This is a genomic window from Photorhabdus sp. RM322S (assembly GCF_042879395.1).
Lineage (GTDB): Bacteria > Pseudomonadota > Gammaproteobacteria > Enterobacterales > Enterobacteriaceae > Photorhabdus > Photorhabdus khanii.
The window spans coordinates 1-57,671 of record NZ_JBHFKW010000004.1; the positions used below are offsets into that span (position 1 = coordinate 1).

General features: G+C 42.1%; 48 protein-coding genes and 3 pseudogenes (1 of these 51 running past the window's edge). 36 read left to right on the forward strand and 15 right to left on the reverse strand.

Features of this window, described 5'->3' with window-relative positions:
* Positions 1-163: helix-turn-helix domain-containing protein (locus tag ACGF63_RS03395; RefSeq protein WP_387629008.1), on the reverse strand; the 163-nt coding region annotated here is incomplete at its 3' end.
* A 148-nt stretch (positions 164-311) separates the two neighbouring features.
* On the opposite strand from ACGF63_RS03395, the gene xreR2 reads away from it, so the two are divergent.
* On the forward strand, positions 312-521 hold the full coding sequence (gene xreR2, locus ACGF63_RS03400; RefSeq protein WP_036844321.1) for a cell morphology transcriptional regulator XreR2: 210 nt from the start codon (positions 312-314) through the stop codon (positions 519-521).
* A gap of 146 nt (positions 522-667) precedes the next feature.
* Here the strand turns inward: xreR2 and xreR1 are convergent, their stop codons facing one another.
* Together xreR1 and def are read right to left on the reverse strand one after the other, a co-directional pair.
* Entirely contained in the window at positions 668-904 is a 237-nt protein-coding gene (gene xreR1 / locus ACGF63_RS03405; RefSeq protein ID WP_071992945.1) for a cell morphology transcriptional regulator XreR1, read from the reverse strand.
* 253 nt (positions 905-1,157) lie between these two features.
* Positions 1,158-1,664, reverse strand: coding sequence for a peptide deformylase (gene def, locus ACGF63_RS03410; RefSeq protein WP_036843948.1), 507 nt, complete (start codon positions 1,662-1,664; stop codon positions 1,158-1,160).
* Between the two features lie 415 nt (positions 1,665-2,079).
* On the opposite strand from def, the gene ACGF63_RS03415 reads away from it, so the two are divergent.
* The 9 genes from ACGF63_RS03415 to ACGF63_RS03455 all read left to right on the forward strand — a co-directional run bounded on the left by ACGF63_RS03415 (position 2,080) and on the right by ACGF63_RS03455 (position 12,056).
* Complete coding sequence (locus tag ACGF63_RS03415; protein ID WP_152963485.1) at positions 2,080-2,808, forward strand: DUF969 domain-containing protein; 729 nt, start codon at positions 2,080-2,082, stop codon at positions 2,806-2,808.
* Positions 2,808-3,824: a DUF979 domain-containing protein gene (locus ACGF63_RS03420; RefSeq protein WP_152963484.1), complete on the forward strand. Its 1,017-nt coding sequence runs from the start codon at positions 2,808-2,810 to the stop codon at positions 3,822-3,824. The genes ACGF63_RS03415 and ACGF63_RS03420 overlap by 1 nt, the downstream gene beginning before the upstream one ends.
* 94 nt (positions 3,825-3,918) lie before the next feature.
* Complete coding sequence (locus ACGF63_RS03425) at positions 3,919-4,689, forward strand: LamB/YcsF family protein (protein WP_152963483.1); 771 nt, start codon at positions 3,919-3,921, stop codon at positions 4,687-4,689.
* 56 nt (positions 4,690-4,745) lie between these two features.
* Positions 4,746-6,359, forward strand: coding sequence for a carboxyltransferase domain-containing protein (locus tag ACGF63_RS03430; protein ID WP_162524208.1), 1,614 nt, complete (start codon positions 4,746-4,748; stop codon positions 6,357-6,359).
* A gap of 35 nt (positions 6,360-6,394) precedes the next feature.
* Entirely contained in the window at positions 6,395-8,155 is a 1,761-nt protein-coding gene (locus ACGF63_RS03435) for an acetyl/propionyl/methylcrotonyl-CoA carboxylase subunit alpha (RefSeq protein ID WP_387628788.1), read from the forward strand.
* A gap of 107 nt (positions 8,156-8,262) precedes the next feature.
* Positions 8,263-8,532 (forward strand): DUF1778 domain-containing protein, encoded by a 270-nt coding sequence (locus tag ACGF63_RS03440; RefSeq protein WP_152963481.1) that lies wholly within the window; start codon positions 8,263-8,265, stop codon positions 8,530-8,532.
* Positions 8,529-9,056: a GNAT family N-acetyltransferase gene (locus ACGF63_RS03445; protein ID WP_387628791.1), complete on the forward strand. Its 528-nt coding sequence runs from the start codon at positions 8,529-8,531 to the stop codon at positions 9,054-9,056. The genes ACGF63_RS03440 and ACGF63_RS03445 overlap by 4 nt, the downstream gene beginning before the upstream one ends.
* Positions 9,057-10,011: 955 nt before the next feature.
* A complete protein-coding gene (locus ACGF63_RS03450; protein WP_331251376.1) occupies positions 10,012-11,238 on the forward strand; it encodes an RtcB family protein in 1,227 nt (408 codons plus the stop codon).
* Between the two features lie 5 nt (positions 11,239-11,243).
* A complete protein-coding gene (locus tag ACGF63_RS03455; RefSeq protein WP_152963480.1) occupies positions 11,244-12,056 on the forward strand; it encodes a nucleotidyltransferase domain-containing protein in 813 nt (270 codons plus the stop codon).
* Between the two features lie 37 nt (positions 12,057-12,093).
* On the opposite strand, the gene ACGF63_RS03460 is transcribed toward ACGF63_RS03455, so the two are convergent.
* Together ACGF63_RS03460 and ACGF63_RS03465 are read right to left on the reverse strand one after the other, a co-directional pair.
* Positions 12,094-12,219 (reverse strand): hypothetical protein, encoded by a 126-nt coding sequence (locus ACGF63_RS03460; RefSeq protein ID WP_269149782.1) that lies wholly within the window; start codon positions 12,217-12,219, stop codon positions 12,094-12,096.
* A gap of 280 nt (positions 12,220-12,499) precedes the next feature.
* Entirely contained in the window at positions 12,500-12,922 is a 423-nt protein-coding gene (locus tag ACGF63_RS03465; RefSeq protein ID WP_132355722.1) for a cupin domain-containing protein, read from the reverse strand.
* A 769-nt stretch (positions 12,923-13,691) separates the two neighbouring features.
* Between ACGF63_RS03465 and ACGF63_RS03470 the strand changes: the two are divergent.
* The 5 genes and pseudogenes from ACGF63_RS03470 to ACGF63_RS03490 all read left to right on the forward strand — a co-directional run.
* Positions 13,692-13,826 (forward strand): annotated as a pseudogene (locus ACGF63_RS03470) (restriction endonuclease); the annotation flags it as partial.
* 166 nt (positions 13,827-13,992) lie between these two features.
* The gene (locus tag ACGF63_RS03475; RefSeq protein ID WP_387628797.1) at positions 13,993-14,166 is read left to right on the forward strand and encodes a hypothetical protein; all 174 of its coding nucleotides are present in this window, start codon (positions 13,993-13,995) and stop codon (positions 14,164-14,166) included.
* Positions 14,163-14,687 (forward strand): annotated as a pseudogene (locus ACGF63_RS03480) (DUF91 domain-containing protein); the annotation flags it as partial. The gene ACGF63_RS03475 and the pseudogene ACGF63_RS03480, both read left to right, overlap by 4 nt.
* Before the next feature lie 147 nt (positions 14,688-14,834).
* Complete coding sequence (locus ACGF63_RS03485) at positions 14,835-18,212, forward strand: AAA domain-containing protein (protein ID WP_387628799.1); 3,378 nt, start codon at positions 14,835-14,837, stop codon at positions 18,210-18,212.
* Positions 18,213-18,239: 27 nt separating this feature from the next.
* The gene (locus tag ACGF63_RS03490; protein WP_387628802.1) at positions 18,240-19,136 is read left to right on the forward strand and encodes an RNA-directed DNA polymerase; all 897 of its coding nucleotides are present in this window, start codon (positions 18,240-18,242) and stop codon (positions 19,134-19,136) included.
* A 109-nt stretch (positions 19,137-19,245) separates the two neighbouring features.
* Here ACGF63_RS03490 and ACGF63_RS03495 read toward each other — a convergent pair whose 3' ends face one another.
* Both ACGF63_RS03495 and ACGF63_RS03500 read right to left on the reverse strand, forming a co-directional pair.
* A complete protein-coding gene (locus tag ACGF63_RS03495) occupies positions 19,246-20,361 on the reverse strand; it encodes a hypothetical protein (protein WP_387628804.1) in 1,116 nt (371 codons plus the stop codon).
* A gap of 355 nt (positions 20,362-20,716) precedes the next feature.
* The gene (locus ACGF63_RS03500; RefSeq protein ID WP_387628806.1) at positions 20,717-22,123 is read right to left on the reverse strand and encodes a hypothetical protein; all 1,407 of its coding nucleotides are present in this window, start codon (positions 22,121-22,123) and stop codon (positions 20,717-20,719) included.
* A 1,773-nt stretch (positions 22,124-23,896) separates the two neighbouring features.
* On the opposite strand from ACGF63_RS03500, the gene ACGF63_RS03505 reads away from it, so the two are divergent.
* From ACGF63_RS03505 to ACGF63_RS03525, 5 genes are all read left to right on the forward strand, one after another.
* On the forward strand, positions 23,897-24,370 hold the full coding sequence (locus ACGF63_RS03505) for a hypothetical protein (RefSeq protein WP_387628809.1): 474 nt from the start codon (positions 23,897-23,899) through the stop codon (positions 24,368-24,370).
* Between the two features lie 415 nt (positions 24,371-24,785).
* On the forward strand, positions 24,786-24,992 hold the full coding sequence (locus ACGF63_RS03510) for a helix-turn-helix transcriptional regulator (RefSeq protein WP_261109885.1): 207 nt from the start codon (positions 24,786-24,788) through the stop codon (positions 24,990-24,992).
* A complete protein-coding gene (locus tag ACGF63_RS03515) occupies positions 24,989-28,105 on the forward strand; it encodes a type I restriction endonuclease subunit R (RefSeq protein ID WP_387628812.1) in 3,117 nt (1,038 codons plus the stop codon). The genes ACGF63_RS03510 and ACGF63_RS03515 overlap by 4 nt, the downstream gene beginning before the upstream one ends.
* Positions 28,099-29,733, forward strand: a complete 1,635-nt coding sequence (locus ACGF63_RS03520) for a class I SAM-dependent DNA methyltransferase (RefSeq protein ID WP_387628815.1) — start codon at positions 28,099-28,101, stop codon at positions 29,731-29,733. The genes ACGF63_RS03515 and ACGF63_RS03520 overlap by 7 nt, the downstream gene beginning before the upstream one ends.
* Positions 29,726-30,997, forward strand: coding sequence for a restriction endonuclease subunit S (locus tag ACGF63_RS03525; protein ID WP_387628817.1), 1,272 nt, complete (start codon positions 29,726-29,728; stop codon positions 30,995-30,997). The genes ACGF63_RS03520 and ACGF63_RS03525 overlap by 8 nt, the downstream gene beginning before the upstream one ends.
* 224 nt (positions 30,998-31,221) lie before the next feature.
* Here ACGF63_RS03525 and ACGF63_RS03530 read toward each other — a convergent pair whose 3' ends face one another.
* On the reverse strand, positions 31,222-31,437 hold the full coding sequence (locus ACGF63_RS03530; RefSeq protein WP_387628820.1) for a hypothetical protein: 216 nt from the start codon (positions 31,435-31,437) through the stop codon (positions 31,222-31,224).
* A 294-nt stretch (positions 31,438-31,731) separates the two neighbouring features.
* On the opposite strand from ACGF63_RS03530, the gene ACGF63_RS03535 reads away from it, so the two are divergent.
* The 9 genes from ACGF63_RS03535 to ACGF63_RS03575 all read left to right on the forward strand — a co-directional run bounded on the left by ACGF63_RS03535 (position 31,732) and on the right by ACGF63_RS03575 (position 40,135).
* The gene (locus ACGF63_RS03535) at positions 31,732-32,760 is read left to right on the forward strand and encodes an inovirus-type Gp2 protein (protein WP_387628822.1); all 1,029 of its coding nucleotides are present in this window, start codon (positions 31,732-31,734) and stop codon (positions 32,758-32,760) included.
* An 81-nt stretch (positions 32,761-32,841) separates the two neighbouring features.
* Positions 32,842-33,258, forward strand: a complete 417-nt coding sequence (locus ACGF63_RS03540; RefSeq protein ID WP_387628824.1) for a putative zinc ribbon protein — start codon at positions 32,842-32,844, stop codon at positions 33,256-33,258.
* A gap of 176 nt (positions 33,259-33,434) precedes the next feature.
* Complete coding sequence (locus ACGF63_RS03545; RefSeq protein WP_387628827.1) at positions 33,435-34,268, forward strand: TerY-P anti-phage system-associated VWA domain-containing protein; 834 nt, start codon at positions 33,435-33,437, stop codon at positions 34,266-34,268.
* Positions 34,269-34,275: 7 nt separating this feature from the next.
* Positions 34,276-34,995, forward strand: coding sequence for a TerY-P anti-phage system serine/threonine phosphatase (locus tag ACGF63_RS03550; RefSeq protein WP_387628830.1), 720 nt, complete (start codon positions 34,276-34,278; stop codon positions 34,993-34,995).
* A 13-nt stretch (positions 34,996-35,008) separates the two neighbouring features.
* On the forward strand, positions 35,009-36,712 hold the full coding sequence (locus ACGF63_RS03555; protein ID WP_387628832.1) for a serine/threonine protein kinase: 1,704 nt from the start codon (positions 35,009-35,011) through the stop codon (positions 36,710-36,712).
* 66 nt (positions 36,713-36,778) lie between these two features.
* The gene (locus ACGF63_RS03560; protein ID WP_387628834.1) at positions 36,779-37,321 is read left to right on the forward strand and encodes a hypothetical protein; all 543 of its coding nucleotides are present in this window, start codon (positions 36,779-36,781) and stop codon (positions 37,319-37,321) included.
* Positions 37,318-37,590, forward strand: a complete 273-nt coding sequence (locus ACGF63_RS03565; protein ID WP_387628836.1) for a hypothetical protein — start codon at positions 37,318-37,320, stop codon at positions 37,588-37,590. The genes ACGF63_RS03560 and ACGF63_RS03565 overlap by 4 nt, the downstream gene beginning before the upstream one ends.
* 25 nt (positions 37,591-37,615) lie before the next feature.
* On the forward strand, positions 37,616-38,581 hold the full coding sequence (locus ACGF63_RS03570) for a hypothetical protein (RefSeq protein WP_387628839.1): 966 nt from the start codon (positions 37,616-37,618) through the stop codon (positions 38,579-38,581).
* Between the two features lie 267 nt (positions 38,582-38,848).
* Positions 38,849-40,135, forward strand: coding sequence for a hypothetical protein (locus ACGF63_RS03575; protein WP_387628842.1), 1,287 nt, complete (start codon positions 38,849-38,851; stop codon positions 40,133-40,135).
* A 309-nt stretch (positions 40,136-40,444) separates the two neighbouring features.
* Here the strand turns inward: ACGF63_RS03575 and ACGF63_RS03580 are convergent, their stop codons facing one another.
* From ACGF63_RS03580 to ACGF63_RS03590, 3 genes are all read right to left on the reverse strand, one after another.
* Positions 40,445-41,695: a GIY-YIG nuclease family protein gene (locus tag ACGF63_RS03580; protein WP_387628845.1), complete on the reverse strand. Its 1,251-nt coding sequence runs from the start codon at positions 41,693-41,695 to the stop codon at positions 40,445-40,447.
* Position 41,696: 1 nt separating this feature from the next.
* The gene (locus ACGF63_RS03585) at positions 41,697-43,709 is read right to left on the reverse strand and encodes a DEAD/DEAH box helicase (RefSeq protein WP_387628847.1); all 2,013 of its coding nucleotides are present in this window, start codon (positions 43,707-43,709) and stop codon (positions 41,697-41,699) included.
* 63 nt (positions 43,710-43,772) lie between these two features.
* Positions 43,773-44,945 carry a type IIL restriction-modification enzyme MmeI gene (locus ACGF63_RS03590; RefSeq protein ID WP_387628850.1) on the reverse strand — a complete coding sequence of 391 codons (1,173 nt, stop codon included), beginning with the start codon at positions 44,943-44,945 and terminating at the stop codon, positions 43,773-43,775.
* Between the two features lie 38 nt (positions 44,946-44,983).
* Between ACGF63_RS03590 and ACGF63_RS03595 the strand changes: the two genes are divergently transcribed.
* Positions 44,984-46,081 carry an ISAs1 family transposase gene (locus ACGF63_RS03595; protein ID WP_387628853.1) on the forward strand — a complete coding sequence of 366 codons (1,098 nt, stop codon included), beginning with the start codon at positions 44,984-44,986 and terminating at the stop codon, positions 46,079-46,081.
* On the opposite strand, the gene ACGF63_RS03600 is transcribed toward ACGF63_RS03595, so the two are convergent.
* From ACGF63_RS03600 to ACGF63_RS03615, 4 genes are all read right to left on the reverse strand, one after another.
* Entirely contained in the window at positions 46,054-47,676 is a 1,623-nt protein-coding gene (locus ACGF63_RS03600; protein WP_387628856.1) for a DNA methyltransferase, read from the reverse strand. The two genes, ACGF63_RS03595 and ACGF63_RS03600, sit on opposite strands and share 28 nt — an antisense overlap.
* Positions 47,677-47,872: 196 nt before the next feature.
* Complete coding sequence (locus ACGF63_RS03605) at positions 47,873-49,810, reverse strand: ATP-binding protein (protein ID WP_387628858.1); 1,938 nt, start codon at positions 49,808-49,810, stop codon at positions 47,873-47,875.
* On the reverse strand, positions 49,803-51,713 hold the full coding sequence (locus ACGF63_RS03610) for a DUF262 domain-containing protein (protein ID WP_387629011.1): 1,911 nt from the start codon (positions 51,711-51,713) through the stop codon (positions 49,803-49,805). The genes ACGF63_RS03605 and ACGF63_RS03610 overlap by 8 nt, the downstream gene beginning before the upstream one ends.
* Before the next feature lie 154 nt (positions 51,714-51,867).
* Complete coding sequence (locus tag ACGF63_RS03615) at positions 51,868-53,127, reverse strand: tyrosine-type recombinase/integrase (RefSeq protein ID WP_387628861.1); 1,260 nt, start codon at positions 53,125-53,127, stop codon at positions 51,868-51,870.
* A 1,363-nt stretch (positions 53,128-54,490) separates the two neighbouring features.
* Here ACGF63_RS03615 and ACGF63_RS03620 point away from each other — a divergent pair.
* From ACGF63_RS03620 to ACGF63_RS03645, 6 genes and pseudogenes are all read left to right on the forward strand, one after another.
* Positions 54,491-54,685 carry a hypothetical protein gene (locus ACGF63_RS03620; RefSeq protein WP_132346831.1) on the forward strand — a complete coding sequence of 65 codons (195 nt, stop codon included), beginning with the start codon at positions 54,491-54,493 and terminating at the stop codon, positions 54,683-54,685.
* Positions 54,686-54,700: 15 nt separating this feature from the next.
* The gene (locus ACGF63_RS03625) at positions 54,701-55,579 is read left to right on the forward strand and encodes an integrase domain-containing protein (RefSeq protein WP_387628865.1); all 879 of its coding nucleotides are present in this window, start codon (positions 54,701-54,703) and stop codon (positions 55,577-55,579) included.
* Positions 55,580-55,582: 3 nt separating this feature from the next.
* On the forward strand, positions 55,583-55,783 hold the full coding sequence (locus ACGF63_RS03630) for an AlpA family transcriptional regulator (protein ID WP_012777182.1): 201 nt from the start codon (positions 55,583-55,585) through the stop codon (positions 55,781-55,783).
* Positions 55,780-56,403 (forward strand): ash family protein, encoded by a 624-nt coding sequence (locus ACGF63_RS03635; protein WP_015836056.1) that lies wholly within the window; start codon positions 55,780-55,782, stop codon positions 56,401-56,403. The genes ACGF63_RS03630 and ACGF63_RS03635 overlap by 4 nt, the downstream gene beginning before the upstream one ends.
* Positions 56,384-57,280 (forward strand): annotated as a pseudogene (locus ACGF63_RS03640) (primase-helicase zinc-binding domain-containing protein); the annotation flags it as partial. The gene ACGF63_RS03635 and the pseudogene ACGF63_RS03640, both read left to right, overlap by 20 nt.
* A 51-nt stretch (positions 57,281-57,331) precedes the next feature.
* Positions 57,332-57,671, forward strand: the beginning of a protein-coding gene (locus tag ACGF63_RS03645; RefSeq protein ID WP_387629014.1) for a helicase RepA family protein. It continues 743 nt past the right edge of the window; 340 of the gene's 1,083 nt are visible here — the first part of the coding sequence; its start codon is at positions 57,332-57,334; its stop codon lies beyond the right edge, outside the window.

Genomic DNA, 57,671 nt, shown 5'->3' on the forward strand with positions numbered 1-57,671 from the left:
TAATTTCAAGCGTAGGATTTCTGATCCCCCGCTCAATGCCGCTGATATAGGTACGATCAATTCCACATTTATCGGCAAAGGCTTCCTGAGACATTCCAGACGACTGTCTGAGATGCCTAACTCTTTGTCCAAAAAGGAATTTTACAGCATTTGGCTTTTTCATCTAATAAGTATCGAATTATGTTACTTATCAGACCACGGACTATGAGTCACTTTTCACGGTAAGTTATGTTATCATATGTGACTTATAGTCTACTATGTAACGATTTATCTTTTCATATCAAAGTTATCCGTAACGTGGAGGATTAATGATGAAAAATCAGGACTGGCACCCAGCAGACATCATCGCAGCACTAAAAAAACGAGGAACATCGTTAGCAGCAGTTTCAAGAAAGGCAGGGTTAGCCTCATCGACCCTTGCCAATACCTTGCAACGCCGTTGGCCCAAAGGGCAGCGGCTCATTGCAGCTGCTTTAGATTGCGACCCTGCCGAGATATGGCCTTCGAGGTACATGCGGTAAGTGGCTGTAGATCGAAAATGGAGTAGTTCATCAATCAATAAGATGAGCTACTCCAACATACTTTCATACCACTCGTTGAGATAAAATCTTCTGAAAGGAAATAGCGGAACAAATAAAGTCATCACATGATGCGCAAATAAAGCCGGTTAACTCTTTTTTTCCATACTCAAATCGAACAGATCTTTCAACTCAATCTGCAAACCATTTGCAATAACATTGATAACTTCAAGCGTGGGATTCCTGACTCCACGTTCAATACCGCTGATATAAGTACGATCAAGCCCACATTTATCAGCAAACGCTTCCTGAGACATGCCAGATATCAGTCTGATATGTCTCACTCTTTGTCCAAAAAGGGATTTTATTGTATTAGGCTTTTTCATCCGATAAGTATCGAACGATGTTACTTATCTAACCACGGACTATAAGTCACGCTTTCCTATAAGTCGTGTCACTAATATGATTTACAGCCAGTTATGTTTAAAGAAGAAATGACGGGTTAATTCTCCTTTTGATAAATCGTGCCCCCCAGCGTTATATCAACAAAGCCAAATGCTTCAAGGGGCTTGTCTAAACTTAATCTACATTACATTGGTATTTCAGTTTTGCCCCTTGATTACTTAGGTTTAAACCCGGTTAAGATGCTCTGCTATTTTGATATTTTTTAATTTTTTTCAGCGCCATTTGCCTTTTCAATGGTGATAAGTAATCAATAAAAATCTTGCCATGAAGGTGATCAATTTCATGTTGCATCACAATAGCCAGGAAATCTTCACTTTCTACCGTAATGGATTCACCATGCCTGTTTAACGCTTCAACTTTTACCTTTTCGAACCGCTCTACATCAGCGTAATACCCTGGGACAGATAAACACCCTTCTTGCCCCATAACACTGCGTTCTTTCTCAACGATCTTTGGATTGACCAGAATCAAGGGCTGATCTCGATTCGCTGAAATATCAATGACCACCACCGCTTCTTTTCGTCCAACTTGCGGTGCAGCCAAACCGATCCCATTCTCAGTGCTATACATGGTGTCAAGCATGTCATCGATAAGACCTTGGATATCTTCAACATTTGTAACTTCAACACATTTTTGTCTCAGTCGTTCATCTGGAATAGTCAATATTTCTAATGTTGCCATGATAAATAATTCTCTCTATTCGAGCAGCCTGTCATTGCTTTCAATCGGCGTTAAACCGCACAGTCAAGCTACTCTACCCAAGCTGCTTTGTTTTTAGATTTATATAGTTAGTACGCTTCTCATACTGAATTAGGTAGTAACTACGCCTTAAGCGATATGTTTTCTATGATAGAAATTAATCGATATCATATCATCCAGTACACCTTTGAAGCGGCTAAATAGCACTAATGGCATATCACTTGAATTTACCAAGAAGCTATTGACTCACATTTTTTTATGGGGCAAGTAATTTGATCCTACTTTCGGGCTGAGTGATCCCTTTAGTGTGGCATTGTTTGAATTTGACTGCTCCTCTCCCTAAAAGCGTAACTATCTACATAACAACAGATATTTTTATATGCAGAGGTAACACAACATGCAACAAATAGTGAATCTATGGCCGCTGATTGGAATCGCGGTCATTGTAGTCGGCTTTTTACTGAGGTTTAACCCCGTACTGGTGGTGATTGTCGCCGGAATCATCACCGGGCTGGCGGCACATATGCCAATCACAAATATTCTGGAAAAGTTAGGTTCCGGCTTCCTTAATACCCGAAATCTGCCATTGATCCTACTGCTACCACTGGCAACTATTGGTCTTTTGGAGCGACACGGTTTAAAAGAGCAGGCTCAGAACTGGATTAAGAATATCAAAACAGCAACCGCCGGACGTCTGCTGATTGTCTATCTATTCATTCGTGAAGTAACAGCGGCGCTTGGCCTAACCAGCCTGGGGGGGCATCCGCAAATGGTGCGTCCATTGTTGGCCCCTATGGTGGAAGGCGCGACGGAAAACCGCCACCATGATCTGCCTGACGATGTGCGCTATCGTCTGCGTGCTATGTCAGCAGCAACCGACAATGTTGGCCTGTTCTTCGGTGAAGATATCTTCGTCGCCTTTGGAGCAATCATCTTTATGCATAATTTCATGCTGGAGTCTGGCGGCATCCAAACGGAGCCACTGCATATCGCCATGTGGGGGATCCCTACGGCTATCTGCGCCTTCCTGATCCACGCTTTCCGTTTATCCCGCCTTGACCACCACATCGCCAACAAGCTGGCAGCCTTGAATGGCATGAACCAAAACAAAAGGAAGGCAAAGTAATGTTTCAGCAACAGTATCTTTACTGGCTGGCTGGTGTGATCCTGTTAGCCGTAGCCGTGATGTCCTTGCGTGATCACACCAACCCCCGCCGCCTGACCACCAGCTTATTCTGGGCGCTATACGGAATCGTGTTTCTGGTTGGTGACTGGACCTACCGTCTGATGGAGTTGTGGGCAGGCAGCGAAGCTGAGGCTCAAAAAATGCTACATATCTGTGTGGGACTGATCGTCGTGTTGATGGCGCTGATAGCCGGTCTTGGCGGTGTGCGACTCGGCAGCTATCATCAGCGCACACCCCAGCAACGACAAGAAAGCGCCTCTCGCCTGGGCCATCGTATCTTCCTTCCCGCACTGGCGATTCCTATTGTCACTGTGGTGGGAGTGCTATTATTTAACCATGTTCCTGGACTACAACAGACATTATTCGGTACCGGCAACCATTCCACGCTGGTGACACTGTTTTCCATGACAGTGGGTTGTTTAACCGGATACGGCATTGCGTTGAAAATGACACGTGAAGGCATCACTCAATCAACTCAAGAAGCACGTCGCTTGCTGGATGCTATCGGCTGGGCGTTTATCCTGCCACAGATATTAGCTACGCTGGGACTCTTATTTACCGTAGCAGGCGTAGGTACCGCCATTTCTCATCTGACTGAAAACTACCTGGCAGTCGATAACAAGTTTATCGCCGTCACGACATACGTGATCGGCATGGCGTTATTGACAATGGTCATGGGCAACGCCTTCGCCGCCTTCCCGATTGTTACCGCCGGGATAGGTATTCCAATTCTGGTACTGCAACACGGCGGTAATCCGGCTGTTATGGCAGCCATTGGCATGTTCTCAGGCTATTGCGGTACATTGATGACGCCAATGGCGGCAAATTTCAATATCGTTCCCGCCGCCTTGCTGGAACTGCCAAATCGCAATGCGGTCATTAAAGCACAAATCCCCACCGGAACGATGCTGTTGATTACCAACGTTTTTCTTCTCTATTTTTTGATGTTTTTATAAGGGGATCACATGAAAACAGTTCTGATTACCGCGCGGGTAAACATCTTGGGTTTCTCACTGCATTTTTGAATATCATTTTATCGAGGATAATTTTATGAAATTTATCGACTTAAACAGTGATCTTGGCGAAGGCTTTGGTCAGTGGAAAATGGGTGACGATAATGCCATGTTGAACATTGTCACCAGTGCTAACGTAGCATGTGGATTTCATGCTGGTGATCCCGCCGGGATTCTTCAAACCCTGAAAGCTGCCCATGAAAATCAGGTAGTTATTGGTGCCCATGTCTCTTATCCCGATCTTGTTGGATTTGGTCGCCGCAATCTGGACATTTCCAGCAATGAACTGATCGCTGATGTTATTTACCAGATTGGTGCGCTGAAAGGTCTGGCAGCAGCAGCAGGAACTACTGTGAGTTATGTTAAACCGCACGGCGCACTGTATAACACCATTGCCAACGATGAGTACCAGGCACTTGCTGTTATTACAGCGATTCGTGAAGTAGATGACAACTTGGCGCTGGTTGGATTAGCCGGTTCAAGAATTTTGGATTTGGCGAGGAACAAAGGCTTACGTACCGTTGCTGAAGCCTTTGCCGACAGAGCTTACACGCCACAAGGCACTCTGGTTTCCCGACGGGAAAAAGGGGCGGTACTGCATGATACTAACGAGATCGCCCGACGCATGTTGCAACTGGTCACCGAAGGGGGTGTTGATGCGATTGATGGCAGTTTTACACGCATTCAAGCGGACTCCATTTGTGTTCATGGTGACAGCCCCGGTGCTGTGGAAATGGCGCATCAGGTGAAAATAACCCTGCAACAAGCCGGGATCACCGTACAGTCCTTTATTCAAACCAGTAAGTAATCATTAGCATCACGCGCCTTCTTACATATGCCACTTATCATGCTCAGGAGTGCCTAGTGCGTTTTTTACCTGTTAATTTGAATGCCATTATTGTCGAACTTTGCGATCTGGATGAAACCCTGGCGTTATTTGATTCACTTAACGCCAGCCCAATTCCAGGCATAGAAGAAATTATTCCAGCAGCCAGAACACTTCTGATTCGATTTCGTCCCAATGTCGTTTCCACAGTCAAACTTGCCAGGGAAATCAGTGGCCGCAACCTGAATACACGGAATAAAACAACCGGAAAACTCGTTGAAATCCCAGTGTATTACAATGGTGAAGATCTGGTTGAAGTGGCTGAAATCCTTGGTATCACCACACAGGAAGTCATCAAACAACATACAGAAAGTGAATACACTGTTGCTTTTACCGGATTCGCCCCTGGATTTGCTTATTTAGTGGCAGACTCTGATCTTTTGCGTGTTCCTCGCCGGATGACACCAAGAGCCCGCATCCCGGCGGGATCGGTAGGGCTGGCAGGAGAATTCAGTGGCATATACCCACAAGCCAGCCCGGGAGGGTGGCAAATCATCGGCACCACACCAGAACGCATGTGGGATCTCTCGCGTTATCCCCCTTCCCTGTTGCAACCGGGCTTTCGAGTACGTTTCAAAGATAAAGGCAAAGGCGCAACAATCACCGTCACCCAACCCGAAAATCCTGTTGTTCACCCAGAAGACGACATACCTGCACGGGTTGATAAACATTCATCACTGGAAATCTTATCCACCGGGATACAAACACTTTTTCAGGATTTAGGGCGTTCAGGGCAAGCGGGTTTAGGCATTTCCTCTTCTGGCGCGCTGGATAAAACAGCGTTGCGAAGTGCAAATCGTATCGTCGGTAATCCTTCGGATAACGCCTGTCTGGAAATTATAGAAGGCGGATTAAGCTTCATCTCTCATGGCAACGTCATTATCGCTATCACAGGCGCTGACTGCCCAATCACAGTCCAAGCGGCATCTGGCCGGAGGTTTCAGGTTAATGGCTACCAACCTGTTGATCTGAGTGATGGTGATAAAGTGATGCTGGGCACCCCCAAAGCGGGAGTTCGTTGTTATTTGGCAGTCCGTGGCGGTTTTGCCAACAAGCCTATTCTCTCCAGCCTCTCTTACGATACGCTGGCGCACATTGGCCCCAAACCCATCGCTACAGGCAATATTCTGGATATTCTTGCTGTCACGCGGGGTTCCGCTGTATCAATGGACGAAAGCCCGGCTTTCAATATGCCTGCCGCTGACGATATCATCACACTGGATATTATTCTGGGGCCTCGTACCGACTGGTTCACAACAGAAGCGCTGTCCCTGTTACAAAACCAGCTCTGGCAGGTCACACCACAATCTAACCGGGTAGGTATTCGCCTGAATGGAGACATACCGTTATCGCGCTTTAACCATGAAGAGTTACCCAGTGAGGGAACTTCCGCTGGCACCATTCAAGTTCCCGCCAGTGGGCAACCGGTTCTGTTTTTGGCGGACCACCCTTTAACCGGCGGCTATCCCGTCATAGGTTCGGTTGCCAGTTACCATCTTGATCTTGCCGGGCAAATTCCTGTCAATGCCCGTATCCGCTTCAACCCAATCAGTGAATTTCACGAAATAAAAGGGAGTGATTGCTGCTTATGAGTACTGCAATAACTTTGAATAATAAAGAAAACCACATGAAAAAAGTTTTGATCGCTAACCGCGGTGAAATTGCCGTCCGTATCATCCGTGCCTGCCGGGATTATGGCTTACACTCCATTGCCGTTTACGCTGATCCCGATATCAATGCGCAACATGTACAACTGGCTGATGAGGCTTATAGTCTGGGAGGAAACAGCCCCGCTGACACTTATCTTAATATTCCCCGCCTACTGGATATTGCCAAACGTTCAGGTGCCAACATGGTACATCCAGGTTATGGATTCCTGTCTGAACGAGTAGAATTCGCCCGCGCAGTCATTGATGCAGGGTTAATCTGGATTGGCCCGGAACCTGAAACCATTGACATTCTGGGGGACAAAGTTAAAGCGCGTAAAATTGCCCAACGCGTAGGCGCACCACTGGTTTCAGGGACAGAAGAACCGGTGAAAAACGCAGAGGAAGCCCTGACGTTCGCGGAAGAATATGGTCTGCCAATTGCAATCAAAGCAGCCTATGGCGGTGGTGGACGCGGCATCAAAGTCGCGTGGCGTCTGGATGAGGTAACCGAACTCTATAATTCAGCCGTTCGTGAAGCAACCGCTGCCTTTGGTCGTGGAGAATGTTTCATTGAACAGTTTCTGGATAAACCTCGTCATATTGAAGCTCAAATCCTGGCTGATAAACACGGCAATGTGGTGGTACTTGGCACTCGTGATTGCTCACTGCAACGGCGCAATCAAAAGTTGGTGGAAGAGGCGCCAGCCCCTTTTCTGACCGATAATCAGCGCCAACGTATTCATCAGGCAGCACAGGATATTTGTGCCGAAGCCCGTTATACCGGAGCAGGTACGGTGGAGTTTCTGCTCAGTGCGGACGGAACTATTTCATTTCTGGAAGTGAATACTCGTTTGCAAGTCGAACATCCCGTAACCGAAGAAACCACAGGTATCGACATTGTGATAGAGCAGTTCCGGATTGCTGAAGGTAAACCTTTATCATTGATTGCAACGCCAATTCCATCAGGGCACGCCTTTGAATTTCGTATTAACGCAGAGGATGCGGGTAAAGGATTTTTGCCCACACCGGGAACCGTGACACTATTTTCTCCGCCTTCCGGCCCTGGAATAAGATTAGATTCCGGCATTGTGGCCGGTTCCATCGTTCCCGGAACCTTCGATTCGCTGATGGCTAAATTGATCGTCACTGGAGCAACACGCCAACAAGCAATTGCCAGAGCGCGGCGTGCATTACAGGAGTTCAATATTGAAGGCGTTGCATCAGTGTTGCCTTTTCATCGGGCCGTAATAGAACATCCCGATTTTACCTCTGACAACACATTCAAGATTCATACACGTTGGATCGAAACGGACTTTGCCAACGATATAAAAATATCTCCGCGCCAGGAAAACCAGCATCAAGAAAAGGTAACACGCACTTTTATTGAAATTGACGGCCGTCGACACGAATTGGGGTTACCTGTCGAATTATTAAAAGGGCTTTCATTATCTGATCTTGGGCAAGACTCTGTCACCAGGGACAAAGATAATGAAACTGAGGACACAATGGCAGCGGCTAATCAGGTATCAGCCCCGATATCAGGCGTTTTACAATCCTGGTATGTGCAGGAAGGTGATGAAGTTAAACAAGGTGATGTCATCGCTGTGATGGAAGCCATGAAGATGGAAACACAACTGACCGCACATCGTTCCGGGAAAATCGCGATCCATGCGGAGGAAAGCTCTTATCAACAGGCGGGAAGTGTACTGGCAAGTATTAGTGGTGGAAGTAAGTCATGACACTGCCAGGTTAATTTGTAATAAGCTAACTTGACACTACACCTACATTGCCCAATAATCCATATTGTACGGAAATTCTCCGTACAATTTAAAAAAAGGGGAAAATCATGGCTACAACAAGATTAGATTTGCGCCTGGATGAAGACATTAAAGCGAAAGCGGAGAAAGCATCTGCACTATTAGGTATGAAAAGCCTGACAGAGTATGTTGTACATCTGATGCAAAGAGATGCTAATCAAGTCATTTCTGAATACGAAAGAATGACTATTAAAGGTGATATTTTTGATCATTTCGTCAATGCCTGCGAACAGGCTAAAAAACCGAATAAAGCATTATTAAACGCAGTTGCCTTTACTAAAGAGCAGGAAGTCAAGTGAACTGGTCTAAGTCATTCATTGAGCTAAATAAAAAAACGCATGATCGTTTAGCCTTTGATTGTGGCGAGTATGAACTCAACACTTTCATTAAAACTCAGGCAGCAAAGCACATGCAGGCAGATATCAGCCGTACAATGGTTTTACCTGCCACGACGGCTTTACCAAATCAGCTTTATCCCATTTGTTCATTTTATTGTGTAGCGCCAAGTTCTATTGAAAGAGATACGCTTCCGAAGGAACAAGCAAAGAAACTACCACACTACCCCATACCTGTATTTTTGTTAGCTCAATTAGCTGTACATAAAACTTATCATGGTCAGGGATTAGGGAAAATTACTCTTATAAAATCACTCGAATACCTTTGGGAAATTAATCATCATATGCCTGCGTATGCGGTAATTGTCGACTGCCTGAATGATGCTGCTCAGACATTTTATTCTCAATATGGTTTTGAACGCTTATGCAATCAAAACAATAAAATTCGTTTATTCTTACCCATGAAAACAATTTCTCAAATTTTTTAAACTATATACCTCAATTATAAATAAAGCAGTTATTGCACTTAATAACAAATCTGTAAAAACGCCAACAAAGTTATGAATATTAAGAATAATAAAAAAATAATTTATAATTACACAAATGATGATAAAGAGGATATATTTTATTTTTATGTGCATTCAAAATAAATAATCAGTGACAAACAGAATATAACTTGTGATTATTTTAATATATATTTAAACAATAATAAATTATTAATTCTCCATAAATTACCGACTATATAATATTAAATGTTGAATTTCATCAACAGATAATATAAATATTAGTCACGAAAGAATAAAAACAAATCATAAAAATCACTCCGCTACCCCAACAAACCAGTAATGCATTGATATAATTAAAAAAATTAAATGCAGGAAATTAATAAAAACATTAGAGGATACATATTGTACATATTGACATTTTTAATAAAAACATTAAATAAAATTTATAATTTCAATTTAACCATAATAAAAATCAACTTGCAAAGAGATAATAACCATAACTTGATAAAGATTAAACACATCATTCCATACAGTAATTAGCCATATATTTACTCACATCTCTCTTAATAGTAAATAAAACAACCATTCAATAACAAAATTATATAATAACTTAGTGACTTTATATTTTGTTGGTAATCGTAACCACAGACAATTTAAACATTATTAATAAATTCACATATAATTTTTCACAATACCTTTTTATATAGATTGGCATCACAATTTCAATATTATTCAATAAAATAATTGCATTTTTCATTAAGCGCAACAATATATTAATAGTATAATAAAATTTTTATTTACAATATTTCTCAATGATTCATAAGGAAATTAATATGAAAGTAAATTTAGAAGCATTGATTAAAAAGGGGAAAATATTAATTACTTTAAATTATAGTAGTAGTGACGGATAAAATGGGTAAATAACCAGGAGAACAATGTGAGAACAAACGATTACGAATTGATGACTGCACCAAACAGCGCACCCGTAAAAATGTGGACTCATGGCGTACCAGTAGAAGCAGATGCTCGTGAACAACTACTGAACACAGCAAAAATGCCTTTTATATTCAGCCATTTGGCAGTTATGCCTGATGTACATCTTGGTAAAGGCTCAACCATCGGCAGCGTAATCCCAACATATGGGGCGATTATTCCAGCCGCAGTAGGCGTAGATATCGGCTGCGGAATGATGGCGGTACGTACCTCATTGAACGCCAAAGATTTACCGGACAACCTGTATGCTATCCGCCACGCTATTGAAATCGCCGTGCCACACGGCCGTGCCGTAAACCATACCGGCCATGATAAAGGCTCTTGGCAAAAACCGCCAGAAACCGTCGATCACCACTGGAGCACATTGCAGGCAGGCTTTAAGCACTTGACCGATAAATACCCAGAATTACTGAAAACCAATAACCATCAACATTTAGGCACACTAGGTACCGGCAACCACTTTATCGAACTATGCCTGGATGAATCCGACCGAGTATGGGTGATGCTGCACAGCGGTTCACGTGGCGTAGGAAATGCCATTGGCAACCTATTTATTACCCTTGCCCAACAGGATATGAAACAACATATCGCTAATCTGCCTGATCGCAATCTGGCCTATTTCGAAGAGGGCAGCCGTCACTTTGCCGATTATATGGAAGCTGTCGGTTGGGCACAAAACTTCGCCCGCCATAATCGTGAAGTCATGATGCAACATACAGTGGCAGCACTGGCGACAGTGATTACAAAACCGTTCACTGCCATGATGGAAGCGGTAAATTGTCACCACAATTACGTGCAACAGGAGCAACACTTCGGCCAAAACGTACTGGTGACGCGCAAAGGCGCTGTGGCCGCACACAAGGGAGTGATGGGCATCATTCCGGGATCTATGGGCACGAAAAGCTTTATTGTACGTGGACTGGGGAATAAAGAGAGTTTTTGCTCATGTAGTCACGGTGCAGGGCGGGTATTAAGCCGTACGGCAGCGAAAAAACGCTTTACGATAGAAGATCAGAAGCGGGCGACAGCACATGTGGAATGCCGTAAGGATAGCGACGTCATCGACGAAATTCCGATGGCCTACAAAGACATTGACGCGGTAATGGCCGCTCAGTCTTCACTGGTAGAAATCGTTCACACCCTGCGTCAAGTGGTTTGCGTAAAAGGATAATCACTATGAAAGAAAAATTTGGTGTCAGTGACGCCATGAAACAACACATATGCCAAAAACTGGCGCAACTTGAGACGGAACAGCAAATACGAATACTCTATGCCTGCGAATCCGGTAGCCGCGGTTGGGGATTTGCCTCGACAAACAGTGATTACGATGTGCGTTTTATCTATGTTCATACCCCATCATGGTACTTACGCGTTGACCCACCAAGGGACGTGATCGAATTACCGATCAGCGACGAACTGGATATTTGTGGCTGGGAACTGCGTAAAACCCTGGGGCTGCTGAAACGAGCCAACCCGACACTGATGGAATGGACTGATTCACCGGTGGTCTACCATGAGGATGCAGAGTTTATGACAGCATTGCGCGCCCTACTACCGGACTACTTTTCCAACAACAAAGCACGGTATCACTATCTGTCAATGGCGAAGAAAAACTTCCGTGGTTATCTGCAAGGCGAAAAAATACGGCTGAAAAAATATCTTTATGTACTGCGCCCGTTGCTGGCTGTACGTTGGATAGAAGCAGGTAAAGGCGTACCACCAATGCGCTTCGACGTACTGCTAGCCGAAACTGTTAAGGATACAACGCTGATGCAAGAAATACAGACTCTGCTTGCTATCAAACGTAACGCCGACGAAACGGATTATGGCCCACGTTTTAAGCACATCCATGACTTTATCCGTCGTGAGCTGAATGACTCATTTGCCCGCCGCGAGTTGAAAAAAGATGAGAAACTTCTCCCGGATACTAAACTGGATTTGCTTCTGATGCGTACAGTACTTGGCAATAACAAAGAGCATGTATGTTGAAAGAATGGCTGAAAAAACTGTCCAATGACATAAGATCTCAACGACAAAGTTGAACGTTTACAAAGGACCAGTAAAACAGATTTTTACCTCCTTGTTGACCTACAGCCAGTAATTTGAATAAGTTACTGGCTGTCAGCATATAGCTCATATCATTTCTATTCATAACCTTCCCTGAGCTATTAAAGGATTATTTAAGGCAAAAACGATTATCCTAAATTACCAGTGCCGCACTTTATAGCAGTTACTGAAAAAGATTCACATTTTATGGAAACCATTATCCCTTTCCTAGGAAGTCAACATGGGATAGCGGAAAGGGAGCATAGCGAACTATGTGACCGGGGTGAGCGAGTGCAGCCAACAAAGAGGCAACTTGAAAGATAACGGGTATAGCATTCTCGCAACCCACCAAGCACTAGCACATGTTTCATTCAATTTACCCCAAGTTAAACCTTTAATTCTTCTGGGGTTCCATCTCTATATGGCACCAGCGTCGTCCTATCTTGCGAATCAACCGCGCAATGATTATTACCAACAACAACCATAACCAAATCGCTGGTTGCCTTAATCGCGTGATCTATTTCCCCATTCACAAAATAACAAACTCCAGGCTCTATTTCATGCTTTTCACCGGCATAAATAACATAACCCGTTCCTGCGAGTACAAATAAGATATGATGCCCTAAGTGAGTATGATTTTGCATCCCTTCATTTTTACTGAAACGAATTAGATCAGCACCAAAACCATCAAACGAAACTAGTCCCTCGCCCGTACCCATACTATTAACCATTTTGTGATTTCTAACCATTGTATCTACAACGAGATGTTCACCATTCCAGTGACAAAATCTATTTTTAATAAATTCCATATTACCTTCCTTTTATCTCTACAAATAAAATTTTATTTTAAAGTAACTATCATCTCTATTTATTAATTGAAATAACACTATCTATCAAATAAAATAATATTTCCTAGTGATATTTCAATCACCACAAACAATATCGATAAATGAATTAACTTGTTATTAACAATATATCAAATAGAAATATGTAATTCCATAGCATTATTTTACAAAGATTCACACTGTGATAAAGGTCACTATAAAACTCTTATTTTAAATATAATTTCAGAAAATAATTCCACTACAAAATAATCTCAACCAAAATTAAGATTAATTACATCATTAATTTAGGACAACCATAACACCAATTAAATCAACCTTAACTCCGCCTAAAAATAGCTATTTCAGAGGCACATAAAACCGAACCCTTTTTTTAGCTAAAAAATATATACAATTAATCCTGCTGTCACTCTTAGTAAAAACCTTATTAAATTACAGTACCTCAAATAATCTATTTGAGAAATATTCATTAACTGCTCAAACATCGTTTCAACTAAATACTATTTTATTAGCAAAATCTTCCAAACCCCCTCGTTCAATGCTGACGGAAACATAAGGCGAATTCTGCTCAATTCCATGCAAGGTTTAAATTAACCTCTTTTTCAGAAAACATTTATACGATGGGTCTTTACACTGTCTTGCAGATAATCGATCAAACGCCGCACTTTCCCTGACATATATTTTCCCACAGGGTAACGATATAAGAATTTGAATTTTCGACTGAACGCCACTCATAATTGATGGCAGTCATATGGTTGAGCGATTGTTCTGGGATTTCGCTGGGCATTCTCTACTGTTACCCAAAAACCGGGAACATTACCCTTTAGAACTCTTTGTCAAATGGCATCAGGAGCAGGTGTTTAGAAGATAGATTGGGATATATTAGGATTTCTCCTAATGTATTCGTCCATTTCTTCGCCATTAAATTTCCCATCATATGCAACACAATCATGCAACAAGACACAAAATGCGTTCATAGTTCTTGCGACCAGCCTCGCATAATGGACAATAGGGAAAAAACTTCAGGTAGAAAAATAATGACTAAGCAAGCATCATATTTAGATAAAAAAGTTAAAATTTTTCAACAATTAATTAAAAATGCTGATATCGCAATTCATTTACTCAAAGAACGCCGTTCCGCCCTCATCTCCGCCTCCGTCACCGGCAAAATCGACTTACGCGACTGGCAGCCTTCGAAGGAAGTTGCATGAGCGATATCCAGCTGTTTCGCTACAACACATCCGGTGTAAGTGAGTTACCCGGCAAAGCAGCCACCATTGAAAAAAATCTGCAATCCCTGATCGAATCCCATATGGACACCTTTTTAGGCATCCGATTCTTGGCGACGGAATACAATATCGGCAAAACGCATCGCGGACGTATTGATTCTCTGGGACTAGACGAAAATAACTGCCCGGTAATTATTGAATATAAGCGTTACAGCAATGAGAACGTGATTAATCAGGGGCTGTTTTATCTCGACTGGTTGCTGGATCATCAGGCAGAATTCCGCTGGCTAGTGATGGATAAACTGGGTAAAGAAACTACCGAGAATATTGACTGGTCTGGTATCCGCCTGCTTTGCATTGCTGCTGATTTTAATAAATACGATGAACATGCGGTACAGCAAATAAACCGTAATATCAGCCTAATTCGCTATAAATTATTTAGCCCGGATTTGCTGATGTTTGAGCTAGTGAATGCCGTGGTGGATAACAGTATTCAGGCTGTAAGCCATGAGATCAACTCAGTTATTGCACATCTAGCGAACCAATTTATTCTTGAAGTTCTGATGAGAGGGTTGAAAGGGGGATGAGTTTTTCTTGGTCTGAATAAGCTCTTACTTGAAATGGATATATAAGGTTAAGGATATAGAAAAATGATGAATAACGATAAACAGCAGCAAATGGTACGGATCTTACAAAGCTGGCATTTGATAGAATTTTTTCAGCCATACTCTTTACCAGATAAAGAAACGGATGATGGGGGAAGAGTCAATGTTACTTTTGATGAATTAAAATACTCTCGTGAAAAAATTCTTCCCTGGTTAAGCAATCAAAGTCGACACAATCTACGTATCAAAGCCGATAAGGTCCGATACACACTTTACCTTGGTATCTTTGATAAATCGCTACTCAATACAATTGTTGATGAATGTATTGCCTCAGAAACCAGCGAAACGGAAAAATTAGAACTAGAACAACGGTTAGATCTTGAAGGAGAAACTTGCTTCGCAAAATTGACGATAGACAAGTATGGTTCCCCTAATTTCAGTGAGATATCGTTGAGTACTCTACCTTGGGCACTGGGTCATTTGCAGTCTGGAACTGCGACCTCCTTATCTCTGCAAACTTACGATCAACGCTGTATCCTTCTAGCGGAACAACTAAAGCGTATAGAAAATCTCCTTCCCTATCATCCTGAAAAGCGAGATGTAAAAACATTATCTTCTGAAGGGATTATTAAACTGTTAGAAACTCTTTGCCAATGGGCTCAGTTCTATCCAGAAAATACGGAATGGGCATTTATTCTTGATTGGAAAGAACTTAAAGATAAAAAAGAATCACACGATAAACTGGAAGATAATCAGAATAGCATAAAGAAAATCGCCAATTCGCCTCTAAATGAAGAAATCGATGATGATGATGAAAGTGATGAGGCTGTGGCTGATGAACGTATTATGCCTATTCTAAACAGCTTCTATATAAACGATATAGAAAAAGCAATACGCTCATTCTCAACAGGAACAACCAGCCGTTCTCTTATTAGTTACCTCACCGCAACAAATCAAAAACACGCTGATCTTTACAGCCAATCAGGGTTAAAACTTATCATCAACCACTTGGCGCCATACCATACCCCATTAGGACGCTGGCCCTCAGAGCCAACACATAATATGTCCTTAATGCAACAATTTGCCATAAACACGACAGTGATGGAGCTCACCACCAGCGGCTTATTGTCCGTAAATGGCCCGCCAGGAACAGGTAAGACAACTCTGCTACGTGATATTATCGCTTATAACCTTGTTGAACGGGCCAGAGTCCTCGCTAGATTCTCTCAAGCTAAGGATGCATTAGATAAAGAAGGATATTTGTGTACTGATCTGACAGGTTTTGAAATGGTCGTTGCTTCTTCAAATAACGCTGCTGCCGAAAATATTTCCCGTGAGCTCCCACAGTTGAAAGCTCTTGGACAACCTTACCAAAAGGTGAATTATCTTAAATCCGTTGCCAATCAATTGAATGCTGAAAGTCGTAAAGGAAAACTACAGCCAATAACATCCCTTGAGGAACGTTGCTGGGGAACTATTTCTGCCGTGCTTGGACGCAAAAAAAACAGGATAAAATTCAAACAACGCTTCTTCTTCGATAAATACTACGAAAAATATAGCCAGGAAGAAGCTAATCGCCCGATATCAAAGGATTTTTTGAACTTCTGGCGTTGGCGAGAACTTCAAACCAGAGAGAGTTTCTCTGATGCTAAAAAACGTTTTAATCAAATACTAAAAAATCTAGAACAGCTTATAGCAAGTTGTCAGTCAGCCCATGAAATAGCCTTGTTTCTTAAAAAAAATAACCTTGAAACCTGGTTACAAGCATTTAAGCAATCTAGGGATGAAGCAGCTTCTGATTACAAGAATCTCCAACAGAAACTGACACAACAACACCGTCATCTGGAAGTATTAGAAAGCCAGATAGAAATTGAAGATTTGCACGCAGCAGAGCTGGAGCGTAATAAGCCTAATATCCTTATCCGAATTTTTAATCGCTCTCGCTACGCTAGTTATCTAAAGCACGTCAGTGACGTTAATCTTCATCAGCGAACATTAAAACAACAACGTATAGATTTACTTAAAGAAATCGATACTTATACTCAACAGCAACCGTTATTGTTACAAAAGCAACAAGAGACAGAACAATTACTACAAGAAAGATACAACGAATATACACTTAAACAGCAGAAACTTGCCCATTTCTGTAATGAACATCCTGAAATAAAGATTCCTGACACTGAAAAATATATTAATGACAGTGAGCTACAAAGGAATGCCTATTGGCAAGATCCAACGATAAACCATCTCCGCTCACAGCTTTTTATCGCTGCACTCGACTTACATCAAGCTTGGCTTTTAGAAGCTCTAAAACATGAAATATTCCGCAAGAAAGTTTTTAAACTGCCAGAGATGCTTGATGGAAAGACTGATCCTAATGATAAAAAAATATGGCAGCTGTTATTTATGATAGTACCTGTAGTATCAACAACTTTTGCCTCCTTAGGTTCAATGTTTAGAAGCTTAGGAAATGAAGAGCTTGGTTGGTTATTAATTGACGAAGCAGGACAAGCTATACCTCAAGCTGCGGTGGGAGGTTTATGGCGTAGTAAAAGGGCTATCGTGGCTGGAGATCCTTTACAAATAGAACCCGTTTTTACAACTCCTCCTAAGTTAGTTGAATACATCAGTAGTGCCTTACTAAAAAAAGATGCTAAAGAATGGAGCCCTAATAAATGGTCAGTGCAAACCATTGCTGATAGAGCAAATCGTTACGGTTGTGAACTTCCAGTCATGAATAAAACAGCTTGGATTGGAATTCCTTTATGGGTTCATCGCCGCTGTATTGAACCTATGTTTAGCCTGGCAAACAAAATCGCCTACGATAACCGCATGATTCACGGTGAATCGGCAAATAAAATCGAACCACAACCTCATCCTATATTAGGCAATAATCGTTGGATTCACTCTGGTGGGAGCTGTACTCTAAAACAGTACAAACCATCATTGGCTCAAGAAGTCTTAACATTATTAACTACATTGGTAGAAAAAGAAAAAAATCTTTCTCAGATTTATATTATTTCGCCATTCAAAGCGGTTAAACAGCAACTAAATAAAGAACTATCGTCCCATAAAGACTATTTTTGTCAATATCTTGAAGGGGAGGATAAAAAGAAACGATTCTCTAAATGGATTAGTCAGAATATAGGAACCGTACATACCTTTCAGGGGAAAGAAAACCATACCGTAATATTTGTCCTTGGATGTGATATTCAAAATTCTGGTGGCGCAGTATGGGCTGCAAGTAAACCAAATTTACTGAATGTTGCTCTCACTCGTGCCCGTAAGAATATTTATATCATTGGTGACATTAACGTTTGGCAGGATAAAACCTACTTTAGTATGGTAGCGTCAGAATTGAGCACAAAAAATAGTAGCCACAGTGTAAACAACTATCAAGACTCATTTAAGATTGCTCCCTAGAATATAGGAATATACGGAGAAGAAATTATGGATAAATTAAAAGAGTTATTAGCAAAAGGATTTTTTCCTGTGCAACTTCCCCCTAGTTTTACTTCAGAATCCTTTGCACGGGAATACAAAAATTTCCAAGGTCGATGGAACGCAAACAAAACTCCAGACTGTAAAATGGAAAAATTTTCTGTTGCCCGCTCCTCATATTATCGCCGTGTAACGAGATTAGTAAATCCTATTGGGTATTTCTATCTTGCTAAAGAGATAGATAATTACTGGGCACAAATACAAAAACACTACCGCAAAAGTAAAATATCACTTAGCACTCCCAATATATCTCCTACGCTAAGAGCAATTGAACTCATAAAATTTAATGAACTGTATGAGAAGAAAATAACAAAGTCTACAGGTTTTAGATATGTTTTAATAACAGATATAACGAGTTTTTTCCCAAGCATCTATACACACACTATTCCATGGGCTTTACATGGAAAATCGGAAGCCAAACGTACATCAGAAAAAACCTCCAGGTTCTTTGGAAATATTCTCGATCAAAAATGTATGGGAATTCAAGACAGACAAACTATTGGTCTACCAATCGGCCCCGACACTTCACATATCATTGCAGAAATAATTGGAGTTGCAATTGATGTAGAACTTAAAAAAGCCCTAAAAAGGTGGCCTGAAGGTTTTAGATATGTCGATGATTATTTTCTTTTCTTCGAAACACGAGAAGAAGCGGATAAATGCCTTGCTCAGCTAACGAAGGCTATAAGCAATTTTGAACTCCAAATTAATCCTGCCAAGACAAGGATAGTAGAAGTAAAAGAGCTTATTGAAGAAAACTTTGAATTTGATGATATGGATGAGGAGTATTTCGACTCAAATGATCACAATGAAGATAATGAAATAATATTTTCTAGCAAATTTTAATATTTACTAAAAAACAGATGGCTCTATTCTCATTGAAAATATTTAAAATAGAGTCATATAATCGAGTACAATCGACCTTGTAAATAGCACCAGAGAAACACATTATCCATCATATCAAATCGTATCTTTGAACATAAATTTCAAAAACACCAACACTAGCATAGTTTACAGAACATCTATTATTTATAATAATATTTTTCAGAGAGTTCACCGACTGATTACTGTCGGTCACATAGATATTATCCAGCATCAGATTGACTGAGTCCTGATACATCAACATTTGACCTAGGAATTTTCTCGACATGATGATACCACTTATAATGAGTACGGTATTCGATGATAACTGATTGATGGTATTCTTGCGATTGGCAAATGCATCGGAATATGTCAGGAAATTTACTGATGAGATTCTAAACCCTAACCTCGACCAGATTATGATTGGTGTTAATTTAAAAACAAGGGGTAGATTCACATAATTAAAATACTTTCCATCAAACCTTCTTTTCCCAGTATAAGAAAGGCCATCCACTACTATCATACCTAGATCTGAAGCGGAGGTTTCAAATGTCATGTCATAATTAGTAGTAAAAACTTTCAAGCATGGATCTCGAACTCGTCTTCTAGCCATTTTCTGCAACAACATTTTATATGATGTTAAATCACTAGTTCGAGCATTAATAAAACTCTGGCATTTATCTAATATTACAGCTTTAACGTCATTCAAAAAATTAAGAACTTCTGCATCATCATGAAAGGAAAGGTAAGCATCACATTGAGATAAAAAATGTTCAATATTAGGATATTTAATTTCATTATATCTAACTCTTTCACATATTTTTATTGCGGATTCTTTCAAAATACCATAGCCTACTTCCTCTTTATTTAACAGCGGATTTTCCCACATGGAGTTAATCCATAAATCCAACATGCTTGGGCCACCTACTTCTCCCAGAGAAGTACCACTACCTGCAAAGAAAGACAAGTTAGGGAGTTGGAGAGACCGCAATAGAACATCGTTAAAGTATCCCCTATTCTCCCTAATAATTTCTTTTTCCGAGTCCGCAATCGGTTCACTTTCTACAGTTTTAAGGTCAATGCCAGTCATTTCCAACGCTAAATTCTTATTTCTATCCCTCCAGAATACGAAAGATTCATTACTTAATGGAATCCATTCATTACTTCCAGGTTTCAAAAATGCAATATACCCATCAGAGTTACTAGTCATCTCTACTATTCCTCATTCATCCACAAAAACAACATTGATATTCCGAGCAACTAAAGCTACAAGAAAGTTTAGTAATGAACTCATCATTAACTCAATAATACACGCGAATAGCTCGTTCTCACACAACAGAACATGTCTTTAATGTACAAATTTCACACATATGGACAGTTTTATGATAGTATAAGAAATATTATTTTCAGGATAAATAAAAATCTCATAATAAATTTAACCCTATAATTTAGTTAGTCAAAATACAATTTTTACACTCTCATTATGATGATTTATTTTTTATATAATGCTTACCAAAATAAAATATCTAAACCACCTCAATAAAGAGGTGGTTTAGAACTAAAAATCATTTATTTATATCTCTAAAAATATTCTTGATATATTCGAATGATTGATCTCCACCTTTTAAATATTCATCAACTAAATTATCAAAACCGTTATCATCTATAATTAGGATATGATTTTTTTCCAAGACAGATAAATTCTTCAGCCTTTTATTTATTTTATCATCTACTCCTCTACAGAAAATAATGCCAAGCTGAACTTTATTTATATCTAAATCTTTAATCATAGTGTCAATAACATTATCATTAGCAATATCATTATAAAAATAAAATATCACCCTTTCACTTTCAATTCCAAAAACAGACAACTCGAAGAAAAAACCTTGTCTAGACTCATTTAAATAAGATAGCCTAAAAATTCCGTTTTCACTACCGAGAACAATCGGATATATTAATGAAGGGTAAAAAATAACAGGAAGTATCTTTTTTAATGAACTAAAATATTTATTGCCATCAACGCCTTTAGCATAGCTTAAAAGTTCTTTTGTCAGTTCAGATAATTTAAATAGCTCAATTTTATTTATCTCTTGAAAGTCTCTATGTTTTAACGGTGGAGGTGGATTTAAAGTCATTTCCTCTCTATATTCGTTCAGTGATGATGGAAATTTTTCTATCTGAGACGCTATAAATGGCTTTGAAGCTCCATATTCATCCAATAACCTTTTTCTGGTCACACGTCTTTTACCTGACTTTAAGGTTTCCACAAGAGCTGAATTTAGACTCAAATGTTCATTTCTGAGAGATGGAATTATATATCTGGTATAGAAAGTTTTATGTGAATAAGCAATTCCATACCGTGCTAATATTTTAGGAATGAGAATTACTGAGCCATCCACACCACGAGGCAATAGGAATTCCTTACTAATCCATTTATTTTCCTCATCATCCCAAACTTTAATTTTTTCACTTTCCTCTAATTTAACTCCATAGAATTTTGATATATGCTGGGTATACTCGATAAAAAATAATTTCAATATATTACATACGGAATCAGAAATTCTGTCACTAGCGACACCATCTATTGTCAATGCTGTATCTTCTAGATCTTTTAATAGACCACTTTTAGCCGCATTGCTAGATTTCAAAGAAATTAATATGTCATCTGCTGATTGATCTCCTAAAGCTTTGCCTCCAGATTTTCCTTTTGAATAACCCAAATGAAAATAGTTAGATTCTCTTAATGAAGACAGAAGATAAAAAGCTGTTTTATCGTCCCCCTCTTTTATTTTTTCTAATATTTTTGAAAAATAGTCCTGAAGGCATTCAATTAAATCTTGTCCCCATTCTGATTTCAATCCCCTAATTGCTGTAGGATCTATAAACAAGCAAAGATCTGTGTCTAGGGGTATATCAATAAAATCTAAAGAAAGTTGATTATTATCTAAATTAAAATAATCAGAAAAAATCATAATAGCCACCTTATTATTAAACGCCAACTGAAGATTTATTTATAATAATCTATTTATAATAATCTCTGGTGAAAACAAACAATAAAAGCTAGCTTATAGTTATTTTAAATGAAGATTTGTGAAATATGTTTTCATTATATTTACTCAAATCTTTGCTATCAATACAAAAAATAAGATTAATTATCATACACACATGATGCATGGTTATTGCTTTTAATCACAAAATTGAAAATACGACATTAAAGTCCATAAAAAAAGATTATTTAATATTTAAAATTGATAAATACAATTTTGGCAGTGAGATATACTTTACATAATTTAGCACAAACACAGTTCCCCCCTATAAAGCGACATTATTCATTGTGTTAAATTCATTATTTTGGTGGTGGACTACAATATCCTCCGTGATTTATTAAAATTACTTACTGCATCTCCCACTTATGAAAAATCAAACCCTGAATATTAATATGAGAAAAATAAAACATCCATCTAATTAATACTAATTAATCTTAAAAAAATAGAAATTATCACCCAAAGTGTTATTTATTGAGGAAATGTTTTAGAACAAATTTTTTTATTAATGATTTATATCGAGTCGTTTCCCATATCTCTTGATTGAAATAACTTTATTTGCTTAAAAAGATAATTCATTTTGACAGAATTTTCCCACATATAATTAAAGCGATGAGCGCCGTTTCACACTCATTTTCGTGCATTAAAAGACTTGATGCCTCTATAGTTTTGTCGTATTTTTAACCACGTAACCTCGCTGTCAACGACAGCAGCCAATGTTTCCAGTATCAGGATGATACGAGTGATCTGCGAGAAACGCCCTCGAGTGGTCACAAACCCAAAGTCATAAGGAATGGAGTGTGGTCTGAGACTGACGCTTTCGAGCGACCACAAGAAAAGTTACCTAAGCCTGAAAGGAAGCGCTATAGAGCGGTACCCCTCCTGAACCTTTGAAAGCGGGGATCGCAGTCGATGCGATGAAGGTATACTTATCCTAGCGAAATGGCTAACAACGAGCATTTCTTAGCCAACCAGTATTGCCAGCCGAGGATACTGCGATTGGCTTTCAACCAAATGAAGACTAGCCATTAGTAGAGCAACAGCCTTCTAAGCCGTAGATCTGCTAAAAGCCGCTGTCATCACATCCTTAATCTGGGTTGCCTCGCTGTAACCTAGGCTATCTATACCCAAAATCTCTAGCGTCTAATAAACGCTGCTGGCTGCGCTCTGCTATGCCGAAAGGCATCTGCTAGCGCCTGCCCTGCTGCGCTTTGTATGCGACGTCACTTTTACTTGTGAAAGTGACGCCGCAGCACAGACCCACTTCAACCTTAGAGATACGCAACTTCACACAAAAGTCATGCATCTGACACACATGTTCTACGTCGAGCTGACCACTTTTTACAGGAGAGTTGAACCGATACCGAGGCAGGCCAATGGCCTGAGGGGATGACCTGCAATCGCGGGAGGCTGCACCGAGTGCATTACCGATACCCCGCAATACCTCAACTGCTGCCCGCTCTGGCGCACAGGTATCGTTCAAGGCAGGTCACATTGATTGCTTCTGCCATTCCCCCATGCGCCAGAGAAATGCAGCTTGTCTATATTGTGAGAAGTTTGCTATGAGTAAATTAACGTCAGTTTTCCACTGTCAGCGATGAAAAACGCTGCAAAGTTTTAAATGAAATTGGAGGGCGGCAGCACAATGATGCTAACCCGCAGTCAAAAAATATTATAAAAGCTCTTTATGAAAGTATCGGTATGTATTTCCCGCAGCAAATAAATGAATATATTCTCGATTACCTTCGGGAGAAATGCGTACGGTTTGACCATCCAGATACTCCAAGCTTTCTTCGTAGCACCGATTTTATTCTCGTCGATAATATCGACGTTATATGGAGTGAAGAGAAGTTCCAGAAGAACAGGAAAGACGCTCGGCTGGTGACCCTGCTTGCCATGATCGTGTTGTGTACCTTACTGATGATCCCACTTTTCCTTTTGTTGCTGCAAAAAGACCGAAACCGCTGCAAAGCCGCACGTCGTTTTTATGACAAATTTGCGCCCTGGCTGACACAAAAACGCGCAAAAGCCGAACTACGTAAAGTTGCTGAACGTCCTGCCTTACCCGCACCAGAAACAATGCCACCGAAGCCCAAAAACAAACTGTACAAAGGTTTATCTGTATTCAACTGCTGGCTGGGAAACGATAGAAGATTTAACCCTTCGCTACTTTGATGCCGAAATACGCTATCTGTGTCATGTGGCCCCCTCCTTTATCGTTAATCTAATAGATACCGTTGATTGCATTGGAAAATCCTTTATTGCAACCCAGCACTTAGAAACTTTGGGTGAAGATGCAAAACGAGAGTTTTCCAGACTTATATAGCAACTTCTGCTTGAATTGGCCCGATATTCGCTCTCACGAAAGCGGTCGATTGCATAGTCTGGTGAACGCCAGATACGTCAGTTAATGTGGATGAGTTCTGTAAATGCTCGCGTCAGAAGGATTGGCCGTAAATCACCTTATGAGCAACCAGTAAAGTTCCCCTAACCAACAATTTTTTGAGTTGAACTGAAAAAATGTTCGGTAAGTCTAAAAAGTCGTATAGTGTTCCGATAGCCATTAACACGTTTGCATAGCAGGACAACAATGATTCGTTGCCATCTAGCCCGACTAATGGGTGAGCATAAAATGCGCATCGCTGATGTAGTCAGAGAAACCGGCATCAGCCGCAATACCATAACGCTGATGTACAAAGAAACTGCTCAAAAGGTTGATTTGGAGGCGGTAGATAAGCTTTGTGCCCTCTTCCAATGCGACATAAGCAAATTGTTTGAGAGGATACTTGAGGAATGATAACGCCTACCAAAATAGGGAAATTTACTGAAGATACTCGCGTAAAAATCCCAACGATTCTTCATCTCATTAGGTTGGGTTACACCTATCTGTCACTTAAAGGGCAGGATTGGGACAAGGGAACTAATATTTTTCCTGAGATCTTCAAAGCCTCTATTGCCAAGATCAATCCCAGTATTACCCCGGATGACGTAGAGCGCTTTCTTAAAGAGATAACACTCTTACTAGATAATGAAGATTTAGGGCGCGCATTTTTCGAAAAGCTAACAGACCGTTCTAATATCAAACTTATCGATTTTGAAAATTTCAACAACAACAGCTTCCATGTTGTTACCGAGCTGACTTGTGTCAATGGTGATGAAGAATTCCGTCCTGATATCACATTGCTGATTAATGGTATGCCATTGGTTTTCATTGAGGTTAAAAAGCCAAATAATCGGGAAGGCATTATTGATGAACGAAAGCGTATCAACGAACGTTTTCAGAACCCGAAATTCAGGCGTTTTGCAAACATCACCCAATTTATGATCTTCTCCAACAACATGGAGTATGACGACGGCGATCCGGAACCAATTCAAGGAGCATTCTACGCCAGTAGTTCGTATCATAAGCCCGTATTCAACTATTTCCGTGAAGAGGAAATTTTTGACCTGACAGCAATGTTAAAGCCGTTGTCTGAAGAATCTGAATTGGTTGTCTTAAAAGACAATAACCTTGAAGTGATTCGTAACAGCCCTGAGTTCCAGATCAATAAAGATTATAATCGACCAACTAATCGCATTTGTACTTCGCTCCTGAGCCGCGATCGTCTGGCATTTATTCTGCGCTATGCGCTGGTTTATGTCACAGAGTCCACTGGACTTGAGAAGCACATCATGCGCTACCCGCAGTTGTTTGCAACAAAGGCGATAGCACGTAAGTTAGATGCAGGACTCAAAAAAGGAATCATTTGGCATACACAAGGTAGCGGCAAAACTGCACTGGCCTATTACAACGTGAGTTTTCTGACGAATTATTTTCAGAAAAAGCAGGTGATCCCCAAGTTCTATTTTATTGTTGATCGGCTGGATTTATTACAACAGGCACATCGTGAGTTCACCGCTCGAGGATTAACGGTGCATCTTATCGATTCTCGTGAGGACTTTTCCCGAGATATTAAGGCAACACAGGTTATTCACAATCATCTTGGAAAGCCTGAAATCACTGTCGTCAATATTCAGAAATTTAAAGATGACCCTGATGTCGTTACAACCAAAGATTATGATGTCAGTATTCAGCGAGTCTATTTTCTAGATGAGGTTCATCGTAGTTATAATCCGACCGGCAGTTTCCTTGCCAATCTAACCCAGTCAGATAGTAATGCGATTAAAATAGGCCTGACCGGAACACCACTTCTTGGAACCGATTACAACTCGCGGTTACTGTTTGGTGAATATATCCACAAATATTATTACGATGCTTCCATTGCAGACGGCTATACACTGCGCCTTATCCGCGAAGAGATTGCCAGTAACTACAGAATGGTGTTACAGCAAACACTAAAAGATGCAGAAGTGCAAATGGGTAGCGGACAGCAGACTCAAGTCTATTCGCACCCAAGCTTTGTTAAACCAATGCTGGATTACATTACTACTGATTTCGAAAATAGCCGTAAAACCTACAATGACGACTCCATTGGTGGGATGGTTATCTGCTCCAGCTCTGAGCAGGCTAAACAGATGTTTGAACTTTTTAATGAAGAGTTTGCTTCTACTGATAAGCAATCTGAACAGGAAGATAGTGAAGGTTATTCGCAGGCTGCCGAGCCTCAGGCAGTTTATAGCATTCTCGCTCGTAAGAAGAGGTCCATTAAGAACGCAGCCTTAATCCTGCATGACGTTGGCACAAAGCAAGAGCGGAAAGATTGGGTAGACGATTTTAAAGCCGGGAAAATCGATTTGCTGTTTGTCTACAACATGTTGCTTACTGGCTTTGATGCAAAACGTCTGAAGAAGCTTTATCTCGGGCGCGTGATCCGAAAACATGGTCTGTTGCAGGCGTTAACCCGCGTAAATAGAACCTACAAGAATTTTCGTTATGGCTATGTGGTGGATTTTGCCGACATTAGTCAGGAATTTGATGACACTAATAAAGCTTACTTCGAAGAGTTGCAGGATGAGCTGGGCGACGAGATGGCGAACTACTCCCAGTTATTCAAATCTCAGGAGGAAATTCGCCAGGAAATCGAACATATCAAGAATGTACTGTTCCAGTTTGATACCGATAATGCAGAAATTTTCTCCGACCAAATCAACGAAATCCAAGATCGTGAAACCGCGCTGGTGCTGAAAAACGCTCTGGCCGATGCCAGAAGCCTGTATAACGTTATTCGTCTGCAGGGTGACTACGATTTCCTCACTGAGCTTGATTTTAACCGGCTCAATGTCCTCTACCGTGTCGCCAGTGCTCGCCTTGACTTGCTCAATCTGAGAGAGAATCTGGAACAGGGTGAGGATATCTCCGGGTTGCTAAATCGCGCGTTGGAAGATGTCATTTTCGAGTTTGTGAAGGTGGGCGAAGAGGAGCTGATTCTGGCCGACAAGCTGAAACAGACGCTACGTCGTACCCGTGAAGCATTAGCCAGCAACTTTGATCAGCAAGACCCACACTTCATTACCCTCAAAGAAGAGCTGGAACGCCTGTTTAAGAAAAAGAAACTCAGTGATGTCACGCAGCACGAAATGGTTGCGAATATTGGCACACTCAATAGAATTCATGACCGCATCAGAGAGCTGAATCGCCAGAACAACCTGCTCCGCCAGAAGTATCGAGGAGACCGGAAGTATGCCCGAACTCATAAGCGGTTACAGGAGCGCGGCGCATTTGGTGAGCCAGAGCGTAAAATTTTTGAGGCGTTGTTTGGTGTGAAGCAGGATGCAGATGAAAAAGTATTGAACAACAGCCAGATACTGAACAATGAAAGTTACTTTGAGAAACAACTGGTGTCTTGCGTGCTCAACCACTTCGAAGATGTGCACCATATCAACCTGAGTGCCGATGCAGCCAGAGACATCAACCGCCTGATTGTCACAGAATACCTGAACGAATTTAATACCGGAGCAAGAACGTGGTAGAGCTAGAATTTAGAGACAAAACTAAGACCCTGATCGATAACCTGAAAAGCATTTGTGCCAACTACGGGCTGGGTAACGATGGTAACGAATTCAAAATCATCACGCAGGCATTCTTGTACAAATTCCTGAACGATAAATTTGCCTTTGAGGCGAAAAAAGTTGATCCAAAGCTAGCTGATGAGAAGCGCTGGGAAGACGTGCTAAGTGCCATGAGCGAAGAGCAGTTAAACAAACTGCAACTCAAGATGAGCGCGGATACTGCAACCCTGAAGCCGCACCACTTCATCAGCTATCTGTTTAATAATCAAAACGATGCAGATTTTGCTAAAACTTTTGACGATACCTTGCTGGATATCGCAGTAACGAACAATGATGTCTTTGCGGTGAAAACTGATGGTGGCGCTAAAGTGGTGCTGTTCGACCGTATTAGCCAATATATTGCGGATGAATCTAAGCGTGATGACTTCTGCCGAGCCATTATCAATAAGCTGGGTCAATTCAGTTTTGAGCGTATTTTTACCCAAAAATTTGATTTCTACGCCACTATCTTTGAGTACCTGATTAAAGACTACAACAGCAACTCTGGCGGCAAATACGCCGAGTACTACACGCCGCACGCCGTGGCTCGCATTATGGCTGAGATTCTGGTGCCAAAAGAGCAGCAAGGCAAAGTGCGTGACGTGAGTTGTTATGACCCATCAGCCGGTTCCGGTACGCTGTTGATGAACGTAGCCCACGCCATCGGTGAGGATCGATGCAGTATTTTTGCTCAGGATATTTCACAGAAATCCTCCAGCCTGCTGCGTTTAAACTTAATCCTTAATAATCTGGTGCATTCGATTCCGAATGTGGTTCAGGGTAATACGATTTTGCATCCGTATCATAAAGAAGACCGGGAGATAAAACGCTTTGATTATATTGTCTCCAACCCTCCGTTTAAGATGGATTTCAGCGACTTCCGTGACGCTCTGGACAGCAAAGAGAATCAGGAGCGCTTCTTTGCCGGTATTCCAAAAGTACCGAAAGCGGCAAAGGACAAAATGTCCATTTACCAGTTGTTCCTACAACACATTATTTACTCGCTAAAACCGGGTGGTAAAGCTGCGGTGGTTGTGCCAACAGGATTTATCACTGCCCAGTCTGGAATTGATAAGGGGATTCGTGAACATCTGGTGAACAATAAGATGCTGGCGGGTGTAGTGTCTATGCCATCGAATATCTTTGCCACTACTGGCACCAACGTTTCGATTTTATTTATCGACGGCAGTAATAAAGAAGGTGTGGTATTGATTGATGCCTCGAACCTAGGGGAAAAAGTCAAAGATGGCAAAAACCAGAAAACGGTATTAAGCGAAAAAGAAGAGCAGCATATCTGCGAAGTTTTTAATAAAAAGTGGAGTGAAGAAGATTTCTCCGTGGTGGTTTCTTATGATGACATTGCAGCCAAAAAGTACTCACTTAGTGCCGGACAATATTTTGATGTGAAAATTGAATATACCGATATGACCCCGGAACAGTTTACCGAGAAAATGAAAGGATTTACCGATAATCTGGACAGTCTATTTAGTCAATCACGCGATCTGGAAGTTGAGATTAAGAAGCAGTTGTCGGGGTTGAAATATGAGTAATTTTTTAAACACAACGCTTGGTGAGCTAGTTAAAAAGGGAGGGGGAATAATTCATACAGGACCTTTTGGGAGTCAACTTCATGCGGCAGATTACGTTGCTGAGGGTATCCCATGCATCATGCCTGCAAACATGAAAAACAATCGAGTTGATCTTTCAAAGATATCATGTATCTCGGAAGAGGATGCTCAGCGGCTGTCTAAATATCTCGTTAAGAAAGGTGATATCGTTTACAGCCGTAGAGGCGACGTTACTTTAAAAGCTTTGATTAGAGATCAAGAAGTTGGTTATTTTTGTGGGACAGGTTGTTTATTATTACGGCCTGGGAGTAATTTAGATTCCGATTTTTTAACCTATTATTTAAGTTCACCAAAGATTCAGGGTTGGATTATTAGTCAGGCTGTTGGTGCGACAATGCCTAACTTGAACACTGGTATCTTAGCAAGAGTTCCTTTTAATGGACCGGAAAGAACCACACAGAAAAAACTTGCTAAAATACTGAGGGCAATCGATGACAAAATCGAACTCAATATCCGAATCAATACCGAACTAGAAGCGATGGCAAAAACGCTTTACGACTACTGGTTTGTACAGTTTGATTTCCCTGATACTAATGGTAAGCCGTATAAAAATTCCGGTGGAAAGATGGTACATAATCCAATCTTGAAGCGGGATATTCCGGTCGGCTGGAGCGCTTCAAATGTTTTATCGTTGGCTAATCTATTAGGTGGCGGTACGCCTACGAAAAAAAAATCTGAATATTGGGATGGTTCTATTCCATTTTTCACGCCAACAGATTCAAATGAAAATATTTATAGTCTACATACACAAGACAGTATTACTGAATCTGGGCTAAACAATAGTAGCACACGCTTATTTGAAAAAAACACTGTCTTTATTACAGCAAGAGGGTCAGTTGGCCGTCTTGTTCTTAATGCTGTACCTATGGCAATGAACCAGTCATGTTACGCACTGAGAGCAAAAAAAGGAATAAGCTTTGCTTTTTTATATTACCTCACCAAAGAGTTAATTCATCACCTAGAAGTGAAAGCGTCAGGCTCAGTATTTAACTCAATTGTTTCAAGTGATATTGAATATACTAAACTGGCTTTACCTGACAATACTGATTTAATAGATAATTATGCAAAGAGAATAGAGCCTGTCTTTGAAAAAATCGAATTACTGACAAAAGAAAATCAGCAACTATCTAAACTCCACGACTGGCTTCTTCCTATGTTAATGAATGGGCAGGTAACAGTAAGGTAACGATGAGTCCCATATTCCGGCGGCGGTTTACTGTAAGAGAGCTTGTCCATCAGGCGTAACGACTAACAAAATAAAGGTGACAGCTCAAGCGGTCACCTAATTTAAAAATTTATAGATTCAACCACGCATCATTTTTCAAATTTTTATCTTCTTGATACCATTGCAAATTTTTCATTTTTATTTCCATCTCATTCTTATATTTGTGATTGAAATCTTGGCTCGAGCTATCTATTCCACAGCGCCTTATGTATTTTTCCTGTCTGATGATAATCAGAAACCAAATCGATAAATTCTTTAAAATCCTTGTTCTCTACCACCAGATGGTTAACGGATTGCCAGTCAATACTGGTTCGCTCTCGCGCCGGGATGAGAGTCTGGCTATTACCCGGATCTTGCGGGTTAAGCAGGATCACACCGATACCATGCAATGCTATAATCACACCTAATTAACCAACTCTTAATTACGCATTATTCAAACAAAGTGAGAAGCTATTTGATAATCATTAGCTCACAGTTACCATGCTAAAGGTTAACAGATACAATCTCACTCAGTGATTATGCATAACTGATGCTACACCGTTATTCCATTTGACTTATTAACTATCAGCCCCCTCTACCTATTAAACCAGCCATAAAACCGTAACGTGTAAATACAGAGATATCAGTAAGTAACTTTCATCAGTCAACCATTGTCTGCCAGTAATCGCTGGTAGACACCTTTACGAGTATTTATAATGAATTTACCTGATAACGTTTTATCATCACATGCTGACATCCACATTGATAATGACCAGCTGAATCTGGTTATTACTACCGACCACGAATCAAGAGACCAGATAGAATCTCTGGATACCTGTCTTAAAAATCTGAGCAAAGATCATTCGTTACCTTTTACTGTCATGTTTAATCGCACTGACTATAAGCAGAATGAAGGTGCTATATGGCTACTGGATGCGCTACGCTATCTGGAAATACTGGAGAAGGCTTACCTGAATAACCGTGAAGTCAATCCCCGTATCGCACTGTTTCGTCGACTACTGAATCAAACAGACTTACGCTTTCGTGTTCATCACGGAAAAATATTACCACCGGACCCAATAACAACTGCTGAGTTACTGAATAAGCTTGCGCAGAATTATCGCTCAGCAGTTCGCCAGTCTGATTTCAAAAAAGCGAGTAAAAAGTATAAACGGACTTCGGTGAAAAACCTGAAAGGCGCATGGAATTATCTCCGTCATCTGCAGTCCCGCTATTCGCGTCTTCTGGTATTAAGGGTGGATTTATCCTGGAATGATGAACATAAATCAGCGATCACCGCTGATATGGCCCGTGAATGCCGTCAGAAGCTACTTCGTAACATGAAAAAGAACCCGCTGTTTCGCCATGTACTGGGGACGGTATGGAAGCTGGAGTATGCCCCTTCCCGCCAGTTTCATTATCACATGCTCTTTGTGCTCAATGGTCACAAGGCACAGCAGGACGTCAGTCTGGCCCGGGCATTTGGTGAGTACTGGAAAGACACCATCACTAAGGGCGAAGGGCATTATTACAACTGTAATGCTCACAAGGACCGTTATACCGAGTGCGGTATAGGCAAGCTGGAGCGTGGGAATACATCAATGGAAAAAGGGTTGCTCAAGGCAGTCAGCTATCTGACCAAAATTGATGCCTGTGCTCGCCTGGTGCTCCCGGGGAATGCCAGGACCTTTGGTCGGGGTGAAATCAAAGCACTGAAGACAAGAAAGAAACAGCGCAGGTCGTAATACCCATCTTTTCTGCACACCCCATTTAACCCCACAAAGCCAGCACACCACGCTGGCTTTTTTTATGTTCCGGAGCTGATTATGTACCATTTTGTTTTTGCCCCTGATGCCGTCACCAGACGAGGGGAATGGGTAACACCGGAGACTGTCGAGCAGGAGGATTATGACTCGCTGTTCTGTGTCAGTTGTAAACTGAAGATTGGCGTTCATGTCGAGCCACTGACGAGTGTGAAGAGTTTTGTTCACCAACCAGGGGAGATTCAACACTTCAAGCAGTTAAAGGCGTGTCGATACAATCGGAGAGTCGAAGCCTCTGATATGCGAAAAGATCCAGGGCAAGCCTTCCCCTCCTTCACAAAGCTTCGGTTGCGTCAGGCCACAGTGGTACGGAACTGGCACTGTGTCTGGTGCCAGCTTTGCTGGCATGGCGAAAAATACTGTCCGCTATGCAAAGACTGGATATATGCCATTAGTTGTCGTGATGAATGCACCGGATAAAAACATTAATGATAATTATGTTTTATTTATTAAAATCAGTTATATATAAATATAAAAGTTGTGAAATGTGATATTCGTCAAAGCATGTCAAAAAGTTTTGACTGTTCTTTGGGCATCATTCGCAATTGTCTAACAACTTGATAGGATAGGAACAATCTCAAAAAGGAAAATGACATATGGCATACGAAGCTCAAATTAGCCGTACTAATCCAGCAGCATTTCTTTTCGTCGTCGATCAATCAGGTTCAATGTCCGACAAAATGTCTTCCGGCCGAAGCAAGGCTGAGTTCGTCGCCGATGCGCTTAATCGAACTTTAATGAACCTAATCACTCGCTGCACCAAGTCTGAAGGCGTACGTGACTATTTCGAAATTGGTGTTTTAGGTTATGGCGGTCAAGGGGTTTCTAATGGCCTCTCTGGTCCGCTGGGAGGACAAGTCCTCAACCCAATTTCTGCTCTAGAACAGAATCCTGCCAGAGTAGAAGATCGCAAACGGAAGATGGATGATGGAGCAGGCGGAATCATCGAGACAGCAATTAAGTTTCCAGTATGGTTCGATCCTATTGCTAGTGGCGGCACGCCTATGCGTGAAGCCCTAACCAGAGCCGCCGAAGAGTTGGTGACTTGGTGTGATGCCCATCCGGATTGCTATCCTCCGACTATCCTGCATGTGACTGACGGCGAATCAAACGACGGTGACCCGGAAGAGATTGCCAATCATCTACGACAAATTCGCACCAATGACGGTGAAGTTCTGATTCTTAATATCCATGTCAGTTCTCTCGGAAATGATCCAATCAGATTCCCCTCCTCTGACACTGGCTTACCGGATGCCTACGCTAAGCTGCTTTTCCGTATGTCCAGCCCTCTTCCGGAACATCTGGTGCGTTTCGCGCAGGAAAAAGGTCATACAGTCGGTATAGAATCTCGTGGATTCATGTTCAATGCTGAGGCTGCCGAACTCGTCGATTTCTTCGACATCGGAACCCGCGCTTCTCAGCTGCGTTGAGTCAGCAATGAAACTGGAATTCTCAGGGACAGTTCCAAAAGATCCTGGATACCCTGAGGCGAATGAAGATAAATTTGCCTTCTCCGACGACGGGAGAAGGCTTGCTCTATGTGATGGAGCGAGCGAGTCCTTCAACTCAAAGTTATGGGCTGATCTTCTTGCTCGTAAATTTATCGCAGATCCGAAAGTAAATCCTGAATGGGTAGCATCTGCTTTAGCGGAATATTCTGCCACGCATGACTTCCCTTCTATGTCTTGGTCCCAGCAATCGGCATTCGAAAGAGGCAGTTTTGCGACACTAATAGGTGTAGAGGAATTTGAAGAGCATCAGGCGGTAGAGATTCTTGCTATTGGAGATAGCATCACCATGCTGGTTGATTGCGGGAAACTCATTTGCGCATGGCCTTTCGATAATCCAGAAAAATTTAATGAGCGGCCAACACTGCTTGCTACGCTGCCCGCTCATAACGATTTCGTCGGTGGAAGCACTTTCTGGAAACGGCATGGGAAAACTTTTTACCTTGAAAAACTCACCCAACCCAAACTCCTCTGTATGACAGATGCGCTCGGCGAATGGGCACTGAAACAAGCGCTGGCAGAGGATTCTGGTTTTATCGAATTACTTTCGCTGCAAACTGAGGAAGAGCTGGCAGAGTTAGTCCTGAGAGAGCGTGCAGCAAAACGTATGCATATCGACGACTCAACACTGCTTGTACTATCGTTTTAACGCGGAAAGAAAGATGCCTTACCCATCTCTTGAACAATACAACCAAGCGTTTCAGCTACATAGTAAGCTGCTAATCGATCCTGAATTGAAATCTGGCTCTGTTGCCACAACAGGGTTGGGTCTACCTCTAGCCATCAGCGGTGGCTTTGCACTGACCTATACGATCAAATCAGGCGTTAAGAAATACGCCGTTCGTTGCTTTCATAGAGAGTCAAAGGCTTTAGAATGCCGTTATGAGGCTATCTCGAGGAAAATTTCCAGCCTACGTTCACCCTATTTTCTCGACTTCCAGTTTCAGCCCCAAGGGATCAAAGTCGAAGGAATATCATACCCTATCGTCAAAATGGCATGGGCTAAGGGAGAGACACTAGGAGAGTTCCTTGAGGTCAACAGGCATTCTGCACAAGCATTAGCGAAACTATCTGCATCGATTGAATCACTTGCTGCCTACCTTGAAAAAGAAAAAATTGCACATGGTGATTTCCAGACCGGAAACCTGATGGTTTCCGGCGGAGGCGCAACCGTCCAGCTAATCGACTATGACGGAATGTTCGTTGATGAGATTAAGACATTAGGAAGCTCGGAGCTGGGGCATGTCAATTTTCAGCATCCCCGCCGTAAAGCAACGAATCCGTTCAATCACACTCTGGACCGTTTCTCACTTATTACGCTCTGGCTAGCTCTTAAAACCTTGCAAATCGATCCGTCCATTTGGGATAAATCAAATTCGGAACTGGATGCAATCGTTTTTCGAGCTAATGACTTTGTAGACCCCAGATCATCTTCCATCTTAGGGATGCTATCAAGCATTCAACAGCTTTCCACCTATGTAAAGAATTTTGCCGCAGTCTGCGCTTCCGCGATAGAAAAAACACCTTCCCTTAATGACTTCATTGCTGGCAGAAACATTCCCGTATCCCTAGCAACTATTAGTATGAATGGGGATATACCAAGCAGCAGACTGAAGCCCGGTTACATCGGTGCCTACACAGTATTATCAGCCCTAGAGTACAGCGCCTGCCTTCAGCGAGTTGGTGATAAAGTTGAAGTTATCGGGAAGATTATTGACGTCAAACTCAATAAGACCCGAAATGGCAAACCATACATCTTTGTTAATTTCGAAGATTGGCGCGGTAATATCTTTAAAATATCAATATGGAGCGAAGGCATTAGTGCTTTACCTTCAAAACCCGATGCCTCATGGATCGGGAAATGGATTAGTGTAATCGGTCTTATGGAACCGCCTTACGTTAGCGGGAAATACAAATATTCACATATCTCAATTACAGTAACGACTATCGGTCAAATGACCGTTCTTTCAGAAAAAGATGCCCGTTGGCGTCTTGCTGGGCCAAACGATAGTCGACAAACATCAACTTCTACTAGAAGTAATCAGGAAGTCCTAGAGCGGATTAAGGGTAAGAGCACCACTTCAACTCCTATGCCTATGAGCACTAACGCCACAACTGCAAACCAGGCAATCCTCAACAAGTTACGGGCTTCTACACAAACTGTAGCGCCAGCAAGAGCGCAAACTCAGCATGTAGTACCTAATAAATCATCAACACATTATGTGGCACCGACGAGAACATCAGCTTCACAGCCGGTATCACCAGCTCAAAACATTCCGAGTAAGACTGTTACTTCAAATCAACAGGCTTCTAAGACAAATGTAATCATAAAGATTTTCAAATGGCTTTCGAGATTGTTGCATTAGTCAGCAAGGCGGGCGATCTGCTTATCACGATGCTTGTTTCCTAACTATCGAAAAATAAGGTAAAAAATGGACGCGGAGAAAATTCAGTCAGATATAGATGCTCTTTTGACATATATGAACGATGACATGGAGAACCTCGGAGAAACGATCAAAACTGTTTCATTTGCATTTGATATGGACCAGAACGATCGCATTGCTATTGACGAGCGGTTTCACTGGTCGGAAGAGTATTTGTTCAAAATCATCAACATCTGCCATTCCCGTTCTCTTCTACGTAAGGACTATGGAGATTTTGAACATGTATCCCTGACAGAAGAAGGCCAGAGCCGGGCTATATCAGTCAAACATGGGAAAAACCGTTCTTACGAGTTAGGAGCCAGCATGCAAATCGCGACGCTAAATGTTCATGGGCCAGCACAGGTTGGTAATGGTAATACACAAAACATTCACAATGTATTTAATCAATTACTTCAGCAGATCGAGGAATCTTCAGCTTCTGACGAAGAAAAGCAGGAAGCCAAAAGCCGGCTTGCTAAATTTTTGGAACACCCTTTGGTTGGCTCTATTGTCGGAGGTCTAGCTGGTTCGCTTCCAGGTCTGACGGGATGATGGAAGACCTTAAAGAAACGATCCGGCTGCGTTGTACATTCTGTCGCTCAGAGCAGTTTGCCTTACCTTACACGGATTACTCACCTCCTGGTCACAGCTTTGTCATTTGTGCCAACTGTGGGAGGGAAAATGACGTGACATCTCTGCTCATCGTCGCTAAATCGAAAGGGATGGAAATAGCTAAAGCGTATGCTGATGAACTAGTTGAACAGATGAAAAAGGATCTGGTTAAATCCTTTAAAAACAATAAATTCATAAAGATAAAGTGATTGCTAAAATCATCATGGAGGAAGTATGACAAAGACGAAAGTACTATTTGCTTATTGCAATGAGTTAGATCGATGTGTATCCATTGATGAAGCAAGAACAGAATTCTTTTCTAGAAAGCCACATGACAGACAACGATTCACTTTTTCCTGCAGCGATCGCAACTGCAACGTCACCATTAGGGGCGTTAACTATCATGTTAAGGCGGAAGACGGGAATAAATTCAAAGCTGCACATTTCCGTTCACCACATCCCCATCATCTGGGATGTGAATGGATGCAGTTTACGGAGGAAGCTGATCAGGTCCGTCAGCCTGATGAGACAGAGGCTGACTACACAGAAAGAAAGGCCAAGCAGAAGCTAAATGATTTTATCAATTGCTTCGATCCTTGTACTGATGAGAAAGATGCTGAGCAAAACAAATCTAGTCAACCTGCACTACTTTCACAAGTAAAAAAATCCATCAAGGACGATGATTCTTCTACCGATAAAGCCCACAAGTGGAGTCGTTATACACGTACTAACCAACTCCAGCGGCTGGTAGACACCTGGCAGGAGGCTAGAGAAATTCTTAGTTACGACGAGTTCAGGACATTAAGATTAAGAGTCCTACGCCACGGGCAGATCAATCTCCATGAATACATAACACATATTCAGAAAGGACTAACAAACCAATACGCAGGTGTCATTTATGGAGGTGGCTCTCTGATGAAACGCTATGGCCGTGGTTTTCTCATTAATTTCTTCGATAAACATGATGATAAACCCGTTCGTCTGTATATCGATAAGAACCTTATGGAAAAAGGACGATTCGGCCATTACGTTGATGAAATTTTGGGAACTGAAGATGTCAGATATTTTCGAGTCTTTTTGTTAAATCCGGATGTCTCCGAAAGAGAAGATCGAGCAGGCAAGTCCGTTATCAACCTTGAGATATCAAGCCTGCGACAAATGGCGATTTACTACGAGCTTAACTCCTCTAAGGAGGATTAACCTCCATTAACTTATGCAGATAATCAATTTTTTTAATCTTAGATATGAGCTGATATTCATTATCGTGTAGAACACAATCCAATGTTACAACCTACTATGAGCGAGAAGTGGGATTATTAAATCCCATAAGTATTAGAAGAGTCAGTCTTGACCGGAAGTATCCGGTAAGCGATTTAGTCGCATAGCTTATTGCCCCAACAGGCAGTACGAATATATATAATGTGGCTTATCTTATTATGAACTTTTACGGATAATTTAGGATGAAAAATGAACATTGTTCGCAGCATGGGTATAGAAGAAAAAGCTGATCTCATTGAATCCAGTGCTTCACGTTATTACTTTCGTGAAGTGTATAGCAGCTATATAAATGGCAATTACCGAGCGGCTGTAGTATCACTTTGGTCAGTTTTAGTCTGCGATGCAGTTTACAAAACGCAAAAGCTTTTTGAACTTACAGGTGATGCTTGGGCGCAAAAGAAGCTAATCACTATTGAAAAACTGCAGCAGGAAAATAGTAAATCCTCCGAGTGGGAGCTGGACCTTTTTGAAGGATTTTACACCAACAAAAAATTTATCGGAATTGGTGAAATTTCGAACATAAGAGATATCCAGAAAAAAAGACATCTCTGTGCACACCCAGTGTTGTCGGAGGATAATGCCCTATACACCCCCAATAAGGAGTCGGTAAAAAGCATGATTTTAAACGCTCTGGATGATTTTCTGATACGTAAGAACTATTATGGAAAAGATATCTTTCCAGTACTAAGAGACACTCTAAAAGAAAATAGTGAATACTACTCAGAATTAAACAATATCAAACCCCTCATTGATAAATACTGTCAGAGGTTAACTCCCTCAGCAATTTATCAGATATTTAGAAACTTCTACAAATTCAGTTTTAAATTAGATGACGAAGATGCAGTTAAATATCGAATGATGAATCAAAGTGCTTGTTTTCATCTGTACAAGGAAGTAAAAAAAAGTGATACTCTCATCCAAAAAATGAAAGAGGAAATTGATTTTTTTGAGAACATTTCCTTCAAAACAAACACCCTTACCTTCCTCTTTCATTTTCTGTCCCTCAATAGAGAAGTCTATGATGCTTTTTCTAAAGAGATGCGTGACCGCCTGAAAACCTACCGTGACAAGGAAACTGAAGATGATATTTTTTATGGTCTTAAGATTTGTAGTATGTTTTCATTCAAAAAACCTGACGATTACTGCAAATTTTTGAAGGATACATTAGATGATAATCAGATCAGGCGATTTACAATCGCAGAGTATGAATTTATTACCGAAGTTTACCATGACATGGATTGCCGCGAGGCCTTACAAAATATATCGATTTCGTATGCAGAAAACTCTTCCAGCTATGACGATGCAGACAACCGATTCAACCTTGTGCTTAGCGAAAAATTGCTGAACTCATTTACCATTGAACAGTTGAACAGGCTGCTCACATGTTTCAGTACCAATAGCCAAATTAGTGAAAGACGTCGTAGTACAATAGACCAAAAAAGATTAGAAAAAAGACTGGAGGAGATAACAGTCTGAATGTCAGTATGTTGTTCTATTTGTCTGTGGGCAATCTTTGGCTGAGCAGTGTTCAGATCGCTACGCAAAAATCCAATCTATGCTACTCACGTTACCCTCATTCATCCACATCAGGCTGGCTTTGCCAGTCTGATAATTCCCTCGATGAGTCGGTTTTATCTGCTACAAAATGCGTTCGGACCTTCATAAACAGAAAAATATCACTGGTCTTCTGTTTATGAAGGTCTATTCAGGAAAATGATATAAATCTAAAATCGTTTCTAATGAGAATATTTTGCCATAAGCATTCACCACAACCAGCCATAACAATCAACGTTTCGAAACAATTTTTCCCGTTGTGTTATCCAGACGGTATTGAGAAATAGTACCATCCACAATATATTGAATTACAGCCTGTACTGTAGCCAGAGGGACATTAAACCATTCCTTCGGTGCATAAACCTGACCTGTATAGCTTGTAAGCGTAATGCTAAGACGACGAGTTGCTAGAAAACCATGTACTAAAGCTTCAAGTTTTTGTGCATTTAAATTGAAACATTGGTTAGTGGCTACAATTCTGACAGGAGCCTCAAGAAAAGTACGGTCTTTTTCAGCATTTTTGATTCGCTGTTCTACAGTCGTTTCAGTAAAACCAATTTTGTATAAATTTTGTTTATAAGGTATGAGCGCAGGGTCTTTACTCTTAGTTGCAAGTATATAAACCAAACCAGATCGAACAGAAACATCTAAAGGTATCAGTTTCTGACCATTGAGTTGCACTTTGCGCCCTTCTTTGTCCCTCACTAAGCCATGAGTTAAGGACTGATAGAGCATATTCATTTCAGTGCCATTTTCAAATATCAGGTGTAGACGCGCATTATAAGTACTATATTCATTCAGACGCTCACCCGCACTATGTACGTAACCAATCACGCCGTTAAGAACAAAAAAATCACCTTCGTTAATTTTTAATTTATGCGTAAAACGTTCTAGACCGAATATACCATTTTTTAAGCCATCTCGTAATTGAAGAAAGAGAGGCTCAAACCGCTGAAAATCGGGACAAGGCTGTCGTTGAGCAATTTCATCGGGTTGATCTTTTCTATCAACCGAAACATGCGTCATGCTAAAAATATCAGGCTCATCGAAATTTAGCAGTTCATCATCGTCATCTGCAAAAATGTCTTCCAATGAGGTAACAAGTTCTGATTTATTGATATAAGCGGGTGCTTCAGACTCTGCGGCCAAGTTGGTATGTATATAGTCCGAACTGTTTGATTCCAGTAAGTTATAGAAATCTATGGATCTTAGTTGTAAACACAAATCTGGGTTCTCTTTAATACTCTTTAAGCGCCTTGCAAGGCGCTTTTCATCAAGAGATACCGTATTTCCTTCAGTTGGAAGCCGACCATGCAGTTCGTAATACGCTACGATTTCTGAAAATTGATTACCATACAGGTTATCTAATCCTGATTTGGGTTTAAGCGGTTGCACGTCAAGCAGGTCGAATTCATCGTCCTCTGAAATGATACTATTCAATGTCGATTTACCAGACAGGTGATTAGTCGATAAACGGATCATATTACTGTCCCTGTTTTGCCATCTGTTGCTGTTTCATCTTACGTATAAACGCTAAAGCTTCCGCATACCGTACCTCAATCGGGTCACTTGAGTTCAACGATGGTTCTTGTCCGTGCTCTTTTTTGAATTGTTTAATCTTAGGCCAAAGGATTACAGCTTCCTCTTCAGAAACTTGAGATTTACTGGCACTGACAGCCTCCTGAATGGTCTTCAGCATAGGAGCCGTAACCGACTTAGAGAGGATCTCATAAGCACCATGAAATGGATTAATGGAATCAATCAGATCTATATCAAGATTGTCGATGCAAAGGAATTTCTCGCCCATTTTAAGAAACTGTTTTCCAACAACGCTTGAACTGGATTCCATCCCAGAATTATCTCCCATGTCTATTACGGCATCAGACGGCAGGTCTTCACCCTCGAATAATCCGCCTTGCTGAGTAATTAGCATACTTTGTAGGATACCCTGCCTTATTTGTTCTTGTTCCTCAACAGTCAAGTCAGGGTAAAGAGTTTGAATCACTGCGGGCAACGCCACCTGAGTGATAGTTTCAGGCGGAGCGGTTTCACTGATTGCTTCTTTTACAGTTTGTTCGTTAGCCATTAACGTTGCCATAATCTCATTCTTGTCGCCATTAAGAATGTCTAGCACCTTTTGGGATACAGGTGTGCTTGATGAATCGTCAACTAATAGGGTATTCGGCGGTAGTGGTTTTCCGTCCCATTGCGAACGGGGTTTGAACTGGATGCTGGGGGCAAGAATCTGTTCCATTAATAACGAGGTCGTAATCGCTTTTAGCATGTTGTTGACCGATGATTTTACATCGTCATCCTGCGCATCTGGCTGGGCAATTAAGTTGGTGAATTGCGCATGTTTTTTGCCAATACAATCACGTGTGGCACGGCCAATAATCTGTACGATTTCTGTTAACGAACTGCGGTAACCAATGGTCAAAACATGTTCACAAAATGGCCAGTCAAAACCTTCTTTAGCCATGCCCAACGCGATGATAATGTCTATGTCATCGGCAGCTTTGATATTACGCAGATAGGCTTGGATTTTTGGCCTTTCAATGGGGTTATCATCGACCAGATTAGCTAATTTAAGCAAACGTCCATCTTTAGCCTCAATATGGTATACACCTGTGACTGTGTCGCGTTTTAACACATTTCCCAAAACATCCAGAATAGCATCTACTTCTCCATGCTTGTCCTTAGTGGATTCACCAGAGTTAACATTTGGGATATGAATTATAGTTTTCTTATTAGCATCCAGAACTGAAGGTAAAGCTTCAATATAAGGCCCTTGGTAAAAATGGTAACCGATACCCAAGGATTTCAAGTATTGGTAACCGTTTAGCTGCTCATAGTAGGTATAAGTAACCTTTGTGAACAATGCTTCATCTTCGGCCAACAAGATAGGTACCGTATCACCCCGGAAGTAAGAGCCAGTCATAGCGATAATGTGCGCACTTGATTTTTTCATCAATTCATCAATGAGGCTACCCAAGCGGTTATCACCGTCTGCTGAAACATGGTGGAACTCATCAATAGCTACAAGACAATTATCAAAATCAGTCACTGCTAATTTTTCAAAAGCAAAACGCAAGGTTGCGTGAGTACACACAAGAATCTTGTCATCACTGGTCATAAAGCACTGGAAAGCTTTGACCTTTCCTGACTCACCGCCATCTACACATAGGTTATTTTCCGGTTTAACAACCCAGTCAGCGAAAAAACCATGCTCACTGAGCCTGGTATCTTGAAATGAACCCCCGATGGATTTTTCCGGGACCGCGACTATCACCTTTCTCAAATTCTGATGTTCCAGCTTATCCAGGCCAAGAAACATAAGTGCACGCGATTTTCCGCAGGCTGGGGGAGCTTTAATCAACAGATACTGACTATCACGTTCAGCAAAAGCTCGGGCTTGCATTTCACGCATTCCCATCGAGTTAAGGCTAGAACTTTGCCCCGTTTGGCTATACTCGACATGTAAAAGGTTATTCATCATAAATCCTTATATTTCATGGGTACTTTTAACTGTTGTGAATTCAAAAAGCCAGCAAACGCAGTGTCACTTTTGAACTAATTTTTCATAGCGGGCTAACAGATAGCTTAACCGGTCGGCAGCATCTTTGAATGGGCGCTCTCGATAAAGCCTATCAACTGCTTTATCTAACCTCTGGTGCGCAATTAGTAAATCAGATGGCATTTTCTCAGGATCGTAAAGTTCAGCTAACGTCCTGCCGGGAAATTCTTCACGAGTTAGAATAACCTCCTCAGCTAATCGTTCGATCTCTTTACTCTGAGTTTCAGTAACATCTGGCCAAGGAAATGGATTATAGGCTACTGATGCGGCATATCTATAGTCGCTTTTGAGTCTTCCGGCCACAAGCCTCATCCAGTCATTATGCAGTAATGATGAAAGAATACCGAACTCGTATAATGTACCGTTAGGAATAAATAAATTTGCATCACTACATATAACATTCGAAGATAAAAAACCCATTGGAATATAAACTCTTCTTTCAGAAGAGTGACGAGGTACAAGAATATAATTCCCAGAAGTCGGCTGACGTACTTCATCAAAAATATGCGAATAATTTGCCTTCTTCTTCGTACTGGATTTCGGGCTTTTTATTCTGAATTGGTAAACAGCGGAAATACGTTTCTGAACTAATGGCATACTTTCCAAATCAGAATCAGTCGCATCAACAAGCCATAATACCCAACGTTCAATGCTATTTATAAATTCATTGGCGCCGACTATTTTCTTTATCCAACGTTCCGCCTGCGGTTCATATTTTACAAGATCATTTCGTTCATCTGTCGTCAAAAAAAGATGCCCACCATCAGTAGGTTTATTCCCATAAACGAGCAATGGAACATTTTCTATTAATGGATCGTTCCTTCCTAAAACAGCAGTATTATCACCCTCAACCAAGTATGGGCTAATATTTTCAACTAAATGGTGATGCAATCCATCAGCACTTTGATTAAATATACGTCTAAGCTTATTTTTACAAGTAAGGCCGATTATTACCACATGGACTGCAGCTTTGTCACGAGCATTATTCGCCCAAGCAAAGGTGGTGTAAGCAAAGTGGATATTAATATCTAAACTAAATATCTGGGGCCAAAGAATTGCTACCTGTTCCCCTTGGCAAACTGAATTAGTTGAAACCAGTGCCAACTCCAGGGCGCGAGCATACTTTTTTAACACCTCTTGAATGAGAAGTAATGGCATGATCTAATGAACCTTATTTCTCTTCTAATCGTTTGCATATGACCCTGATTGAACATTTATCCGTTGTGAAAGAAACACGCTCTGATATTAATCGTCAGTACGAGCTGATTGATGTGATTTTCCTTGTCGTCAGTGCCATCATGGCGGGAGCCGAAGGCTGGCAAGACATTGAGACTTACGGCCGGGCAAAAATTAAGTGGCTGCAAACATATCGTCCATTTCTTACTGGGATACCCCGTCGGCATACGATTGCCAGAATACTGCGCGCTATCGAGCTGGATTCCCTGCTGGAAGCCTTACTCAACTGGGTTAATGAGCAGCGTGAATTGGGGAGCAAACCTGTCATCGCTTTTGATGGGAAAGTTCTGCGACGCGCCTATCGTAACGACAAGAAAAACGCCGTCCAACTGGTCACTGCCTATGATACCGAGGCGGGATTGGTGTTAAGCCAGAAAGCGGCTGCGACCAAAAATGGGGAAATCAGTATCGTCCGCCAGATGCTGGATATCCTTAACCTAAAAGGCAGTATCGTGACCCTTGATGCTCTGCATTGCCAGCGTGAAACACTGGAAAAAATCAGCGAAAAGAAAGCGCATGTGGTTGTGCAGGTGAAGAAAAATCAACCTAAGCTGTGGGAAGCCGTTCAGTCTCAATTTCAGGCCGTGTTTGATGCCGGTAAAGAGCAAGTGATGACGGAAATCAAGCAAGAAGCCCATGGCCGACGTGAAGAGCGCTATGTCTTCCAGTTAAAACCGACATTCACACCCGAAATGGCCGAGAGATGGCCAACTATTCGTAGCATTATTGCGGTTGAGCGTCATCGGACACAAAAGGGTAAAGGAACAGTAGATACCTCGTATTATGTGAGTTCGCTTTCCCCCCGACATAAATCTCTGGGGTATTACATTGGTCAGCATTGGCGAATTGAAAATAGCCAGCACTATATTCTTGATGTCGTTTTTAAAGAAGATGATTCACGGATTGTTTTGGAAGGTGCAATTGAGAATCTGGCCTTATTCCGGCGTCTTGTTTTGAATATGGTCAAACAATGTGATTGTGGGGCACCAAGCCAAAGAAATAAGCTTAAAAAAGCCAGCTGGTGTGATGATTACCGTGCAAAAGTTTTCTTTGGCTGAATATCAAACAAAGTAGGCTCGCGCCCTGGTGCCAACTCAGAGTTAGAGTTTTGTATATATCTAGCCCCTTTCAAAAACCAGCAAGAAACATAATCTAGATTCCCAATAGATTTGGACGTTCCAAAGACAAATTGCATATCTGACTTTTGCTGTTCGCTGCGACCAAGTGTTCCAAGAAAAGGAGGATTACCGATAAGATAAACCTCATCATTCACTTCCTTAGGGCAAATTTTATTCCAGTCAAACCGTAAGCTATTACCGCTATAAATATTCCCACTATCGCGTAAAGGCAGAGCTGGAGGAGTAAATCCGAACAATTTTTCCCACTGAGTATTTAGTTGATGCTCAGCTAACCAAAGTGATAAACGTGCTATTTCGCAGGCGAAGTCATCAATTTCAATACCGTAAAACTGTGAAAGATGTAAGCCACTCATCGAAAAACCTTGTGGTTCCAGCTCTTTCAGAGCTTCGATAACTTTCATCTCAAACTTGCGCAGTTCTTTGTAAGATACGATTAGGAAATTACCTGAGCCGCAAGCAGGATCAAATATTTTCATTTCGGACAAACGAACCAGTAAAGACTTTAAACCTTTCGCGCTACGACGTTGTTTATTAAGCTCACTTTCCAAAGGCTCAAGGAACAGCGGTTTTATCACCTTCATTATGTTGCTATACGAAGTATAGTGCTGGCCTAAGCGACTACGTTGCTCTACATCAATCACTGCCTGGAACATACTTCCAAAAATATCAGGATTTATTTCACTCCAGTCCATCGTGCCACATTCAAGCAGCATTTTACGGCCCTTTTTGCCTAGTTCTGGAATAGGCTCGTCAGTGGAAAAAAGCCCACCATTTACATAGGGAAAAGCCGCTAAGTGAGTAGGTATCTTTTGTCGTTGCAGGCTATCTGGCGCTGCGTTAAGAACGATGAATAATTGATACAGAAATGTATCTAGATCACTGCCATCTTCCTCGGTGTAGCTCTTGATGGCAGAGGTGAACTGAGCTGGTTCAAAAATACTTGTATCTTCGGCGAACAGACAGAATAGCAAACGTGTCAGGAAGACATTAAGTGCATGAATATCTTCTGGTTTACTGAGTTCATTGTGAACACGAATGAGATCAAACAGCTTGCCCATCTTCTCTGCAGCTTTAACATCTGCGGGGTTCTCACTACTTATAATTGCCTTTTCTAAACCAGCTAAAGGTAAGAAAAAACCATAGTTGCTATAAAGCTCATCTAGCTCAATATCGAGCCTCTCTTTGCTACATGTATCCCAGGCTAAAAATCTCACAAAATCAGTAACTAATACAAACCGAATCTTATTTTTAGCTATTACTGGATCAGCGATACGTCGCTCAAAAGCCTCATCAAGATCTTCTTTGTCATTAAGGCTTTGAAAATAGAGTTTATTTTTCAAACCAACATGACCAGTTTCCTTGGCGACATTACGGCTACTGCCTTGTCGGACCTGTGTGATCGTTGCTTTAGGGAAGTCAAAGGCTGCCATAAAACCATAAATGAACTCATCCCGGTCTAATTCACGGGTAAGTTGCTCGAGTTGTTCAAATATTTTTGCCTGATTAACGGCCATCAGTAATCCTTTAGGGTATGTCAGCTTTTTAGTAACAGTTGTAATGGGTTAAAAAAATCCAGAAGGTCTAAAACTTAAAGGTGCTCAACCTTGTAAGGCAGCATATTAACCTCAGCGACGCCAACCCTCAGCGATGAACAAGCTTCATAGTGCGGATATAATCTGTCCGCTGAGGTGAAGTAAATTCTTTTCATGCTTATTTAAATTTCAAGCCTGACTGAACGGGTTGACATAACACTCGATTGATAAGGTCATCTGTAGATGTGCTTTCGTACCTGTTTGCTAAAACATGGCGTAGTTTCATCAATCGTGCATTAGCTGTTCCAACCAAAGAACCAAAAGTCGTAGCGCGAACTCTCCCATACGGATTGCGTTCTCCATCACCAACAACTTTCTCACGGGCAACACCAGCCGCTACCTTTTGCCCAACGACCCAAGCGTTAATAAATGGTGTTCCTGTTATCAAACCTGATGCTGCAATGTCCTGTACATAGCCATCAGCTTGATTCACCTCTTTTCTTGTGAGCTCAAATCCGCCTTTCTTCAGTTCAATTACCAAAACCTGTTGCATTTGAACAAGAGACACATCTACTGGATCAAATGACTCGATGCCAGTCATTTGCCACGTTGTTTTTTCAGGCAAAACTACAATATCAGGACGATTGCGCTCGTTTATAAATTGAGCATCAGGGCTTTTGAATAGTTCGCGGGCTACAGATTGTAATGTCATATTCGAGCAATATTCCTGCGATTCGAATTCAGGACCGAACAACCAACGAGAACGTAAAATCAATGGATGTAGAGTGTGTAACTCATCCGTATCAGGATCATCAGCCAAACGCTGAATTGTTTCTACCACGCTGAGTCGACTGTCAATTTCATCAAGGACCCGCAACGCGTCCTTGACTGTCCATTCAGCCAGTAACCGATCTAAACCCTCTATATCGTCGTGCTGCAAAGTAGCAAGCTTTTCCAGTAATGCGGCTCCGCTCTTGGTCTTTTCAAGATGAATAAGCGCCTTAACTGCTGTGGCAAGAAATTCTGGGGAGACAGTCGGATGCTCTTGAGCTACCGCTGTAGTGAATTCAGCCACTCCCAAGCGGGCCCCCTGACCCAAGGTTGCTAACTCTGAGCGGTTTTGCATCAGAGCATCCTCTGATGTAATTTCAGTAAATTCCACTGCAAGCCTTTGTGCAACATCACGAATGTGCTCAGCTGTAGCCTGATATAATTCATTTACAGAATCAGTGGGACAAAAAGCGGTCCAGTCTTGTTCAACATCAGATTCGAAACCTTCTGTATCAACGATAACCTTGTAACGCCGGGCAAAGCGAGTACGTCCGTCGAAATTGGCTATCTGTCCAACTGCCCATGACGGGGTCCCAACTAATCTGTGCTGTACCCAAAATGCAATTCCTTGGTGCAAAGAAGAATGATTCAGACGAGTTGAGTCGATGACAATCACTTTGGCATGACGTCCTGCACTGAAGTACAGGGTTTCTTCACTTATTCGCCCATTAATCTCAGTAAATGGGCGCAACTTGCCATTAACACGCACCTCGAACTCAGGATCGTGGATGAAGCGGGCGGATAATACTGTGAGTATTTCATCGGCATCAGGCAGTTTGCGTGTTACCTGTACCTGCAACCGTGTACCACTGCCTATGTGTTTCTCTTCAGTCTCACTTCGGCACACGAAAGGGCTTGAACCAGCCCCGGTGCCAACAATGAAGGTTGCCAAAATACCATCGCGCCAGGTTTTCACTTCGTATTCGTCAGCAAAACAAAGTAAGCCATGGCGGCCAATACCATTGCGACCGTAAGCCTTTCGCGGGCGGGCCATTCGTCCGATAGGGAACTCTACATTGAAACCTTGATACTTCTCGCGGGTGTAGCGCAAAGTCATCCAGCGCTTTTTAAATTGCTCCGGGGTCATACCATGACCATCGTCTGTCACTGTCAACATTCCACCTATTTCGGTAGGTAAAACCAAGTCTACTCGAGACGCTCCAGCATCCCAGGCGTTGGCAACTAACTCTGTTAAAGCAACTTGTGGAACATGTGCTACCTGCCCAAGTTCCCGTAGCAGGTAATCGTCCTCAAAAAGTGAGTTCTGTAAGGGTTGCTCAGACATGGGCGGCTTCACATAAACGATTCGGTGACCAAATTAATTCTACTAATCCCGCAATCAGTTTCCGGCGTACCTGTTGTTCCGCTTTATCGAATACCTCAGCGAATTTGAAAGGCAGCTCATATTGGGTAGCAAACTGCTGAAACTGTGGCTGATGTTCGTAAACACAGGAGTCCAAACTTGCGGCAAAGAAGTTCTGTTTGGCGTAGTGCACCCGCTTCAGGGGAAACGGTTTGTCCTGAAGGCTCCGGTTAACATCTGCTGGTAAGAGTAAAAGTGACGCAACATGATTGCGCCAATCCTGAAATTCCTGCTCAGTGCTGAACTGCTCCTTCACAATTTCGTAATCATCTGCCCAGATATGTTCGATGTCGAATGGGTTCTTGAGAGTACGGTTCACCAATCGATCAAATGTTTCAGTCCGCCCTGCACCGATCTCTGTTGCTTCTGTCAGTCGTGCTAGCAAATGGTAGATATAACGTCGACTGAATTGATTGAGCCCTAAACCATCAATACCCGTTCGTCCTTTTACTGCGTAGCCGGAGAAAGTAACCTCATCATCTGCCAGCTTCTTCTGGAGGATAACTACCAACTCCGACAGCGGTTTACGCCTGATCTCCCGGCACAATAACCACATAGCGTAAGACACACTAGAGTATCCAACCCGGACATAATTCACTACTCGACGCATCAACCAGATGTCCAAATAGGTAGCTGTGACCGCCAGTTTGCGATCGACGGTTTCATCGTCGTCAGTTTCAATCAACGGTGCAAGAAGCACTGTATTCTGCCAAGTAAAATCATTGTGAGCGTTGTAGTAAACCGCTCGTAGCTTCGGTGTATAATGCTTGCTGCTGTTCAGGATACGCCGGTACGCTTTGGCAAAAAATGGAAAGCTTACAGCCATCATGTTCTGATTTTCCTGAGCTTTACCCAACCCCAGACGAGTGTTATTTTCTCGCACCCAGCGGTGAAAGACTGAACCGATCAACTCCCAATCTTTATCGACCGATCCCGCCTTACGTTCACGGATACTTTCTGCATACTGTGCCCGTAACCACGCCTTAATACAGTTGGCATCTCGCTCCGGTTCGTGCTCCCCTCCCCAAGAGATCAATTCTAGGACTTGCTGTTTCCAGATTTGATTGGCCTGTAGTCGCGCATCCTGTTCCTCAATTGGCGCCAATAAATATGCCTTCAACATATCTACCGGACTAAGGGGCTTACCCCGATCATTCATCGTTTCAAAAATGGCGTAAGCATAACTGTCGTTGTCAGTGGCAATCTCTATCAAACCTACCCGTGTCAACAACCAGTAGATGAAATGCGGCAATACATTTCCTATCTCAGCCATCAGGTCGTTTGCCTCAATATCGTTATAACGGGCGAACATGGTTTGGATGGATTCATCTTTTCCATCCGGATTGAATGCTTCCCCCTTAAATAATGCATTGATAACAGGGAGCCGCTCAGAGATGTCGAGGTTAAACTTGGGATTACCAAGGTTGTCGCTGAAAATAAGAGGGGCTAAGGTTTGGGCTACCGGTAGCCTCTGTTCCTCGGCTGATCGGTACAAGCAAATCAGCAACAATGTCAAAGAGGTGACACGCTGCTGACCATCGATCAAGTAGTTTTTGTTATTGCGTTTGCTGACAATGATAGAACCAAGAAAATACTCTCCATAGTCACTAATAGCACTGGTTTCATCACCCTGCTTGTAATAGTTGAAGAATTTCCCCTGAAGATCAGACAGCAGCTCGTCAATGTTCTCCTTCTCCCACTTGTACTCACGCTGATACTCATCGATAGAAAAGGATTGGCTTTGCAGCAACTGTTGTACGTTACGGTAGTGGGGGGTGATTGTGCTCATATCAGACGAAACCATACTAATGATTAATAGCTGTATTATGCCTTGCTTGCAGAGCAGTGTCTTTGACCCTTGTTCAAAATCAGAGCGTTGCAAAATCTATAGTGGCACAGCTGAATCAAGAGCCTACAAATGCCAAAATTAGCAAAAAATAAGGCATGCCAGGGGCGCGCCTTATAAAAATCCATTTTTATCAGCCTATATTCAACTTAGCAAAATCAAACGGACTAACCCCCTTCTCCCGGTTCGCATCCAGATAATCCGCCCACCATTGCAGCATCAATCTGCGCTCCCCTAAATGCTCGGCCTTGTGAATATAAGCCGCACGTACAGAATTACGTTCCTGGTGACTCATCTGCCTTTCTACAGCATCCTTCGACCACAATCCCGACTCAATCAACGAACTGCACGCCATGGTTCTGAAACCATGACCACAAACTTCAACTTTCGTATCGTATCCCATCACCCGCAGTGCCTTATTTACCGTGTTCTCACTCATCGGCTTACGTGGATTATGATCGCCAACGAAAATCAGCTCACGATTCCCACTCATGTTTTTGATCTGTTCCAGAATGGTCAGAGCCTGGCGGGATAAAGGAACAAGATGAGGAGTCCGCATTTTCGATCCTCGATGTGAATGCTTTACACCTTCCAGTGGCTCACGCTCTCCCGGAATCGTCCACATCGCAGTTTCAAAATCTACTTCTGACCAGCGTGCAAAACATAGTTCACTTGAACGTATGAAAACCAACAACGTCAGTTCCACAGCCAATCGAGTTAGTGGTCTGCTGGTGTAGGTATCAATTCGATGAAGTAACTCAGGAATACGATTAAGTTCTAGTGCAGCGCGATGCTGCCTTTTTACAGTGGCAACTGCGCCAGCGATCTCTTGTGCTGGGTTGTAATCGATTAAACCGCTCTGTACCGCAAACCGCATTATTGCCGTTGTTCGCTGTTGTAGGCGTGCCGCCACCTCAAGACGCCCAGACATCTCCACGGCTTTAATGGGGGTAAGTAAATCTCTGGTTTTTAGCTCAGCGATATTTCTCGAACCAATCGCACTAAAGAGATTATCTTCCAGACTCTTTAATACTCGAGCACTATGCGATTCAGACCACTTCTGATTGCTGGCGTGCCAGTCTCTGGCGACCACTTCAAAAGTTATAGCTTCCTGTTGTTGCTCAACTTTAACGGCTTTCTTGTTTTCACTGGGATCGATGCCGTTAGCTAACTGTTTCCGTGCTTCGTCTCGCCGTGCTCTGGCATCCGCGAGCGACACTTCAGGATATTTACCCAGTGCCAGCATCTTTTCTTTACCACCGAAGCGATAGCGAAGCCGCCAATATTTTGAACCGTTAGGGTGAACCAGCAACACCATGCCGTCGCCATCTGTAAGCTTATAAGCTTTTGCTTCAGGCTTGGCCGTACGAACCTTCACATCACTCAGAGCCATGTTGAGTATCCTTTCAAGGGTTCTGTGTGGGTATAAACATTATCGAACCGGGATATACCCGCAAATGTACCCACATCAGTAAGTTGATGTAGATTGAATCAGGTTGACTTAGGTTGAGTGAAAAAGCGAGGAAAGCCTTGCGGATACTGGATTTCAGACATAAAAAAAGACCTCAGTTGAGGTCCATTTACATACTGTTGGTGCGAAGGCCGGACTCGAATAATAAGTTAATACATTGTTTTTAAATTAGTTTATTAAAAAATATTATTATGATGCCCCTTTTTATGCCCCCAAGACCAGAATTATTTACTACTATTTCATGTAACCGATTAAATTTAAATAGAAAATTAATACAACAGGTATGGCGTAATTTTAAGTTACAGTCTATTTCGTTACGTGATTTTATTTCATTTGAGATACAAGATAACTCCGTGGTCTTTTCAACTCTCTTAGTGGACTTGTTAAATTTTTTAACAAGTCCACTAAGAGAAGACAAGCGTAGCGCGTCAGCTAGAAAACGCCCATGTCACAGTCATCAATAAGCTGATTTCGTCAGCGTATCTAATCAACCGTTTAACTAACTGATTAAACTATCTGTTCCCTATTGCTACGTGTTACATCCTGCGTTAACCTTGCTACACTTAATTGCTGTCATCGACAGCCGCCAATGTTTCCGAGGGATCTGTGAGGAAACGCTTTCGAGTGATCCGCTATTGCTGCCATTGACAGCACTCAATGCTTCTAAAAGGTCTGTGAAGAAGCGCTTTCGAGCGACCATACCCTAAAATTCTCCCTGATCTGAAAAGAGAAGGCCGTCAGATACCATGAGGCTGATAACCCCACTTATCCTTTGAGAGCGGGGATCGCGAAATGAAAGCGATGAAGGTGCATTTATACATTTGACTCACTCACGGGTTGTTTATCCCGGAGGAAAAGAGTTCTTCTTATACCCAGGAGTCAGACAGGACAGCTTTACTTGCCTTTCGCTCCAATGAGATTAAGTTACACGTTTAACCTCATTCACTTCACGTAAGTTAAAGCATCCGTGGTTTGCTTGGCTCACACTTTAACTACTGCTGCCTGAGTTATCAGGCGGTCAGGTAGGTTATTTCTCAATATCAGCATATTGCGACAGTTTTACACTGCTACGGGCAGCACTTTGCTATGCCAGCAGGCATCAGCAAACGCCTATCCTGCTTCTGTTTACTCACTCCGATGTTCAGGAGTCACTTTTCGCCGGTTTACCGCTGAAAGTGACGCCGCAGCATAAAGGCAACATTCGTATTACAGGTGTATGCCCGTTCAACAAATCAGTGCTTCTGTCACTGCTAATTAAGATTAAAAAAACATTAAAAAGGAAGGCTTGACGATATCGAGGCTGGCTTTTGCCAGAGGGGATAACCTGTTCACACAGGCGGTAGTACAGCGTACTGAAACCGATGCCCCGCAATACCTCAACAGCGTTCACTCTGGCGCACAGGTATCGTTCAAGGGCAAAACAGATAACCTCTGTTTTGTCAGAATTGTCGCGCGCCAGAGATTTAATGTTATCAGGTGAAAAATAAGGGGTGATATGAGTCGATTAGTCAGGGAAATGCAAACTTTTGCCCGACAGGCCGGAGGCAGTCATAAAACCTGCCATGACCGTATTAGGATAGCGGGACGATTAGGCGAGTTTTTACTGAGGCTGAATATCCAGGTGAAAAGCCTCAGCCATTTAAAGACCAAACACATTGAAAGTTATATCCATGCCCGTCTGTCTCAAGGGATAGCCAAACGTACCCTGCAAAATGAAATGTCGGCGCTTCGCCATATCTTTCTTCTAGCGGGTCAGACCAAGTTAAGCACCTCTCCCCGGCTGAGTAATCAGGCATTGGGATTGAGTGGTGCCAGCCGAGCAGGGACAAAACAAGCTATTCCTGATGTGCTTTTTCAGGCGGTTTATCAGAAAGCAACAAAATACGATGCCGGACTGGCTGTCACTCTCCAGCTTACTCGTTTGATGAGGCTGCGTTCTCAGGAAGCCGTTCAGTGTAGTGTTTCGCTGAAAAGCTGGCAAAAACAGCTTAACCAGCCTGAACCTAAACTTCATATAATTTTCGGTACAAAAGGTGGTCGCCCAAGGCAAACCCATGTACTGAATGTGGAAGCCGTGAAAAAAGCCGTTGAGAAAGCCATTGAAATTGCAGAACAACGCGGCGGCAGACTGATTGATAAACCCAACCTCAAACAAGCTATGAACTACTGGCGTGCTCATACGACACAATTGGGATTAACAGGCTGTTATGCCCCGCACAGTTTGCGCTACGCATGGGCACAGGATGCATTGAAGTTTTACCAAGAAAGCGGTTTTACTCGTCAGGAAGCCAGAGCCTTAGTCTCAATGGATTTAGGTCACGGTGATGGTCGCGGGCGTTATGTTGAACGAGTTTATAGTCAAAAGGAAGATTGAAAAATGGCAGAGACAACCTTAATACGTCTGGCGGATGTCATGAAAAAAGTCGGTTTAAAGAAATCATGGATTTACCATTTGATGCAGCAAGGCGAGTTTCCTAAATCTGTCAGTCTGGGAGCACGCTCAGTTGCATGGGTAGAAAAAGAAATTGATGAATGGATTATCAATAAAATCAACAATCGTAAGGAAACACAGGGATGAGTCTGAATGAGGCTTTTAACCTTAATTATAAGTTGATAATCAGTAAATTACTGAGGTATAGTTCACGCGCTGCGGCAAAATCCGCAGCCGGAGTTAGCGTTCCGATTAACATGATGGCAGCATTAAACGCCTGTTTTAGGCTATTCAATGCTGGTGCCTTTGTACACCTGTTGTCTATGGTGGCTCAGGCAGGGGCTTCGAAAGAAGCGCCGGTTTCCATTGTGTCCGGTAACGCTAACCCTGTCTGGGCTGCCACCCTTGAGGTTAGCGTCTCTGGTGGTAGCGATAGTTCGCACACAATGGAGGCTGCCTTATGGCTATACCCCCTCTTAACCTCTACCTACCACCCCAAAACTGGCTGTTTTATCTACAATGTCAACTATTCTCCCGTTCTAAGACTTTTTCTCTGGCAGGGGTGTTTTATGCATGATTACCGCCCTGAAAACTCAGAAGAAGTACTCGACCACTGCCGGGCACTTATCAATAGTATTATTGAGCAAAATAATCTCGCCTTTAAGGAAATCCTAGCTTTCATTTTATGGGAACGCATTGAACTGCTCAGTAAAATGCTGGTTGGAGAAACCACTGAGGAGGAAAGTCATGCCCTCCTTCGTTTCTGATATTGTCCGGCAATCCCGCCATCGCTGGCCCGCGATCCTGTCTCAGGCGGGCATTGTTGTACCTGCCAATCACCGTCATGGGCCTTGCCCCATGTGCGGTGGGAAAGACCGGTTCCGATTTGATGATAAAAACGGTAATGGTACATGGATTTGTAATCGGGCTGAATGCGGTCATGGAGATGGACTGAATTTATTGGCAAAATTTAAAGGCTGTCAGTTGATTGAAGCGGCAAGGTGGATATCTGAGTTGTCAGAACTCCCGTCAACAGCGCCTGCCAGAAAAAAAGCCTCTACTATTCAGGTGCCAATTGCTGAACGGGTCAGTTCATTATTAAATCAGTGTATTAAGGGCACAAGCCCTTATTTGCTCCGCAAGAATTTAGCTGAACCTGTTTTTCTTTTCCCGCCTGCTTACTGTCAAAAAACAGGCAATGTGATGTTTCCAGAAAATACTCTGGTGTTGCCACTGGTTAATATGTCAGGAGAATATTGCGGCGCTCAATTGATCCACCCCGATGGCAACAAACGATTATTACCCGGCAGTCAGTTAAAAGGGGCTTTTGCTGTTGTCCGCGAGCCTGATTCTCATGATGACATTATCATTACAGAAGGTTATGCCACTGGCTTATCACTGGCCGTCATTAACCGTAACAGTACAATCTATGCCGCCATTTCCGCTAATAATCTGCTCAATGCAGCAAAAGCCCTGAAGGTAAAACATCCACAAGGTATTTTTATTATCGCAGGGGATAATGATATTGATGCAGACGAAGAGAATACAGGAAAAATTAAGGCGGAACAGGCCGCTAATGCAATACAGGGAAAGGTTGCCCTGCCACCAACAGACTATCAAGCTGACTGGGATGATTACCGCAGGCAATACGGTGATGAAGCCACCCGAACAGCCTTTTATCATCAGACAGATAAAATCATCAGTCCCCTTCCTGTAACCCATCTTCCGACGACCTACAGCACATCATTACCTTTGCGCAGAGGTTCTGAGGGCTTTGATACTCATCAGGATTATCTGATTAAAGGCCATTTGCCCAGTAACTCCTTAGCCAGTATTTACGGCCCCAGTGGTTCTTATAAATCTTTTTTGGCGGTATCATGGGCATGTCATATTGCCACGGGTAAAGCCTGGGCAGGTAAACGAGTCAATCGGGGAGCGGTGGTTTATGTGGTAGGTGAAGGTGGTCTGGGCGTTCCTCGTCGTATCCGAGCATGGGAAAGCAGCCTGAATGATAACAGCCCGATAGACGCCCTTT

Excerpts from the sequence above, each read along its gene's own strand:
- xreR2 (WP_036844321.1), top strand. The coding sequence starts at position 312 with ATGAAAAATCAGGACTGGCACCCAGCAGACATCATCGCAGCACTAAAA.
- xreR1 (WP_071992945.1), bottom strand. The coding sequence starts at position 904 with ATGAAAAAGCCTAATACAATAAAATCCCTTTTTGGACAAAGAGTGAGA.
- def (WP_036843948.1), bottom strand. The coding sequence starts at position 1,664 with ATGGCAACATTAGAAATATTGACTATTCCAGATGAACGACTGAGACAA.
- ACGF63_RS03415 (WP_152963485.1), top strand. The coding sequence starts at position 2,080 with ATGCAACAAATAGTGAATCTATGGCCGCTGATTGGAATCGCGGTCATT.
- ACGF63_RS03420 (WP_152963484.1), top strand. The coding sequence starts at position 2,808 with ATGTTTCAGCAACAGTATCTTTACTGGCTGGCTGGTGTGATCCTGTTA.
- ACGF63_RS03425 (WP_152963483.1), top strand. The coding sequence starts at position 3,919 with ATGAAATTTATCGACTTAAACAGTGATCTTGGCGAAGGCTTTGGTCAG.
- ACGF63_RS03435 (WP_387628788.1), top strand. The coding sequence starts at position 6,395 with ATGAAAAAAGTTTTGATCGCTAACCGCGGTGAAATTGCCGTCCGTATC.
- ACGF63_RS03440 (WP_152963481.1), top strand. The coding sequence starts at position 8,263 with ATGGCTACAACAAGATTAGATTTGCGCCTGGATGAAGACATTAAAGCG.
- ACGF63_RS03455 (WP_152963480.1), top strand. The coding sequence starts at position 11,244 with ATGAAAGAAAAATTTGGTGTCAGTGACGCCATGAAACAACACATATGC.
- ACGF63_RS03460 (WP_269149782.1), bottom strand. The coding sequence starts at position 12,219 with ATGAATAGAAATGATATGAGCTATATGCTGACAGCCAGTAACTTATTC.
- ACGF63_RS03465 (WP_132355722.1), bottom strand. The coding sequence starts at position 12,922 with ATGGAATTTATTAAAAATAGATTTTGTCACTGGAATGGTGAACATCTC.
- ACGF63_RS03475 (WP_387628797.1), top strand. The coding sequence starts at position 13,993 with ATGACTAAGCAAGCATCATATTTAGATAAAAAAGTTAAAATTTTTCAA.
- ACGF63_RS03485 (WP_387628799.1), top strand. The coding sequence starts at position 14,835 with ATGATGAATAACGATAAACAGCAGCAAATGGTACGGATCTTACAAAGC.
- ACGF63_RS03490 (WP_387628802.1), top strand. The coding sequence starts at position 18,240 with ATGGATAAATTAAAAGAGTTATTAGCAAAAGGATTTTTTCCTGTGCAA.
- ACGF63_RS03495 (WP_387628804.1), bottom strand. The coding sequence starts at position 20,361 with ATGACTAGTAACTCTGATGGGTATATTGCATTTTTGAAACCTGGAAGT.
- ACGF63_RS03500 (WP_387628806.1), bottom strand. The coding sequence starts at position 22,123 with ATGATTTTTTCTGATTATTTTAATTTAGATAATAATCAACTTTCTTTA.
- ACGF63_RS03505 (WP_387628809.1), top strand. The coding sequence starts at position 23,897 with ATGTATTTCCCGCAGCAAATAAATGAATATATTCTCGATTACCTTCGG.
- ACGF63_RS03510 (WP_261109885.1), top strand. The coding sequence starts at position 24,786 with ATGATTCGTTGCCATCTAGCCCGACTAATGGGTGAGCATAAAATGCGC.
- ACGF63_RS03515 (WP_387628812.1), top strand. The coding sequence starts at position 24,989 with ATGATAACGCCTACCAAAATAGGGAAATTTACTGAAGATACTCGCGTA.
- ACGF63_RS03525 (WP_387628817.1), top strand. The coding sequence starts at position 29,726 with ATGAGTAATTTTTTAAACACAACGCTTGGTGAGCTAGTTAAAAAGGGA.
- ACGF63_RS03535 (WP_387628822.1), top strand. The coding sequence starts at position 31,732 with ATGAATTTACCTGATAACGTTTTATCATCACATGCTGACATCCACATT.
- ACGF63_RS03540 (WP_387628824.1), top strand. The coding sequence starts at position 32,842 with ATGTACCATTTTGTTTTTGCCCCTGATGCCGTCACCAGACGAGGGGAA.
- ACGF63_RS03545 (WP_387628827.1), top strand. The coding sequence starts at position 33,435 with ATGGCATACGAAGCTCAAATTAGCCGTACTAATCCAGCAGCATTTCTT.
- ACGF63_RS03550 (WP_387628830.1), top strand. The coding sequence starts at position 34,276 with ATGAAACTGGAATTCTCAGGGACAGTTCCAAAAGATCCTGGATACCCT.
- ACGF63_RS03555 (WP_387628832.1), top strand. The coding sequence starts at position 35,009 with ATGCCTTACCCATCTCTTGAACAATACAACCAAGCGTTTCAGCTACAT.
- ACGF63_RS03560 (WP_387628834.1), top strand. The coding sequence starts at position 36,779 with ATGGACGCGGAGAAAATTCAGTCAGATATAGATGCTCTTTTGACATAT.
- ACGF63_RS03565 (WP_387628836.1), top strand. The coding sequence starts at position 37,318 with ATGATGGAAGACCTTAAAGAAACGATCCGGCTGCGTTGTACATTCTGT.
- ACGF63_RS03570 (WP_387628839.1), top strand. The coding sequence starts at position 37,616 with ATGACAAAGACGAAAGTACTATTTGCTTATTGCAATGAGTTAGATCGA.
- ACGF63_RS03575 (WP_387628842.1), top strand. The coding sequence starts at position 38,849 with ATGAACATTGTTCGCAGCATGGGTATAGAAGAAAAAGCTGATCTCATT.
- ACGF63_RS03580 (WP_387628845.1), bottom strand. The coding sequence starts at position 41,695 with ATGATCCGTTTATCGACTAATCACCTGTCTGGTAAATCGACATTGAAT.
- ACGF63_RS03585 (WP_387628847.1), bottom strand. The coding sequence starts at position 43,709 with ATGATGAATAACCTTTTACATGTCGAGTATAGCCAAACGGGGCAAAGT.
- ACGF63_RS03590 (WP_387628850.1), bottom strand. The coding sequence starts at position 44,945 with ATGCCATTACTTCTCATTCAAGAGGTGTTAAAAAAGTATGCTCGCGCC.
- ACGF63_RS03595 (WP_387628853.1), top strand. The coding sequence starts at position 44,984 with ATGACCCTGATTGAACATTTATCCGTTGTGAAAGAAACACGCTCTGAT.
- ACGF63_RS03600 (WP_387628856.1), bottom strand. The coding sequence starts at position 47,676 with ATGGCCGTTAATCAGGCAAAAATATTTGAACAACTCGAGCAACTTACC.
- ACGF63_RS03605 (WP_387628858.1), bottom strand. The coding sequence starts at position 49,810 with ATGTCTGAGCAACCCTTACAGAACTCACTTTTTGAGGACGATTACCTG.
- ACGF63_RS03615 (WP_387628861.1), bottom strand. The coding sequence starts at position 53,127 with ATGGCTCTGAGTGATGTGAAGGTTCGTACGGCCAAGCCTGAAGCAAAA.
- ACGF63_RS03625 (WP_387628865.1), top strand. The coding sequence starts at position 54,701 with ATGAGTCGATTAGTCAGGGAAATGCAAACTTTTGCCCGACAGGCCGGA.
- ACGF63_RS03630 (WP_012777182.1), top strand. The coding sequence starts at position 55,583 with ATGGCAGAGACAACCTTAATACGTCTGGCGGATGTCATGAAAAAAGTC.
- ACGF63_RS03635 (WP_015836056.1), top strand. The coding sequence starts at position 55,780 with ATGAGTCTGAATGAGGCTTTTAACCTTAATTATAAGTTGATAATCAGT.